This window comes from Vibrio sp. 05-20-BW147, from assembly GCF_013369385.1.
In the GTDB taxonomy this organism is placed as follows: Bacteria; Pseudomonadota; Gammaproteobacteria; order Enterobacterales; family Vibrionaceae; genus Vibrio; species Vibrio floridensis.
The window spans coordinates 1-57,671 of sequence record NZ_SZTO01000014.1; the positions used below are offsets into that span (position 1 = coordinate 1).

General features: G+C 45.4%; 55 protein-coding genes and 1 pseudogene (1 of these 56 running past the window's edge). 32 read left to right on the forward strand and 24 right to left on the reverse strand.

What is annotated here, in order from left to right:
* Positions 1 to 491, reverse strand: a pseudogene (locus tag FC652_RS13570) (transketolase); the annotation flags it as partial.
* Positions 492 to 572: 81 nt separating this feature from the next.
* A complete protein-coding gene (tal, locus tag FC652_RS13575; RefSeq protein WP_176299008.1) occupies positions 573 to 1,523 on the reverse strand; it encodes a transaldolase in 951 nt (316 codons plus the stop codon).
* Between the two features lie 462 nt (positions 1,524 to 1,985).
* Here tal and FC652_RS13580 point away from each other — a divergent pair, with 462 nt between their 5' ends.
* Together FC652_RS13580 and FC652_RS13585 are read left to right on the forward strand one after the other, a co-directional pair.
* The gene (locus tag FC652_RS13580) at positions 1,986 to 2,978 is read left to right on the forward strand and encodes a sugar-binding transcriptional regulator (protein WP_176299009.1); all 993 of its coding nucleotides are present in this window, start codon (positions 1,986 to 1,988) and stop codon (positions 2,976 to 2,978) included.
* Between the two features lie 136 nt (positions 2,979 to 3,114).
* Positions 3,115 to 4,413: a glycoside hydrolase family 18 protein gene (locus FC652_RS13585; protein ID WP_176299010.1), complete on the forward strand. Its 1,299-nt coding sequence runs from the start codon at positions 3,115 to 3,117 to the stop codon at positions 4,411 to 4,413.
* Between the two features lie 77 nt (positions 4,414 to 4,490).
* On the opposite strand, the gene FC652_RS13590 is transcribed toward FC652_RS13585, so the two are convergent.
* From FC652_RS13590 to moeA, 5 genes are all read right to left on the reverse strand, one after another.
* Complete coding sequence (locus FC652_RS13590; protein ID WP_176299011.1) at positions 4,491 to 6,767, reverse strand: bifunctional diguanylate cyclase/phosphodiesterase; 2,277 nt, start codon at positions 6,765 to 6,767, stop codon at positions 4,491 to 4,493.
* A gap of 29 nt (positions 6,768 to 6,796) precedes the next feature.
* Complete coding sequence (locus FC652_RS13595) at positions 6,797 to 7,627, reverse strand: sulfurtransferase (RefSeq protein WP_176299012.1); 831 nt, start codon at positions 7,625 to 7,627, stop codon at positions 6,797 to 6,799.
* A gap of 12 nt (positions 7,628 to 7,639) precedes the next feature.
* Positions 7,640 to 7,951, reverse strand: coding sequence for a hypothetical protein (locus FC652_RS13600; protein ID WP_157401777.1), 312 nt, complete (start codon positions 7,949 to 7,951; stop codon positions 7,640 to 7,642).
* Between the two features lie 145 nt (positions 7,952 to 8,096).
* Complete coding sequence (gene moeB / locus FC652_RS13605; RefSeq protein ID WP_176299013.1) at positions 8,097 to 8,891, reverse strand: molybdopterin-synthase adenylyltransferase MoeB; 795 nt, start codon at positions 8,889 to 8,891, stop codon at positions 8,097 to 8,099.
* A gap of 9 nt (positions 8,892 to 8,900) precedes the next feature.
* On the reverse strand, positions 8,901 to 10,136 hold the full coding sequence (gene moeA, locus FC652_RS13610; RefSeq protein ID WP_176299014.1) for a molybdopterin molybdotransferase MoeA: 1,236 nt from the start codon (positions 10,134 to 10,136) through the stop codon (positions 8,901 to 8,903).
* Positions 10,137 to 10,311: 175 nt separating this feature from the next.
* Between moeA and folE the strand changes: the two genes are divergently transcribed.
* A complete protein-coding gene (gene folE / locus FC652_RS13615) occupies positions 10,312 to 10,965 on the forward strand; it encodes a GTP cyclohydrolase I FolE (RefSeq protein ID WP_011081489.1) in 654 nt (217 codons plus the stop codon).
* A gap of 97 nt (positions 10,966 to 11,062) precedes the next feature.
* Here the strand turns inward: folE and FC652_RS13620 are convergent, their stop codons facing one another.
* The 3 genes from FC652_RS13620 to FC652_RS13630 form a co-directional block, all read right to left on the reverse strand.
* Complete coding sequence (locus FC652_RS13620) at positions 11,063 to 12,037, reverse strand: TDT family transporter (protein ID WP_176299015.1); 975 nt, start codon at positions 12,035 to 12,037, stop codon at positions 11,063 to 11,065.
* A 258-nt stretch (positions 12,038 to 12,295) separates the two neighbouring features.
* Entirely contained in the window at positions 12,296 to 13,705 is a 1,410-nt protein-coding gene (clcA, locus tag FC652_RS13625) for a H(+)/Cl(-) exchange transporter ClcA (RefSeq protein WP_176299016.1), read from the reverse strand.
* Between the two features lie 464 nt (positions 13,706 to 14,169).
* A complete protein-coding gene (locus FC652_RS13630) occupies positions 14,170 to 14,361 on the reverse strand; it encodes a DUF2986 domain-containing protein (protein ID WP_176299017.1) in 192 nt (63 codons plus the stop codon).
* A 137-nt stretch (positions 14,362 to 14,498) separates the two neighbouring features.
* On the opposite strand from FC652_RS13630, the gene FC652_RS13635 reads away from it, so the two are divergent.
* Positions 14,499 to 14,879, forward strand: a complete 381-nt coding sequence (locus tag FC652_RS13635; protein WP_176299018.1) for a nitrous oxide-stimulated promoter family protein — start codon at positions 14,499 to 14,501, stop codon at positions 14,877 to 14,879.
* Here FC652_RS13635 and FC652_RS13640 read toward each other — a convergent pair.
* On the reverse strand, positions 14,866 to 16,251 hold the full coding sequence (locus tag FC652_RS13640; protein ID WP_176299019.1) for an MATE family efflux transporter: 1,386 nt from the start codon (positions 16,249 to 16,251) through the stop codon (positions 14,866 to 14,868). The two genes, FC652_RS13635 and FC652_RS13640, sit on opposite strands and share 14 nt — an antisense overlap.
* Positions 16,252 to 16,303: 52 nt before the next feature.
* Between FC652_RS13640 and FC652_RS13645 the strand changes: the two genes are divergently transcribed.
* Positions 16,304 to 17,188 carry an AraC family transcriptional regulator gene (locus FC652_RS13645; protein ID WP_176299020.1) on the forward strand — a complete coding sequence of 295 codons (885 nt, stop codon included), beginning with the start codon at positions 16,304 to 16,306 and terminating at the stop codon, positions 17,186 to 17,188.
* Between the two features lie 2 nt (positions 17,189 to 17,190).
* Here FC652_RS13645 and FC652_RS13650 read toward each other — a convergent pair whose 3' ends face one another.
* Together FC652_RS13650 and trxC are read right to left on the reverse strand one after the other, a co-directional pair.
* Positions 17,191 to 18,345 (reverse strand): MFS transporter, encoded by a 1,155-nt coding sequence (locus FC652_RS13650; protein WP_176299021.1) that lies wholly within the window; start codon positions 18,343 to 18,345, stop codon positions 17,191 to 17,193.
* A gap of 198 nt (positions 18,346 to 18,543) precedes the next feature.
* Entirely contained in the window at positions 18,544 to 18,978 is a 435-nt protein-coding gene (gene trxC / locus FC652_RS13655; protein ID WP_176299022.1) for a thioredoxin TrxC, read from the reverse strand.
* A gap of 176 nt (positions 18,979 to 19,154) precedes the next feature.
* Between trxC and FC652_RS13660 the strand changes: the two genes are divergently transcribed.
* Positions 19,155 to 20,249, forward strand: coding sequence for a ketoacyl-ACP synthase III (locus tag FC652_RS13660; RefSeq protein ID WP_176299023.1), 1,095 nt, complete (start codon positions 19,155 to 19,157; stop codon positions 20,247 to 20,249).
* Between the two features lie 174 nt (positions 20,250 to 20,423).
* Here FC652_RS13660 and FC652_RS13665 read toward each other — a convergent pair whose 3' ends face one another.
* The 3 genes from FC652_RS13665 to FC652_RS13675 all read right to left on the reverse strand — a co-directional run bounded on the left by FC652_RS13665 (position 20,424) and on the right by FC652_RS13675 (position 22,984).
* Positions 20,424 to 20,768, reverse strand: a complete 345-nt coding sequence (locus tag FC652_RS13665; RefSeq protein ID WP_176299024.1) for a YajD family HNH nuclease — start codon at positions 20,766 to 20,768, stop codon at positions 20,424 to 20,426.
* A gap of 280 nt (positions 20,769 to 21,048) precedes the next feature.
* Entirely contained in the window at positions 21,049 to 22,716 is a 1,668-nt protein-coding gene (locus tag FC652_RS13670; RefSeq protein WP_176299025.1) for an FAD-dependent oxidoreductase, read from the reverse strand.
* Between the two features lie 82 nt (positions 22,717 to 22,798).
* Positions 22,799 to 22,984, reverse strand: a complete 186-nt coding sequence (locus FC652_RS13675; protein WP_176299026.1) for a DUF2892 domain-containing protein — start codon at positions 22,982 to 22,984, stop codon at positions 22,799 to 22,801.
* A 150-nt stretch (positions 22,985 to 23,134) separates the two neighbouring features.
* Between FC652_RS13675 and FC652_RS13680 the strand changes: the two genes are divergently transcribed.
* The 5 genes from FC652_RS13680 to FC652_RS13700 are packed head-to-tail and all read left to right on the forward strand — an operon-like array spanning position 23,135 to position 28,554.
* Entirely contained in the window at positions 23,135 to 23,446 is a 312-nt protein-coding gene (locus tag FC652_RS13680; RefSeq protein WP_176299027.1) for a helix-turn-helix transcriptional regulator, read from the forward strand.
* Between the two features lie 14 nt (positions 23,447 to 23,460).
* Positions 23,461 to 23,880 (forward strand): YeeE/YedE family protein, encoded by a 420-nt coding sequence (locus tag FC652_RS13685; RefSeq protein WP_176299028.1) that lies wholly within the window; start codon positions 23,461 to 23,463, stop codon positions 23,878 to 23,880.
* A gap of 17 nt (positions 23,881 to 23,897) precedes the next feature.
* Positions 23,898 to 24,356: a YeeE/YedE family protein gene (locus FC652_RS13690; protein ID WP_176299029.1), complete on the forward strand. Its 459-nt coding sequence runs from the start codon at positions 23,898 to 23,900 to the stop codon at positions 24,354 to 24,356.
* 39 nt (positions 24,357 to 24,395) lie between these two features.
* Positions 24,396 to 25,400 carry an efflux RND transporter periplasmic adaptor subunit gene (locus FC652_RS13695; RefSeq protein ID WP_176299030.1) on the forward strand — a complete coding sequence of 335 codons (1,005 nt, stop codon included), beginning with the start codon at positions 24,396 to 24,398 and terminating at the stop codon, positions 25,398 to 25,400.
* Position 25,401: 1 nt separating this feature from the next.
* On the forward strand, positions 25,402 to 28,554 hold the full coding sequence (locus FC652_RS13700) for an efflux RND transporter permease subunit (RefSeq protein ID WP_176299031.1): 3,153 nt from the start codon (positions 25,402 to 25,404) through the stop codon (positions 28,552 to 28,554).
* 95 nt (positions 28,555 to 28,649) lie between these two features.
* On the opposite strand, the gene FC652_RS13705 is transcribed toward FC652_RS13700, so the two are convergent.
* Positions 28,650 to 29,486: an endonuclease/exonuclease/phosphatase family protein gene (locus FC652_RS13705; protein ID WP_176299130.1), complete on the reverse strand. Its 837-nt coding sequence runs from the start codon at positions 29,484 to 29,486 to the stop codon at positions 28,650 to 28,652.
* Positions 29,487 to 29,838: 352 nt separating this feature from the next.
* On the opposite strand from FC652_RS13705, the gene nrdD reads away from it, so the two are divergent.
* From nrdD to FC652_RS13730, 5 genes are all read left to right on the forward strand, one after another.
* A complete protein-coding gene (nrdD, locus tag FC652_RS13710; RefSeq protein ID WP_176299032.1) occupies positions 29,839 to 31,959 on the forward strand; it encodes an anaerobic ribonucleoside-triphosphate reductase in 2,121 nt (706 codons plus the stop codon).
* A gap of 74 nt (positions 31,960 to 32,033) precedes the next feature.
* Positions 32,034 to 32,501 (forward strand): anaerobic ribonucleoside-triphosphate reductase-activating protein, encoded by a 468-nt coding sequence (gene nrdG, locus FC652_RS13715; protein WP_130267728.1) that lies wholly within the window; start codon positions 32,034 to 32,036, stop codon positions 32,499 to 32,501.
* Positions 32,502 to 32,715: 214 nt separating this feature from the next.
* A complete protein-coding gene (locus FC652_RS13720; protein WP_176299033.1) occupies positions 32,716 to 35,028 on the forward strand; it encodes a methyl-accepting chemotaxis protein in 2,313 nt (770 codons plus the stop codon).
* A gap of 208 nt (positions 35,029 to 35,236) precedes the next feature.
* Positions 35,237 to 36,424 (forward strand): amino acid aminotransferase, encoded by a 1,188-nt coding sequence (locus FC652_RS13725; RefSeq protein ID WP_176299034.1) that lies wholly within the window; start codon positions 35,237 to 35,239, stop codon positions 36,422 to 36,424.
* Positions 36,425 to 36,437: 13 nt separating this feature from the next.
* Positions 36,438 to 37,055 carry an ATP-dependent zinc protease gene (locus tag FC652_RS13730; protein WP_176299035.1) on the forward strand — a complete coding sequence of 206 codons (618 nt, stop codon included), beginning with the start codon at positions 36,438 to 36,440 and terminating at the stop codon, positions 37,053 to 37,055.
* A gap of 101 nt (positions 37,056 to 37,156) precedes the next feature.
* Here FC652_RS13730 and FC652_RS13735 read toward each other — a convergent pair whose 3' ends face one another.
* Both FC652_RS13735 and FC652_RS13740 read right to left on the reverse strand, forming a co-directional pair.
* Complete coding sequence (locus FC652_RS13735) at positions 37,157 to 37,693, reverse strand: hypothetical protein (RefSeq protein ID WP_176299036.1); 537 nt, start codon at positions 37,691 to 37,693, stop codon at positions 37,157 to 37,159.
* A gap of 144 nt (positions 37,694 to 37,837) precedes the next feature.
* The gene (locus FC652_RS13740) at positions 37,838 to 38,206 is read right to left on the reverse strand and encodes a YgiW/YdeI family stress tolerance OB fold protein (RefSeq protein ID WP_176299037.1); all 369 of its coding nucleotides are present in this window, start codon (positions 38,204 to 38,206) and stop codon (positions 37,838 to 37,840) included.
* Positions 38,207 to 38,360: 154 nt separating this feature from the next.
* Here FC652_RS13740 and FC652_RS13745 point away from each other — a divergent pair, with 154 nt between their 5' ends.
* From FC652_RS13745 to modC, 4 genes are read left to right on the forward strand one after another with little or no spacing between them, the layout of a single operon-like run.
* Positions 38,361 to 39,812: a cobyric acid synthase gene (locus tag FC652_RS13745; RefSeq protein WP_176299038.1), complete on the forward strand. Its 1,452-nt coding sequence runs from the start codon at positions 38,361 to 38,363 to the stop codon at positions 39,810 to 39,812.
* 10 nt (positions 39,813 to 39,822) lie between these two features.
* A complete protein-coding gene (gene modA / locus FC652_RS13750; RefSeq protein ID WP_176299039.1) occupies positions 39,823 to 40,578 on the forward strand; it encodes a molybdate ABC transporter substrate-binding protein in 756 nt (251 codons plus the stop codon).
* Positions 40,575 to 41,261, forward strand: a complete 687-nt coding sequence (gene modB / locus FC652_RS13755; RefSeq protein ID WP_080537296.1) for a molybdate ABC transporter permease subunit — start codon at positions 40,575 to 40,577, stop codon at positions 41,259 to 41,261. The genes modA and modB overlap by 4 nt, the downstream gene beginning before the upstream one ends.
* A complete protein-coding gene (modC, locus tag FC652_RS13760; RefSeq protein ID WP_088428458.1) occupies positions 41,261 to 42,367 on the forward strand; it encodes a molybdenum ABC transporter ATP-binding protein ModC in 1,107 nt (368 codons plus the stop codon). The genes modB and modC overlap by 1 nt, the downstream gene beginning before the upstream one ends.
* Positions 42,368 to 42,377: 10 nt before the next feature.
* Here the strand turns inward: modC and FC652_RS13765 are convergent, their stop codons facing one another.
* Complete coding sequence (locus FC652_RS13765; protein WP_176299040.1) at positions 42,378 to 43,292, reverse strand: DMT family transporter; 915 nt, start codon at positions 43,290 to 43,292, stop codon at positions 42,378 to 42,380.
* 110 nt (positions 43,293 to 43,402) lie between these two features.
* Between FC652_RS13765 and FC652_RS13770 the strand changes: the two genes are divergently transcribed.
* On the forward strand, positions 43,403 to 43,885 hold the full coding sequence (locus FC652_RS13770; RefSeq protein ID WP_176299131.1) for a MarR family winged helix-turn-helix transcriptional regulator: 483 nt from the start codon (positions 43,403 to 43,405) through the stop codon (positions 43,883 to 43,885).
* 36 nt (positions 43,886 to 43,921) lie between these two features.
* On the opposite strand, the gene FC652_RS13775 is transcribed toward FC652_RS13770, so the two are convergent.
* The gene (locus FC652_RS13775; RefSeq protein WP_176299041.1) at positions 43,922 to 44,359 is read right to left on the reverse strand and encodes a DUF3069 domain-containing protein; all 438 of its coding nucleotides are present in this window, start codon (positions 44,357 to 44,359) and stop codon (positions 43,922 to 43,924) included.
* Between the two features lie 138 nt (positions 44,360 to 44,497).
* Between FC652_RS13775 and FC652_RS13780 the strand changes: the two genes are divergently transcribed.
* Positions 44,498 to 45,457, forward strand: coding sequence for a diguanylate cyclase (locus FC652_RS13780; protein WP_176299042.1), 960 nt, complete (start codon positions 44,498 to 44,500; stop codon positions 45,455 to 45,457).
* An 8-nt stretch (positions 45,458 to 45,465) separates the two neighbouring features.
* Positions 45,466 to 46,461: a Solitary outer membrane autotransporter beta-barrel domain gene (locus FC652_RS13785; protein WP_176299132.1), complete on the forward strand. Its 996-nt coding sequence runs from the start codon at positions 45,466 to 45,468 to the stop codon at positions 46,459 to 46,461.
* A 51-nt stretch (positions 46,462 to 46,512) separates the two neighbouring features.
* Here the strand turns inward: FC652_RS13785 and FC652_RS13790 are convergent, their stop codons facing one another.
* Complete coding sequence (locus FC652_RS13790; protein ID WP_176299043.1) at positions 46,513 to 47,757, reverse strand: GGDEF domain-containing protein; 1,245 nt, start codon at positions 47,755 to 47,757, stop codon at positions 46,513 to 46,515.
* A gap of 213 nt (positions 47,758 to 47,970) precedes the next feature.
* Here FC652_RS13790 and FC652_RS13795 point away from each other — a divergent pair, with 213 nt between their 5' ends.
* The 9 genes from FC652_RS13795 (at position 47,971) to FC652_RS13835 (ending at position 56,397) form a co-directional block, all read left to right on the forward strand.
* On the forward strand, positions 47,971 to 48,354 hold the full coding sequence (locus FC652_RS13795) for a late competence development ComFB family protein (protein WP_176299044.1): 384 nt from the start codon (positions 47,971 to 47,973) through the stop codon (positions 48,352 to 48,354).
* A complete protein-coding gene (locus FC652_RS13800) occupies positions 48,354 to 48,635 on the forward strand; it encodes an HlyU family transcriptional regulator (protein ID WP_176299045.1) in 282 nt (93 codons plus the stop codon). The genes FC652_RS13795 and FC652_RS13800 overlap by 1 nt, the downstream gene beginning before the upstream one ends.
* Positions 48,636 to 48,940: 305 nt before the next feature.
* Positions 48,941 to 50,497 carry a Re/Si-specific NAD(P)(+) transhydrogenase subunit alpha gene (locus tag FC652_RS13805; protein ID WP_176299046.1) on the forward strand — a complete coding sequence of 519 codons (1,557 nt, stop codon included), beginning with the start codon at positions 48,941 to 48,943 and terminating at the stop codon, positions 50,495 to 50,497.
* 13 nt (positions 50,498 to 50,510) lie between these two features.
* Positions 50,511 to 51,905 carry a Re/Si-specific NAD(P)(+) transhydrogenase subunit beta gene (gene pntB, locus FC652_RS13810; protein WP_176299047.1) on the forward strand — a complete coding sequence of 465 codons (1,395 nt, stop codon included), beginning with the start codon at positions 50,511 to 50,513 and terminating at the stop codon, positions 51,903 to 51,905.
* 202 nt (positions 51,906 to 52,107) lie between these two features.
* A complete protein-coding gene (gene vxrA, locus FC652_RS13815; protein WP_176299048.1) occupies positions 52,108 to 53,502 on the forward strand; it encodes a sensor histidine kinase VxrA in 1,395 nt (464 codons plus the stop codon).
* The gene (gene vxrB, locus FC652_RS13820; protein ID WP_176299049.1) at positions 53,477 to 54,139 is read left to right on the forward strand and encodes a response regulator transcription factor VxrB; all 663 of its coding nucleotides are present in this window, start codon (positions 53,477 to 53,479) and stop codon (positions 54,137 to 54,139) included. The genes vxrA and vxrB overlap by 26 nt, the downstream gene beginning before the upstream one ends.
* Entirely contained in the window at positions 54,139 to 55,020 is an 882-nt protein-coding gene (locus FC652_RS13825) for a DUF2861 family protein (RefSeq protein ID WP_176299050.1), read from the forward strand. Before vxrB ends, FC652_RS13825 begins: the two co-directional genes overlap by 1 nt.
* Before the next feature lie 62 nt (positions 55,021 to 55,082).
* Positions 55,083 to 56,198 carry a conjugal transfer protein TraF gene (locus tag FC652_RS13830; RefSeq protein ID WP_176299051.1) on the forward strand — a complete coding sequence of 372 codons (1,116 nt, stop codon included), beginning with the start codon at positions 55,083 to 55,085 and terminating at the stop codon, positions 56,196 to 56,198.
* Positions 56,199 to 56,241: 43 nt separating this feature from the next.
* Complete coding sequence (locus FC652_RS13835; protein WP_176299052.1) at positions 56,242 to 56,397, forward strand: YoaH family protein; 156 nt, start codon at positions 56,242 to 56,244, stop codon at positions 56,395 to 56,397.
* Positions 56,398 to 57,346: 949 nt separating this feature from the next.
* Here the strand turns inward: FC652_RS13835 and yciH are convergent.
* Entirely contained in the window at positions 57,347 to 57,658 is a 312-nt protein-coding gene (yciH, locus tag FC652_RS13840) for a stress response translation initiation inhibitor YciH (RefSeq protein ID WP_176299053.1), read from the reverse strand.
* A 2-nt stretch (positions 57,659 to 57,660) separates the two neighbouring features.
* Positions 57,661 to 57,671, reverse strand: partial view of a DUF3319 domain-containing protein gene (locus FC652_RS13845; protein WP_176299054.1) — the 3' portion only. It continues 364 nt past the right edge of the window; only the last 11 of its 375 coding nucleotides appear in the window; its start codon lies off the right edge, out of view; it ends in the stop codon at positions 57,661 to 57,663.

Consider the following 57,671-nt stretch of genomic DNA (forward strand, 5'->3'; position numbering starts at 1 on the left):
TCATGCGAGATACCTTCCATTAGACAGCCATCACCCATGAACACGTAAGTGAAGTGGTCAACGATGTCGTGGCCTTCTTTGTTGAATTGCGCTGCTAGCGCTTTCTCAGCCATTGCCATACCAACCGCGTTGGTGATGCCTTGACCTAGCGGGCCCGTCGTTGTTTCGATGCCCGGTGCGTAGCCGTATTCTGGGTGGCCCGGAGTCTTAGAATGCAATTGACGGAAGTTTTTCAGATCATCGATAGAAAGCTCGTAACCGCTCAAGTGCAGTAGCGAGTAAATCAGCATCGAGCCGTGGCCGTTAGAGAGTACGAAACGGTCGCGGTCAGCCCATTCAGGGTTTGATGGGTTGTGGTTTAGGTGAGAACGCCAAAGAACTTCAGCGATGTCCGCCATACCCATAGGTGCGCCTGGGTGGCCAGAGTTTGCTTTTTGTACGCCGTCCATGCTGAGTGCGCGGATTGCATTAGCTAAATGTTTACGATCCATAATAAATACCGAATATTATTTGAGTCTAAAGAGGAAATAAGTAGGGGAACGTTTGCGTTCCCCTAGTTTGATTCTGTGTGATTACAGTTTCGCTGCAATCATCGCTTCTAGTTTGCCTTGGTCAACGGCGAAGTTACGGATACCTTCAGCTAGCTTCTCAACCGCCATTGGGTCTTGGTTGTGCTCCCATAGGAATTCCGCGTGCGTCATTGGTGCTGGACGCTCTGCTGCGCCTTTAGAGTCAACCAGTTTCTCAACCACTTCACCTTCAGCCGCTTCAAGTTCTGCAAGTAGAGCAGGCGCGATAGTCAGACGGTCACAACCAGCCAGTTCTAGGATCTCACCGATGTTACGGAAGCTTGCACCCATAACGACGGTTTTGTAGCCGTACTCTTTGTAGTAGTTGTAGATCTTAGTAACAGACAATACGCCTGGATCTTCCTGAGCTTCAAAATCACGACCTTCTTTCGCCTTGTACCAGTCCATGATACGACCAACGAATGGAGAGATCAGGAATACGCCCGCTTCTGCACAAGCACGCGCTTGAGCGAATGAGAATAGAAGAGTCAGGTTACAGTTGATGCCTTCTTTCTCTAGGATTTCCGCTGCGCGAATACCTTCCCAAGTAGACGCCAGTTTGATCAGAATGCGATCGTTAGTGATGCCCGCATCGTTGTACATTTTCACTAGTTGGCGAGCTTTCGCTACGCTGCCTTCCATATCGTAAGATAGACGAGCGTCCACTTCTGTAGAGATACGACCTGGGATTGTTTTTAGGATTTCTTTACCGATATTTACTGCAAGCATGTCGCAAGTGTCTTGGATCTGCTGTGCTTTGTCATTGCTTTGAGTTTTTGCATATTCGATAGACGCATCGATCAGAGGCGCATACTCAGCGATTTGAGCAGCTTTAAGAATCAGAGAAGGGTTTGTGGTGGCATCTTCTGGTTGGTATTTCTTGATTGCATCAATTTCACCAGTGTCTGCTACGACAGTTGTTAGCTTGCGAAGTTGCTCTAACTTGTTGCTCATAATCGATCATCCTATATAACGGGCTATCGCTCGGTGTACACACCTAAGCCAATACATTTGTAAACTGACTAGCGAATAGTTTAGTGCGATTTTTGCAATGCACGCTCTATTCATCAGAAAAAATTTAGCAGCCGAACATTTGTTTTGAACATTTGCTCGATGGCTGAGTAAATGATGTATTCATATTTATCCTAACGTGTAGGAAAGTCAATGGTTGAGTGGCCTTTAAGGTGATGCTCATCAACGTTTTTTTTGTACAAAATCGAACGAATGACAATTAAACGTTTGCCCTTACTTGGCAAGGTTTCGCGGTCAAAACGATTTAACAAATCATTTACTGAGAAAATGTCATTTCAATGAGCAAAAGTTGCGGTTAGAATCGTGTGTAACATATGCTAAGTCAATGAGCATATGCTCAATGGCAGATTAAAATAGCACTCTGAAATGAGGGTGAGAGTAAATATGAGCAGTTCAAACCAAGATATATCGATTGAAAGCACGGATCTTCTCACGGAGATTTCGGTCGCTTACTATCAGGATGGCGCTACTCAGGAAGAGATTTCAAAGAAGTTTTCGGTTTCTCGCGCCAAAGTGGGCCGGATGCTTAAGCAAGCAAGAGACGAAGGGATCGTCGAAATCACCGTGAAGTATCACCCGGTGTTCAGTGCCAAAATTGAGCAGCGCCTAATTGAACGTTTTGGTGTGAAGCGAGCATTAGTCGCGCTTGACCAACCACAGGAAGAAGCACAGCGCCAGCAGGTGGCAGGTTTGGTCTCGAACTACCTGACGAGCACATTAAAAAACGGCATGGTGGTTTCGGTTGGGCAAGGGCGAAATGTCTCTGCGGTTGCGCACCATGTTGGTGTCATAACCCCGCGTGACTGCAAATTTGTCTGTGGGATTGGTGGAATTCATCCTCGCGGCGGTATGTTTAACGCTGACCATATTTGCCGTCAGTTGGCAAAAAAATATGGTGGCACATCAGAAACACTCTATGCGCCTGCGTACGCAGAAAACCGTGAGCAGAAAATGGCATTCATGCAAAACGCGACCGTGAAGCAGACCCTCGATCTCGCACGCAAAGCCGACATTGCTCTGATTGGGATCGGCGACATGAGCGAAAACAGCTATATGGTCGATCTGGGGTGGTTTACACCCGATGAAGTGGTGCAGTCTCGCTTACAGCAAGGGGTTGTGGGGGATTTCGCAGGTTATGACTTTTTCGATATTTATGGCAACGTCGCTAATACCGTAATGAGCGACCGTGTTATTGGTTTAGGTATTGAAGAGTTTAGGCCGATCTCCCAAGTCATCGCCATCGCGGCAGAAAACAGCAAGCCCTTGGCACTGCTTGGCGCGCTAAGAACGGGAGCCATTGATGTTGTCGCCACAAGCGTGAGTAACGCACTTACCGTGCTGAACCTTGACGAGCAGATGCAAGGAAAAGCGCAATAGCTGTTCGGGTTGCATATTTTTATGCAATTTATGCAATAAGGCTGTGAGAGTTTATAAATGACTCGCAGCCTGATTTGATTTCTAAGCTGAAAATAATCCCGAGGAGTACTTTTAAAACAGTTACTTGGAGGGACTTATGAAAAAAACACTGATCACCGCCGCTCTACTCAGCACGTTTGCTGGCAGCGTTATGGCACAAGAAAAAGTGGTTGCGGGTTACTTTGCTGATTGGCAATACGCGAACGCTTCAAATCCTTACACGGTTAAAGATATTCCTGCAGAAAAGCTGACTCATGTTATCTACGCCTTTTTAAGCATGTGTGGTCCTCATACTGGTGCATCAGAGACGGTGCAAAAGCTGGTAGCCAAACAGTGTGAAGGCAAAGAGCCATTTAGTGCGATTGTCGTTGATACCGAAGCTGCACTTGAAAAAGACTTCGGCAAGGTATCGGTAAAGGTGCCTTTCAAAGGCCATTTCGCCCAGCTTGCAGAACTGAAAAAACAGCACCCAGATCTTAAAATCCTTCCTTCTTTTGGTGGCTGGACTATGTCTGAGCCTTTCCATGCAATGGCTAAAGATCCTAAAGCGATGGCGCAGTTCTCAAAAACCGCCGTTGAACTTATCAAACAATATGACTTCTTTGACGGAATTGACTTGGACTGGGAATACCCGGGCGGTGGTGGCTTAACCACGTCCCCTTGGAATCCTGCGACGAAACTGTCTGATGAACAGAAAGCGGCAGAGCGCGATGCATTCACCTACTTGGTGAAAACAATGCGAGCAGATCTGGATTTGTTAGAGAAGCAAACCAAACGTCAATATGAGCTATCTACAGCAGTCGGTGTTGGATCGAAAGCGGCACAAATCGATTGGAAAGCCGCACAGCCATACCTAACCAACATGTTTGCGATGACCTATGACTTCCTCGGTGGGTGGGGGCAGCAGACCGGACACACCACCAACTTACATGCCACAGAACGCAGTTGGTGGGGCATGGGCGCAGATGTTTTCATCAATCAGATGATTGAACTTGGCATTCCTAGTGAAAAGCTGGTGATTGGCGCGGCGTTCTATGGTCGTGGATGGCAGGGAACAAAAGACTATGACGGTCAAGCGCCGAAAGGGGATCTGCTCTCTGAACAAGGCGCGCAATTTGGCACTGGCGAGAATGGCTACTTCATGTTCTGGGATCTGGTGAAGAACTATGGAGAGAAACAAGGCTATCAGTACAACTACGACGAACAGTCTCAAGCACCTTACTTGTGGAACCCAGAGAAAAAAGTCTTCATCTCATTTGAAGATCAGCGCTCGATTAAAGCGAAAGCTCAGTGGGCTAAGCAAGCCAATCTAGGGGGAATCTTTACGTGGGAACTTTCTGGCGATCCAAGCGGTAAGTTGGTTGATACCATGCATGCTGAAATGACAGGCAAGTAAAGTTCAGTCATTGGCTTTGATATAAAAACCCGCTGTTTTAGCGGGTTTTTGTTTACACGCAACAGGACAGTGAGCGTCTATTTTTCCGAGTGTTCGTCCATATAGACTTGCAGTTGCTCGACATTGAGTGGTTTTGCGTAGTAATAGCCTTGCAGCAAGTCACAACCAGATTCTGCGAGTTTGTTCGCCTGCAACTCTGTTTCTACTCCTTCAGCTAACACTGCCATGCCAAAGTTTTTCCCAATAGCAATGATATTTTTAACCATGTTGAAAGACTTTGCGTCATTCTCAATATTATCGACAAAGCTCTTGTCGATTTTCAACTCATCAATGGGCAGATCTTTTAGCATGCTTAACGAAGAATAACCGGTACCAAAATCATCCAGAGAGATTTTGAGCCCTTGTTGGTTCATCTCGTTGCAAATGGGTTTGAACTGATCAAGATCTTCAATAAACAAGTTTTCCGTTATTTCGAGAGTAATGCGCTTTCTATCAAGCCTTGCTGAGTCGATGGTGGTGATAAGGTGTTCGGCAAAATCCTGCTGAATAAACTGTTTGACAGAAATGTTGATTGAGAGGTTTAAGTCTTGACGCTGTGGTATCACATACGTTGCGATATCACTGACACTGCGTTCAATGATGAATTTACCCAGCTTAACCATAAGTCCAGAGCTTTCAGCAACAGGAATAAACAGATCGGGCGGGACAAAACCGAGCTCAGAATCCTGCCAACGAACTAAGGCTTCGACACCATGCAGCTTGCCATCCATATCGACCTGAGGTTGGTATACCATAAACAACTTCTGCTGCTCGATGGCAAACCGTAAACGTTGTTCAACTTTCATCTTGTATAAATGCTGCTCTTGCATTTCAGTCGTGAAAATATTGAACGAGTTACGCTCTTGTTTGGCTCGATACATTGAGATATCGGCGGCGCGAAGAAGCGCATCGAGGTCGTGACCATGAGTTGGATAAATGGCGATACCCACGCTACAGCTTAATAAGAACTGAACGTCGTTAATCACATAAGGCTCGGCCATTTTGGCGATCATGTTTGTAGCCAATGACTTAAGCAAAACGGGATCGCTTTCTTTAACCAATAAAATAAACTCATCACTAGCTTCACGAACGAGCAGGCGCTTCTCGTTGCTGAATGACCCTAATCGTTGTGTGATTTGTTTTAAAACTTGGTCACCGAAATCGTGGCCATGTGTGTCATTGACACTCTTAAAGTTGTCCATGTCGATGAACAACAAAGCAAAAGGTGACGTCTTGTTTTTTAACCATAAATGAATGTTATCTCTGAGGTATCGACGGTTGGGTAACTGAGTCAAAGTATCATGTGTGGCTTGGTGGTGTAGGCGTTCAATGGTCTCTTTTTCGTTGTTCGCGATCGAGCGCACTAGACCATAGAAGGCCAGCTGTAGTATGGCAAAAATCAGTAAGTAAAAGCCAAACTGAGAGTAAAACAGCTGACGAATGTAGTGCATTTCAGTTGCGGATACTGCCCAAACACGATAGTCGGCCAAGTATTTCACTGTCATCAAGTAAGACATCTGATGGCCCTGAGTCATCACGGTGACAGCTTCTTGCGAGGCTTTTAGCTCATCTTCAGAAATGGAGTGTTGTGATGCGGCGGCTGCGATCACTTCTTTATAACGATGATCTTCTATTGGCCGATCATAGCGGTTAACGAGCGATTCATCTGCTGACACAAAAGTGCGATAGCGATCGTGACGGACGAGGCTAACGATATTAAATGGATTTGCGTGAATGTTGTTTCTAAAGACCAGAGTAGACTCAACTTTTAGTCCAGCCGTCATAACGGCCTCGACCTCGCCCTGGCTGTTGCGGATCGATTTGCGAACAGGAATGATCAAAGAGTCGATGGCGTCAAAATAATAGGTTCGGCCTAAGATCATGCGGCTGGACTCGAGTGCTTCTATGAAACCTGCTTTTGTCACAGGATTATCCATTAGATTTTCTGCGCGGGCTAAATCGATGTTGCTGGTAACAGCAATAAAATCTCCATTTGGATTTGCCAAACCAAATCCGGCAATAATGGGGTGAATCTGCATCAGATTGTCTAAAATTGGCCGAATTTGTAGTGATGCAGTACGAGTGAAATCACTTTGATCAACCAGCCGCTGTCCAACGACTTCCAGTAACGACTCTTGGCTCTTAAACAGAGAGTCGACGGAAGACGAAAAAAGTTCGAGCTGCAGCAGTTGCTTATCTTGGTATTTCTGTAGATTGGAATGATAGAAATTATGGCCAAAAAGGATAAAAAGCCCCATGGTAACCACCACGAGGACCCAATAAAGCAGCCAAATATTGTTCTTCATTCCAGCCATTCTTTGCCTTCTGTTTGACGCTGTCTTGGTTAAGGTTCAATAGGTAGTTGAGGGTTGGCTCCCCATTCCGTCCATGAACCGTCGTAGACAGACAAATTTTTGTAACCGATTAGGTATGCGCCTAATAACAAAATGCATGCAGTGACCCCCGAGCCACAACTGAAAACGATCGGTTTACTCTGGTCTAATGGTAGCGACTCGAAAGCCTCTTGCAAACCAGACAAAGGTTTAATATGGCCTTTGTCTAAGAGTTGTGAAAACGGCAAACACAGGGAACCCGGAATGTGGCCACTGCGTATACCTTCTCTGGGCTCTGGGACCTGAGCTAAAAACCGTTCCATAGATCGTGCATCGACAATTGAGGCGGAGCGCAAATTACTGTGCTTCAGAACAATATCGGCATTTAAGAAATAATCTGGATCGATTTGTCCGTTGAATGTGCCAATCTGTGATACTGCTTCAAAGTTGTCTTGGGTTTCAAAGCCTGCGTCAATCCACGCTTTCAGGCCACCATTGAGCACTTGAACGTTATGATGTCCTATCGCTTTTAGCATCCACCAAGCTCTTGGCGAAGCGTAAGTTCCCGCGTTATCGTAGACCACGATATGGCTATCATTGTTTAGACCGATCTGTTGTGCTTTAGTATTGAAGGTTGCTTGATTGGGCATCATATGAGGCAAAGTACTGGAAAGATCGCAGAACTCGTGGTCGTAATCGAATCGACGAGCACCAGGGATGACCTTGCCGAAAATCTTAGGTTCAGCATTGGGAATCGTGAACTCCATGCTGGCATCTAAAATGACCAAATTTTTTTGATGTTTAATCTCATTCAGTTCACTGGCAGAAATAAGCGGGGACATAGAGTGATTTCCTTATGGTTTCTGGCATTCGATAAAGTGATAGCTAGGTTGCTCGGTGAGCGCATTTGATCCTTTTGCTAAAAGCACTTGCGCAGGTGGCTGACAATCATTGTCGGGTTTGACCGTTAATCTCAGCACGCTGGAGTCGGGGAGTTTGACCGTTAAATAACGTCGATGCCCATCTAAAGATTGAGTTAACGTATTGCTAAGCAGTATTGCGTGAAGCCTCTCATTGTCCGGCTTATCTCTTAGCAGGTGTTGCAGCAACAGAAGCAAAACGATGCCTGACAACAGTAATCCAAATCCTTTTATGAGTGGTCTCATCGAATGCTCGTCAAAACAATTGGTTATTAGCGTTTAGGGCCAAGATAAAACAATTTCCTTCCGTTGTAACCATTTCCTTCCATCGCAACCACGGCATAAGTGGAGCGTTAAAAAAAGCCCTCGACAATAGAAGAGGGCCTTTCAATCAACTCTGGTTGGTGTGTTGTGAATCAGAGTTGCGTTGTGAATCATCGTCGCACACTGGGCAAGCGGGCAGTTTCATGAGATTCATTTCTCGCCAAGACATCGTCATGGCGTCAAGGATCAAAATTTTACCGCTTTTTGGGGTACCAAAGTGAGCCAACACTTTGATCGCTTCCATGGCTTGTACGGCGCCTATGATGCCAACGACAGGTGCCATGACCCCAGCTTCGACACAACTCAGCGCATTTGAGCCAAACAGTGCGCTAAGACATTGATAGCAAGGCTCGTTGGCGTTTTGATAGGTAAAAACACTCACCTGACCTTCCATGCGAATCGCAGCGCCGGATACCAATGGCGTTTTGGTCGCAAAGCAGAGGCGATTCAATTGATTGCGTGTCTCTACGTTGTCACTGGCATCCAACACTAAGCTGTGATTTTTAATCAAAGCTTTAAGCTCAGAATCGTTAAGACGCTGCGCCACCGTTACCACTTCAATGTGAGGATTCAGCTCTCGTAGCGACTGAGCGGCGGACTCGACTTTTTTACGCCCAATATCAACATCGTGATGCAAGACTTGGCGCTGCAAATTGGACAACTCAACAATATCGTCGTCAATCAATGTCAGCTTGCCGACACCCGCTGTCGCCAGATATTGACTCGCAGCGCAGCCAAGACCACCAGCACCCAAAATTAAGATGGAACTTTGTTTGAGAGCTTCTTGGCCTTCAAAATCAAACTGACGTAGGATGATTTGGCGGTTATAGCGCAGCATTTCCTGATCGGAAAGAATCTCCACCTTCAGCTCCTAAAACAGGGTTGAGTTAAACAATTCGATATTGACGGTTTCACCCACTTCAACACGTCCACGCTCTCGCTCTAAAACCACAAAACAATTTGCCAAGCTCATTGAACGAAACGCGCCGGAGCTTTGATTTCCTGTTGTTTCGACAAAGAACTGACCATTTTCAATGGTGTAAATACCGCGTTGGTAGTCGGTGCGGCCGGGAGCCTTTTTAAATGCCGTACGCGTTGTGGCGGGGATAGACTCCGGAACTTTCCATTGCGAATGGCCTGCCAATTTGGCCAGCATCGGCTGAACCAAAACATACATAGTCAAAACGGCTGAAACGGGGTTACCTGGCAGGCCGCAGAACCACGCGGTGCTGAGTTTGCCAAAAGCAAAGGGTTTACCCGGCTTGATCGCCAGTTTCCAAAAACCGATTTCGCCTAGCTGTTCCAAAATGTCTTTGGTGTAGTCGGCTTCGCCCACGCTTACGCCACCAGAAGTGACCACCACATCCGCTAGTGATTGGGCTTTTTCGAAGGTGGCTTTTAATGTTTCAGGACAATCAGGAATGATGCCGAGGTCGATGGCTTCGCAGCCAAAGTTCTCAATCAGCGGCTTAATACCGTAGCGGTTGCTATCGTAGATCTGACCTTCCAGTAGTGGTTCACCGAGTGATTTGAGCTCGTCACCAGTAGAAAAGAAAGCAACACGTGGTTTTCTGACCACTGTGACGTGGCTGATGCCTAAAGAAGCAATCATGGGAATATCACGAGGCGTGAGGCGAGCCCCTTGGGCCAAGACTAAGTCACCCGCTTGGATATCGTCGCCTGTTGGTCGAATGTTTTCGTTCGGCTTAATCTGGCACTGTTGGATGACAATACCTTCGTCGCTTACTTCGGTGTTTTCCTGCATGATGACGGCGTCACAGCCTGCCGGGATTTTTGCGCCTGTCATGATGCGAATGCAGCTATTTTGCGGCCATTCCCCGTCAAAAGGCTGGCCTGCAAATGACTTGCCCGCAAGCGGTAGTGGTTGGTTGTGCTCTAAATCGGCAATGCGAATCGCGTATCCATCCATTGCAGAGTTATCAAAAGGAGGCACGTTAATAGGGGAAAGAATATCTTCAGCTAAGACATAACCAAGCGCTTCAGCAAGCGGTAGTTTTAACGTTGTTTGAATCGGTTTAATGCGGGAAAGCATTTTTTCCATCGCATCTTCAATTGGCATTAAGCCAGGTGCATCACAACAGCCCATATTGAATTTCCGTTGAATTATGGTTTTAGCGCACTTTAGCACAAATCGATGAGTGGCACGAATGACCCTCAGTAAAATATGGGTGTAATTATTCAAAAATCCGAGTATCCTTGTCAGCCATCCTAAAGGGGTATTCTTCCCTTTATGAGAGTCTTGAGATGTAAGAGGAAGTGGAATGTCAGGTCTTAGCGAATCCGCCCAACTGGTTAAACAAGCGTTAGAAAAGCGCGGTTTGGAAACGCCGATGGTGCCGAACCAATTCAGTCGTGAAGAAAAGAAAGAGAAAATCGAACACCACATGCGTGAGATCCTTTCTTTGCTTGAACTGGATCTGACCGACGATAGCTTGGAAGAAACGCCAAGACGCATTGCTAAAATGTACGTCGACGAAGTTTTTTCCGGCCTAGATTATCAGAACTTCCCTAAGATCACTGTGATTGAAAACAAGATGAACGTCAGCGAGATGGTTCGAGTGAAAGAGATCACCTTAACCAGCACCTGCGAGCATCATTTGGTGACCATTGATGGCAAAGCGGCAGTGGCCTATATTCCTCGCGGAAAAATCATTGGTTTATCTAAGATCAACCGCATTGTTCGTTTCTTTGCGCAACGCCCTCAGGTGCAAGAGCGCATGACACAACAGATTCTAGTGGCGTTGCAAACCTTACTCGAATCGGATGACGTTGCGGTAACCATCGACGCAACACACTATTGCGTGAAGTCTCGCGGCGTGATGGACGCGACCAGTGAAACCACCACAACCGCATTGGGTGGTATTTTTAAGAGTAACCCAGCGACACGAGCCGAGTTTCTGCACGGTTTGCGTTAATCGAAAGTTTATTGAATACAAAAAAACGCCCAACTCATGAGTTGGGCGTTTTTATGTCTGCGCATTCTTTTCGGCTATTTCAAAGCGTCAATGGAGGCTAAATCGCTGGTTTGGCTTTGAACACTTCGGGCCAATACATCTTAACGTAGCCAGCAGATACCCACACAACAAGCACGGTGGCAATGCTCAGTTCAAGAAAGCCAAAATCATGCAGCCATGCCCATTGAGGGTGGGACTCGGCAAAAAATGCTGTTAAGCGATGCATCGCAATGGCACTGATCACCGATGGGAAGGTAACGGCCGCGATGGAAGGTTGGAACTTCAATCTCAGTAATCGAATGTAGCATAGGTAAATCAGCAGAGTCATGGTAATGGCAATGCCCGCTAACGCGCCTGTGAGGATAGGATCTGGTTCTTTGAAGTTCACCAAATATGCGGCTAGCGAAAGGTTAACCGGAGCGGCCATGATGGCTAATGTTGGCCTTGCTCGTTTAGGCAGAGAGCCAAAAAACACCAATCGGTAGAGAACCAGAGGCAGTAGGAAGAAATAGATCCCAATGCAGACCATAGCCAGTGTTTCTGAAAAGACATTGTGTCCAAATTGAGAACCAGCCAATGAGCTGCTAATCAATCCAACAGGATAGAGGAACCAGCTTGGCACAATATTGGACATCTTGAAATTCATGATTTGGAAACTGAAAAACAGCACCATCATGGTAAAGTGCAGCAAAACCGCCATAAACCAAAGAGGGTAGGCGATCAATGGAGATACGACCGCCAAATAATCGCACAACACCAACAGCGCCATACTCATCGGAGCCATCAAACTTCCACTCAAAGGATGACGAATATCGTTGAGAAAGGTTTTAGCGTTGGTGGCGTATTTGGCCAATACAGGTAAGAGCAATATCGCGCCAAAAGCCGCGAGAAAAGGACGAATCGGAACACCAACTTCAGGCAAGTAAAGCGCCCATGCTTGCCCAAGTCCAATGACCCCCAATGCCAGTGCGGCTTGTGATGGTGGCACGTTTTGAACCTGTACCAATTTTCTCCAATTCAGCGAAAATTCCATTTACGAATTTAACCTCAATTCGACGCATTATTTTTAGATATTGATGATAAAAGTGATTTCCCTTGTTCACTTTTGACTCGATTCGAGTGTCTGGAGATCATTCATAGCATGACATCTGATTTGAACAGCAGAAACATACAACGGTGACCTTCAGGCGACGCTGATGGTATCAATTTTGCTGTGTACTTGCTTGGAAAAAATCGAACAGTGAGAAAAAAATCGGGATAAAGTGGTTTATCCCGAATCCATACTAGCGTCTTACGCCTGTGGGTTTTGTTGCTCTGGTAGATCTTGCTGACGCAACTTATCGTTCTTGATGGTTCTGTGTAGAAGCTGACTGTAGATGGGCTTACCGCCACAAACTTGCGCACAAATTACCGCACCGAGACTGGTAATGATCAGTGGCAAAATGAGGTAATAGTTGTTGGTCATTTCAATCACGAGCAGAATTCCCGTAATCGGCGCGCGAACCGTGGCGGCGAACAAAGCGCCCATACCCGCGATGGCGAACATGCCCGGCTCGATGGGAAGATCGGGAAGTAGAATTTTCGCTGTGGCACCAAAGGCATAGCCAAACAGCGTGCCCAATGCCAACATAGGCGCAAAAATCCCGCCGGGTGCACCTGAGCCAAAACATATTAAAGTGGTCAACACTCGTCCAACAAAGAGCATCACAAGCAGAGAAACGCTGTAGTTGCCGTTAGTGACGTCTGGAATAAGATGAATGCCGCCGCCCGTCAACTCGGGAACATACAGCAACAGCAAACCAAAGATGCCACCAAGACAGGTTCCGGTGATCAAATAGCGTTTGCGATCATTTTTGTGCAAGGCAACGAAGGCGTCTTGTGCAACAGTCACCAGTTTATTGAACAGCACACCAAAAACGCCAAATAGTCCGCCCAATAACAAAAAGAGCCACAAAGCTTTTAGCTCGGGTGGTTGATATTGCGGCATGGTAATGACCGCATCTTGGCCGTTGATGGCGCGAAACACGATATTGGCCATAACAGCAGAAATAATCACAGCTCGAATAGAGATCAGCGAGTAACGAAATTGTGGGCGCATCTCTTCGACCACGAACATGATCCCCGCAAGAGGAGCATTAAACGCGGCGGCCAAACCACCTGCCGCCCCTGACGCGAGTAGAGAGTGGCGAGTGTCGTCATCTTTCACTCGGAAAATATCCGTGACCATGCGACCAACGGCGCCGCCCATCTGAACAGTAGGCCCTTCTCGGCCCAGCACCATTCCTGAACCCAGTGCCCCCATGCCGCCAAAAAACTTCACGGGGATGACTCGCCACCATCTGACTGGGCGGATATTGTCCATCGCCCCCTCGATTTCTGGGATACCTGAGCCAGCGGCCTCTGGCGCAAAGCGGTGAACCAGAAAATACCCCACGAATGCAAGCGCTGCACTGATCAAAATTGCCGCAAGCCAAAGCGGCAGCAAATGACCAATTTCACTCTTTAACCACTCCGTCCGAGTCTCGGAAACAAAATGTACGGCGATTTCGAAATAGGTTCCAACCAGTCCTGCCAATATGCCAACCAATGCGGCTAAGAAAAGGACAGAAATAGGTGTTGAACCGTGTGAGAGAAACTGATTGATTGCATCTTTGGGCACTTTTACTAGAACGGACTGAATGATTCTCTCACGCTTGGTCATGTGTATCTCCAACGCCAAAATTTCGAGCTCAGATTATAAGCGAAGCTAGGGTTGTGCTTTAGTTACGAAAGATGCAAATTAGTTTTTCATAATTCAGCGTGGTAAAAGCAAAAAATTGTGATAGATGGCACGTTATTTAAAGGGAATTTCTTGCAATTTAACCAATGTGTACCACACTTAAATCGTAAAGCAACATGCTGCTCGATAAGGAGGGATGTGAGGTTTTACACACAATTTGGATGGAATCAAAACTCTACTGTAGTTCCTCGTTTTTTGTTAGGGATGCATCTATAGTAATCCCAAATCGCAGACTCACGATTGAGTAACGAGGTAAAGGCGCACTGCTAGGTGCGCCTTATTGTATTTGTACCCTTATATGACACCCAAGCTGCCGATGTGCGTTCTCGTTAAAAGAACGTAATCACTGTCGCGTCTGTGGAAAGGTGAAAAAGTTACTTAGGTTCTTACTTTGTTTCGCTATCTAGGTCAGTATCAAGTGAAGGGATACTTTCGTTTTCTACCACTTCGCCTGCGGCTTCCAGTTTGGCACGTTCTGCTTTTGAAATGTAACGTGGTTTGTTACTTTTATGCAGTTTCGCGTTTTGCTTTTTCAGCTTCGATTTGAAAATTTGATTGATTTTCTTTTTGCGGTTCATTGTTGTTGCCCCCGTGAAAGGTGGCTGAGAATAATCATTTGTCGCACAAAGTACAAGTGAGTTTGATTTAGATAAATGAAAATAGTTCTCGACAAAGCGTAAAATTGACAAAGTGATTAATAAATATTGGTTCTACGATGGCGTCAAAAATACTGATGGGGGCATTGGCCACTGAGTTCAAAACGGTTGCAGCGATGATTCGCATCTATTGCAAGGATCACCACCACGGCGATACCTTGTGTGAGGAGTGTCGGGCACTAATGGACTACGCCGAAGTGAGGTTGGACAGATGTCCTTATGGCGAAGATAAGCCAACTTGCAATCAATGCCCCATCCATTGTTACAAAAAAGCACAGAAAGAACAGATGCGTTTGGTGATGCGTTATTCAGGACCACGAATGTTATTGGTTCATCCTATTTTGGCGATTCGTCATTTGCTACATGAACGAAAACCGGTGCCAGACAAGCCAACACCGGAAAGCTCTAACCGCCATAAAAGGCTCGCTAAGAAACCGTAACAACGGTTAAGTTTTTAATCCAAAATTTTTGTGTGTAGCGTCGGTAGCACAGCGCTAATTTCACAATTTCTTCAGCCAACATTAGCGCATAGACGACTTTAAACTCCATGCCAGCAATAAAGGCTGCTAAAGCACACAAAGGAATACCTGTCATCCACATGGCGATAAAGTCCATTCTTAAACAGAATACGTTGTCGCCACCTGCGCGAATGATGCCATTAATGATGGTCATGTTTAGCATGCGAATCCAGATCCCGCAGCAAAGGATGATCACCGCAGGCGCTGCTAGTGGTTTCAGTTCTTCACTGTTGAGATTGAGCCCAGATAAAATCCACTCTCTGTTCAACAACATAAATGCGCCGACTGACACGCCAACGACGAAAACGACCTTGATAAAATAGGCGGCCATCGCTTGCGCACGGTCAAACTCGTTGCGCCCGAGTGACTGACCAATAAGCACAGAACAAGCGACCGAAATACCAAAAAAGATTGCGTAACATAATGATTCAAAAGGGCCAAGCATACTGAAAACAGCAAGCTCTGTGGTACCCATATGGCCAAATATAATTTGGTAGGCCATGGTGCCAATTCCCCACAAAACCGCGCCCAATGTCACCGGCAACGCCAAGCGACGGTAGGAAAGCCAAAGGGAAGGGCGATCTGCGGATGCTTCTGTTTCGAGCAACCAATGGCGCTTGTATTTCATAAACCCAAGCATGAGTACGACTTGCAGAGCGCGAGAAATTGACGTTGCCAAAGCGGCTCCTGCAACGCCCATCGCAGGCACGCCGAGCCCACCTTTAATCAGCCAATAGTTGAGAGCAATATTGACGAAAATGGTCACGGAGCCAATGAATAAGGGTGTTACGGTATCGCCAGAAGAACGCATGCTCGATTCAATCACAATCACGATATGGGTCAGCAATAAAACCGGTAGCGCGTACCAGAGATACACGGAGCCAAGTTCAATGACGGTTTTATCGTTGGTTTGCAGCATCATGATGAACTGCGAACCCAAGGTGATCAGTAAACTGACAGGTATCAGCACTTTCAACCCAAAGTTGAGGGCAATGAGAGAAACGGCTTTTGCACTGCGGCGATCGTCTTTGCCCCAGTATTGCGCAACTAACGTACCATTTGCGGAAGCAAGACCTGCCATGATCATAATTGCAATGAAATGCCATTTTGAGGCGATTCCCACAGCGGCAGTCGCTTCTTTCCCAAAATCACTGACCATTAAAACATCTGCCAATGCCAAAATAGCCACCAGTGCACTTTGAATTGCGACTGGAAAACCAAGTTTGGCGATTGTCTTTAATAGCCCTTCTGGTAAGGTGTTCTGAGCACTATTGTTCGTTAGATGCGTATTCATTTCGTCTCCTCTGTTTCTGAGGGGACTATATAAGGATTGCTTGCGAGTTAACATGTTTGAAAAATCACAAAAGCTGTGCAAATCCGTCATTGATGGTTATTTGCCAAAACAGCAATGGATAGATGAAGTCCATCTTGCCGATCGATGTAAAGAGCGATTCTTAACGTTGACGGAGATCCCGGAGTGGCGTAACGCAGATGTGTTTATGGCAGGCATTGCTGAGCTAAAAGATGGCTACTACGTTGAGCGGTATGGTGTGGGTGTACATACGTTGCTGTTTACTCTCAAAGGTGGAGGGGTTCTGATAACGAAAGAGGCAGTAAAGGAAATTCCGCCTTACTCCTTAACTATATTGCCAGCGAAAACGCCTTTTCGTTTTGAGATGAATCCTGACCTTGCGCATTGGGATATGATTTGGTTGTTGCCGCAACCAACAGACAAATGGGCACACATTGCTCAAATGGGTCAAACCGTCGTGAGCTTTCGTGAGTCAGAACAGATTTGGTCGTTGATGTGTCTGCTTTACGGCGAAATTGGTGGGCGAACAAGTTACCGAAGAATGTTGGTTAGCGAAGTGGTGAGAATGCTATCGCGCATTGAGCCCGGTATTCCAGGTTCACTTTCACGCGTGCAAGCCCTATTTAATGAGGTGGAAAGCCAACTGCATTTGCCGTGGAGCGTTGCCGAAATGGCGGAGCACTGTTTTATTAGTGAGGAACAGTTCAACCGCCTAACAAAGCAGTTGTTTGGCCTTTCACCTCGCGCGCGTTTAATTCAACTTAGAATGGAGAAAGCGGCGGATCTCCTTCGCTATAGAGAGTGGACGATCACCATGATTTCCAATCGACTCGGTTATAAAGACCCTTATAACTTCACTCATCGTTTTAAGAAATATTTTGGTCTATCGCCGACTCAATATCGCAAAACTCAGCATTAGTGTTACTCGCCCAAAGAGACCACTTTTCGAGTCTTCATTGCGGCAAACAGCATGTAAATAGTGGTCGGAACCAGTATCGCGAACAAGTAACCCAGCAAACCGTGTGGGCGTAGCATAAAATGACCAGCCAGTGCCGGGCCGACAACGGAACCTACACTATAACTAAACAGCATGACCTGCGTAGCGGAAACAATAAAACGGTTATCAAGTTGCTGGCAGCCTAGTGTAATCGCAACAGGGTAAAGGGCAAATACCGCCATACCTAAAACAAACAGGGCAATTGCTAGAACAAGAGTTGATGTGGTTAATAAGGTCAAGCCAATCGCAAATACTCCCGCCAAACCGTAGAACGCCATCAACAGCGTTTTGCCTGTCCACTTGCTGAGTAATGTCACAGTTGGTTGAACGACCATACCACCCAAAATAATCAAAGCCATCAGTGTACCGATTTCGCCGTGGGCAATATGACGGTTAGCCAACTCCAATGGCATCAAACCGTAAATCGCTCCCAACGTTAATCCAGAGACGATACAACCAATGATGGCCGCATGATCTAAGTTGATGATCTGTTTAAATGACAAACTCTCAGATTCGGTGCTGTTGGGTTGCGCTGTCTTGAAGCACAGGAGAGTTAAAATAGCCAGTGACAGCGTCACGCAAATTATCGCGAAAGGTAATAGCCCCTCTGTGCCCAATAGCGTTATGCCCATTTGACCAAACGCAGTACCGCCATACAAAGAAATCATATAAAAGCTGAGTCGTTTTGCTCGAGAACGTTCATCGCCATCGAGCAGCCATGACTCAACCACAACAAAGACTCCTGCAACCGCAATGCCGGCGATGAATCGAGCGATAAGCCATACGGTACTTGAAGGCAGCATTGGCAAAATGACGATGCTAGCAATGAAAGTGACTAAACAGGTGATAAACGCCAGTTTGTGACCGATACGTTGAACGATGGGCTCGAAAAACAAAGAACCGACCAAGAGTCCAGCATAAAACACGCTGGCAAGCCAACTCACAAGAGAAACGGGAAGTTGATACTGGTTGGTGACTAGCGGAATCAGACTCATCAGATACCCAGACGCTACGGAATAAAGTGTTAACGCCACAATAGGAACGGCAATGCCGAGTGATTTGTCTGCTGCTTTGTTCACGCCTTTTTGTCTCCAGTTTGCATATCAGTTAAAGTGATTTGGCGCGACTATGCGACCAAAAAACAGACATGTAAAATCAGAGATATTTGTCGTCAAGGACTCGAATTTTTATTGATGTGTTGATGTAATGAGCGAAAGGAACCTATTGGGTAGGCTAATGAGTTGCCAGACAAACACGACATTTGTCTGGCAAATGGGTTATTTTAACAGTGCTTGATTAAGCCATTGATCAAATTGGCCTTTTGGCAGTGCTCCGTTGACCACATCAACACGTTTTCCCTGTTTAAACACCATCACGGTTGGAATGCTCCTGATCTGATACTGTGCGGCCAGTTGTTGTTCGACTTCAGTATTAATTTTCACAAAGCGAACTTTCCCCTTGCGTTCTGCAGCGACATCTTGAAACACCGGAGCGAACCCAACGCAGGGATTGCACCACGGCGCCCAAAAATCAACCACGACAGGCACGTTACTTTGCAGCAAGTGAGTAAAATTATCATTGGTACCTTCAATAGGTGCACCATCTAAAAGTTCTGTTTTACATTTGCCACAGGTAGGATGTTCAGAAACGCGCTCTGACGGCAAACGGTTCAAACCACCACAAGATGGGCAACGAGAATGAAAGGTCGACATGGCTTAACTTCCTCTTATTTTTTGTCTTTCGTCTTATATGAGGGTGAAAGACCTGCAGTTCAATACCGAATGGAAAACTGGACTTACCAGATCCGCCGATTAGGCGTATACTTTCGTCATTCATTGACCAGATAACATGGTCACAATACTCAAAAACAACAATAAATAGGTCTAAGATGACAACTTATTACGCGGAAATTACCGGGTGGGGAAAATGTCTACCACCAGCAATCCTGTCAAATGACGATCTCAGCACATTTCTAGAAACTTCGGATGAATGGATCCGCACTCGCACGGGTATCGAGAATCGTCGAATCAGCCATGTGAACACGTCTGAACTTGCTACCGTTGCAGCAAAACAAGCCTTAGCGAGAGCGGGTGTTGAAGCGAAAGATATTGATTTAATTATTGTTGCGACTTGTTCTCCAGATTCTTTGATTCCGAATATCGCGTCTTTAGTACAAAAGAATTTGGAGATCGAGTCAGCGGCAGCTTTCGACTTAAATGCTGCGTGTACAGGGTTTGTTTACGGCTTAGAAACGGGTACGCGTCTTATTCAGTCCGGTGCCTATCGTCATGCTTTGGTGATTGGTGCAGAGCGTCTTTCTTTCTACATCGACTGGGCAATGCGCGATACCGCGGTGTTGTTTGGTGATGGTGCTGGTGCCGTCGTTCTTTCGCGTTCAGAAGAACCCGTTGGACTACAATCGGCGAAAATTAGCTGTGACGCTCAGGGACGCGATATCCTTTCTGTACCGAAGTTCGGTACTTCGATGGATCGTTTCGCTGCTGATAATGGCCACTGGGATTTTAACTTTGTTGGTAAAGAGATTTTTAAGCGTGCGGTAAAAGGCATGGGTAGTGCGGCTGCACACGTGCTTGGCCACGCTGGGCTAAGCAAAGATGACATTGATGTAGTCATCCCTCATCAGGCTAACATTCGTATCATCCAAACCTTGTGTGATCTTTCTGGCATCGACCAGAGCAAAGCATTCGTCAACATTCAAAAATACGGCAACACCTCTGCAGCGACCGTGCCTATTGCCATCTGTGAGGCGGTAGAACAAGGCCATATTAAGCCGGGTGACAATATTCTGTTGGCGGCGTTTGGCGCTGGCTTAACTTGGGGGGCAGGCCTTGTGAAGTGGGGCAAGCGAGTTGAACCAATCGGTGAGAGCGATGCTGCACTACCGGAATGTCCTCACAGTGCTTTAGAGATGTTGCAAAAAGCGATTGAACACTGCCACTCTCGTCAACGTACACGAGATTAAGCGCTAGGTACTTAACAGCGACAGCCGTTGTTCGATTTAAGATGAGATAAAGGTCTAGCCATCGGGTTAGGCCTTTTACTTAATGGAGGTCGAAATATAGATATACCTATATGTATCAAGAACCCACCTATCTCACTGAATGAGCTTAAAACGGCTGAGAACAGTGCTTTCCGTTCACTTTTTTATCATCTTCGCTAAATCAGCAAACGGGTTGTATGTGGCGACTTTGTGTTCATCTTCACTAGGCGTTACTTCACTGCCATAGCGTTCATGTTCTAGGTATTTGCTATGCTCATGATCGTGGCAATAGAGACATAACAACTCCCAGTTGCTGCCATCTTCGGGGTTATTTGTATGGTCGTGGTCTTTGTGGTGAACGGTAAGTTCGCGTAAATTTGAGTAAACAAATTCTCTTGCGCACCGGCCGCATACCCAAGGATAGAGTTTTAGTGCTTTTTCTCTATAACCCGCTTCTTTGCGTGCATAGTTTGAACTGGATCCGTTGCGATCAGAAGACATATGTTTACCCCAAATAATCGTTTAGTAGAGATGCTAGCACAAGCATCGTTTAGAAAGAGTGACCAATATTAAGCGCCGTGTTATTGCTTGAACTCAGCAACTAAGTTAACGAGCCAAAAGCCACACGGTGAGTGCCTGTCGCGTGTTTCAAGAGCAGGGTTTATGGGACAGCGACTGCGTAAAGTTTGCTAAAGTCCATTAGGCTCAGGTCGATTCGATGATATTGTCTAGATAGAAAAAAGGAGCACGTTAAGTGCTCCAAAACAAAAATGCAGTGTTGTTATGCTTTCGCGAACTGATAGGTGCGGTAACCACCAATGAGATTTCGCGCTTTAAAACCATTATTCACCAGCTGACGATATGCTACGTTACCGCGTAACCCGACTTGGCAGTAAATGATGATCTCTTTGTCTTTTGGTAGTTCGTTCATACGATGGCGTAATTGGTCTACAGGAATGTTGATCGCATCCTTAATAAAACCGACGTTTTCAAGCTCACCAGGATTACGCACGTCCAGCAGTACTTGGTTATCAGTGAGTGAGTCCATCTCCTCAAAGTGAATCGGAGTGGCATCACCCTTAATGATGTTATTTGCAACGAAGGCAGCTTGGTTGATCACATCTTTGGCGCTGCCAAATGGCGGAGCGTAAGTAAGTTCAAGATGCTGCAACTGCTCGACAGTCATGCCAGCACGTTGGGCAACCGCCATCACATCAATGCGTTTATCCACACCATCTTTACCCACCGCTTGCGCCCCAAAGATCTTTCCTGTTTTAGGATCGAATAACATTTTGAACGAGACAATCTCAGCACCTGGATAGTAGCTCGCGTGGCTGGCAGTGTGGACATACACTTTTTCGTAATCAATACCATCGCGCTTCAGTTGTTTCTCATTTTTACCCGTTGAGGCAACGGCGAGGTCGAAGATCTTACAGATGGCCGTTCCCTGCGTACCTTGATAGGTTGCATTGCGACCAAGCATATTGTCTGCCGCCATGCGGCCTTGACGGTTAGCAGGCCCAGCAAGCGGAACCAAAGTTTGTGTACCTGTGACAAAATCTTTTTCTTCGACCGCATCACCGACGGCATAGATACTAGGATCGCTGGTTTGCATCATTTCGTTGGTGTAAATACCACCTAATTCACCAATTTGAAGTCCTGCTTCTTTTGCTAATTTAGTCTCAGGACGCACACCAATCGCCATGATCAGAATATCGGTGTTGAGTTTATCGCCGGTACTTAGGCTTAGTTCCAGATGTCCAGATGTATCTTGCTCATCAGTAGAGATGTATTCGACACTTGAGAGAGCGGTACCTAGGCGTAAGTCAATGCCTTTAGCCCGAATCTCGGCATGGGCGAACCCCGCCATTTCGCGGTCTACCGGCGTCATCACTTGGTCTGCAAGCTCAAGCAGAGTGGTTTTAATGCCAAGCTGATGGAAGGCTTCCATCATCTCTAAGCCGATAAAGCCTCCGCCAACAACTGTTGCATGTTCAACATTGTTATGTTGGATTGTTTGGATGATCTTATCCATATCTGGAATATTGCGCAGGGAGTGTGTGAGTGGGTTGTTCACACCAGGAATCGGTGGCACTACTGGGCCTGCGCCTGGGCTAAGCAGTAAAAAATCATAACTCTCTTGGTATTCGCTACCATCGATCAAGTTTTTCACTGTGACACTTTTATCCAGACGATTGATAGCAGTAATTTCGTTCATAACGCGCACATCAACGTTAAATCGAGCAAGAAAGCTCTCGGGGGTTTGCAACAACAGTTTACTGCGCTCTTTGATATCGCCACCGATATGGTAAGGCAAACCACAGTTGGCAAATGAAACGAAAGGACCACGTTCAAACATGATAATTTGTGCATCTTCACTTAAACGACGAGCACGAGCAGCAGCAGAAGCACCTCCCGCGACACCACCAACAATTACAATCTTAGTCATATCTACAAAACCTTAACTTTATGAACTTTCGAGCCAACCGATTTAGTGATGTAAATGTATCAGCTCTGAAAGTGAAAATTTGTTACTTGAGGCCAAGTTTTTTTAGGAAGAATGTCGCAGGGCAAAAACCGGTAAATGCGCTTTGAATGAGGTTTAGCCCAACGAAGACCGTTAACCAGATAAAGTTTTCATGCACATAGTGTGTTAAAGCCAATGACAAAAGCACCATACTTCCCGCAAGAATGCGAACTCCATTTTCTACAGTCATAACGAACTCTCCACGTTGTTGTTGGTAATACCTTAACACTTAAATTAGAAATGTCTAATAGAAATTAATCTAATTTCAAAAAATCTAAATTAGAATTGACTAATTAAATTGTGACGGTAAGATTTGTCATACAGAAACGGAGGGTGAACGATGAGTCACGACAAAACGATAGATCTTGAACAGATGCGAAACAGTGCGGAAAGTGTGGCAGAACTATTGAAGATAGTCGCGCACCCAGAGCGTTTGATGGTTCTTTGCCAGTTAACCAAAGGAGAGATTGGTGTAGGGCAGTTACAGCAAAGCTCAACCTTAAGTCAATCCGCATTTTCACAACACCTAACAGTGCTGCGTAAACATGGCTTAGTAAAGGCGAGAAAAGAATCACAACAAGTTTTCTACTCTTTGGCTGACCCGAGAATTGAACATTTAATTGGCAGCCTTCAGTTTATTTTTTGCCCCTAATTAGTGAGGAATTTATGGAATTTGCAGTACCTTGGACGTCGTTGGCAGGAGGCATTTTACTTGGCATCTCTGCGTTAACCTTGATGTTACTCAATGGCAAAGTCGCAGGGATTAGTGGCATTCTAACGGGTTTATTGACCCCCAAGACAAAGGATTTTGCATGGCGATTAATGTTCGTCATTGGCATGATTTCTGGTGGTGTTCTGGCCGCCACGCTCTCCAATACTCAGGTAAGTCCAGTCATCGAGGTTTCTAGTGCGTTGATTATCGTGGCGGGCTTATTGGTGGGGATTGGTACTCGCCTTGGTAATGGTTGTACGAGTGGTCACGGCATATGTGGCATTGGTCGTTTATCTAAGCGATCCATCGTGGCTACATGCATTTTCATGGCGGTGGCGGCGATCACCGTATTCATCAGACTTCATCTCATTTAATTGGCTAGGGTACAACAATGAACAATTTTGTTTTTCGAGTGACATCGCTACTGGCAGGTCTGCTTTTTGGCCTAGGTATGGCCATATCTGGCATGACAGATCCAAACAAAGTCATTGGTTTTCTTGATGTGGCAGGAGATTGGGATCCTAGTTTGATGTTTGTGATGGGTGGTGCGCTTTCCGTCTTCATGCCGGGTTATTTTCTGTTGGTGAAAAAGCAGCAAAAACCACTCAATGCTGAAGTATTTTGCCTAGCAACGAAAAAAACGATTGATGGCCGACTTGTCTCTGGTGCCGCAGTTTTTGGTATCGGTTGGGGATTAGCCGGTATCTGCCCAGGGCCAGCGGTTGCGAGCTTAGGCTTGGGCAATGTGCAAATCGTGCTGTTTTTTGCCGCAATGATGTTTGGGTTAGGTGTAACCAACTTACTGATTTGTTTTAAAAATGAGCGAGAAGTCAAAACGGAGCTTGCTTAATCCCATTATGCTGGCGTAAGGAATATAAGGAGATTTTCTATGCAACGACTTAAGTACACTGCACTGGTCATCGCGGTTTCCGCAACGCTGCCTAGTGTGGCTCATTCAGAAATTTATACAGCGGTTCTTCAAACCGTTCCGCAGACGATTGTTCTCGATGGTACGGTTCAGCCTGTCAATCAAGGTACGGTGGCTGCTCAAACATCGGGTACGGTCGTTGCTTTGAATGTCGATGTGAATGACTTTGTGACTCAAGGTACGGTTTTATTAGAGATCAGTGCGGTTCAGCAATCTGCAGCGCTCGATTCTGCGACGGCTCAATTGGCCAGCGCTAAAGCGCAAAACGCGGAAGCTCAGGCGCAAGTAAAGCGTTTTAGGCAACTGATGCCGAAGGGGGCTATTTCGCAAGATCAGATGGATGCTGCGGAGTCTCGCGCACGTAGCAGTGCCGCTATGGTTAAATCGGCCGAAGCAGCGGTCGCTCAAGCGAAGGAATCCCTAGGATACACCAGCGTTACCGCGCCATATGATGGCGTGGTAACAAAACGTTTTGTTGAACTAGGTGAAACCGTCGCACCGGGCACACCGCTTTTGAGTGGCTTTTCATTACAGCAACTGCGTGTAGAGACACAAATTCCACAACGGTATCGTGGCTATGTTACGTCAGCGGATCAATTTACGATTGAAAACGCCAATCAACTCTCTGTTGTCCCTGTTTCTTACAACCTATTCCAGTACGCTGAAGCCGATTCACACAGTTACCCCATTCGGCTCGATTTGCCCGAGAATCAAGCTGACTTTATACCCGGTGCATGGGTGAAGACTTCTTTCCGTTATGGCGAGCGTCAGTTGTTGCTGATCCCTAAACAAGCCGTGATTCGCCGCGCTGAGTTGAGCGTAGTTTATCGCTTGGATGACAACGGCAATCCAGTGCTCAATCCTATTCGTCTTGGGCAAGAGTTTGAACAGGGCTTCGAAGTATTATCGGGGCTAGAGATTGGCGATCGCATCACCACTGATCTTATCAATGTGAAAGGTAAATAGTATGGATACACGACTCGGAATATCGGGTCGCATTGCCGCGGCCTTTCAAAATTCAGCAATGACACCATTACTCGCGCTTGTGGGCTTATTGATGGGGTTATTTGCTGTGATCATCACACCCAAAGAAGAAGAACCTCAAATCGACGTGACATTTGCCGATGTCTACATCCCATTTCCGGGTGCATCGCCACAAGAAGTCGCAAGCTTAGTGACAACGCCAGCGGAACAAATCATTTCTGAAATTCAGGGCATCGATAAAATCTACTCATTTTCCCAGCCTGATGGGGCAATGATTGTGGCGATCTTTGATGTTGGTGTCACTCGCAACGATGCGGTTGTCCGAATCTATAACAAGCTGTATTCCAATAAAGATTGGATGCCGAAAGGCGTTGGGGTGGGAGAGCCCATCATTAAGCCCCGCGGTATTGAAGATGTGCCCATAGTGACGGTTACTTTATCGGATAAATCTGGCCAATATAGCGGTCAGCAACTCACACAAATTGCTCATGGATTAGAAACCGAACTCAAACGCATTGATGGCACACGCGACATTTATACCGTAGGGGGGCACGCGTCTATCGTCGATGTTCGTCTTGACCCGGTGAAAATGAATGCGTATGGAATAACGATAAACCATCTTAACCAAGCGATCCCTTCTGCGAATCAACGTTCAATGACATTAAGTCTGACTCATGATAATCAGCAAGTTCCGTTGCAGATCGGCGAGTTTTTGACCCAAGTGGATCAAATTAAACAGTTAGTAGTTGGCGTTGCTGATGGAGCCCCAGTCTATTTTTCAGATATCGCCGAAATTGAATTGGGCGTGAATACGCCAACGCACAATGTTTGGACCAGTGACAAGCAGGGTATTTACCCAGCAGTGACGATGGCGATTGCGAAAAAGGGCGGCGAAAACGCGGTCAATGTGGCAAAAAATATTGAAGAGCGTCTCGAGGTACTGAAAAACCAGCTCATCCCTCATGATGTTGACGTCACGATTACACGGGACTACGGTAAAACGGCGGCAGACAAAAGTAATACTTTGATAGGCAAGCTGGCCTTTGCAACCACCGCTGTTGTGCTATTGGTATTGCTGACGATGGGTTGGCGAGAGTCATTAGTGGTGGGAATTGCCATTATCGTCACCTTGATGATCACCCTGTTTGCTTCTTGGGCATGGGGTTTTACGCTCAACCGAGTTTCGCTGTTTGCACTGATTTTCTCGATTGGTATTTTGGTCGACGACGCGATTGTCGTGGTAGAGAATATTCACCGTCATATGTCGATGGGTAAGAAAAAACTGGCCGAGTTGATCCCTGTCGCGGTGGATGAGGTTGGGGGGCCAACGATCTTGGCGACGTTAACCGTGATCGCCGCACTGCTGCCAATGGCCTTCGTTTCCGGATTAATGGGGCCTTACATGAGCCCAATTCCGATCAACGCGTCAATGGGCATGCTGATTTCACTAGCGGTGGCGTTTGTTGTCTCTCCTTGGTTATCCGGAAAATTACTTAAGTCGGCCCATCATGAGGAGTCTCATAAAGCAGACTCGATTTTCCATCGTCTAATGTCTCCGTTTATCACGGCGAAAGCACAAAGCCGTAACCGACTCTTGTTGTTGTTTGGCATTGTTGGACTCATTGCTGCATCAGTAGCGTTGCCCGTGATGCAGGCGGTGGTATTAAAAATGCTGCCTTTTGACAATAAGTCGGAGTTCCAAGTGGTGCTCGATATGCCGGAAGGGAGCTCACTCGAAAAGACTCAGAGAGTGCTTTTTGAAATGGCTCGTTCGCTCAATGAAGTGCCAGAAGTAAGTGACTATCAGATTTACGTAGGCAGTGCTGCGCCAATGAACTTTAACGGTTTGGTGCGTCACTATTTCTTGCGCAATCAAGCTCATCAAGGAGACATCCAAGTGAATTTGTTGGATCGTCGTGAGCGAGATCGTGATAGTCATGAAATCGCTAGCGCGGTACGTCCAATATTAAATGAGATTGCGAAGGCATTTGGCGGAAAAGTCAAAGTCGTAGAGGTGCCGCCCGGCCCACCAGTTTGGTCGCCAATTTTGGCAGAAGTGTATGCACCGACACCTGAGCTGAGAGCAGAAGCGGCCCGTCAGGTGCGTGAGATTTTCCGCGAAACCGATGACATTGTTGATGTCGATATGTATCTGCCAGAAATTCATCAAAAATGGCAAGTCACTATCGATCGTAGCAAAGCAGCTCGCCTGATGATTCCGTACAGTGAGATTGTCGATGCTCTTGCGACGTCGGTGGGTGGAAAACCGCTCTCCTACCTGCATGTCGAGCACGGAAAATATCCGATTCCAGTGATGATCCAAGCCGCTGAGTCGGCAAAAGTGCGCTTAGAACAAGTGCTTAATCTCCGTGTGCAAAGCCAAACGGGTAACCAGTATCCGCTGTCGGAGTTGGTCAACGTTCGTCAAAGCCAGATGGAAGATTACATCGTGCACAAGAATCTCGTTCCTATGGTGATGGTTGTCGCCGACATGACTGGAGAAACCGACAGCCCGTTGTATGGAATGGCCTCGTTGTCTAGCACTCTTGGTCAACAAATGCCGGTTGAACAGTACTTTATTCATCAACCTGATGGTTTGCAGGGCATTTCAATTATGTGGGATGGGGAGTGGACCATCACTTATGAAACGTTCCGTGATATGGGGATCGCCTATGCCGTTGGTATGGTGCTTATCTACTTGCTGGTGGTGGCGCAGTTTAAGTCTTATCTAGTTCCGCTGATTATCATGGCACCGATTCCACTGACCATTATCGGTGTAATGCCTGGCCATGCTCTGTTGGGGGCGCAGTTTACGGCCACGTCCATGATTGGCATGATTGCACTTGCTGGCATCATTGTGCGCAACTCCATTCTGCTGGTGGATTTTATTAATCAACAGGTCGGTGAAGGTGTCGAATTTGCGGAAGCCGTGATGCAATCGGCAGCGGTTCGAGCAAAACCCATTATGCTAACAGCACTCGCGGCGATGATTGGTGCGGTATTTATACTAGACGACCCCATCTTCAATGGACTCGCGATCAGTTTGATCTTTGGTATCTTCGTCTCGACGATTCTCACGCTGATAGTGATACCGGTGCTCTATTTTGCAGTGATGAAGAAGCGATTTGTCGAGTAGCAAAGTAAAGTGTTGAGTTAAGATATTGAGCCCCAAACAGGGGCTCATTCTTTTTAGTTCGCAACGCTATTATACGTTTCTAAACATCACGAAGGTTACGGTAGAGTAAGAGTGGTGGAGACTGGACAGTGATCACTTAACTGATACTGAAGAACATCTTGGCTTGAAAACACGGTTTGATTGGCTTGGGTTGCACTTAATCCGTCGCTAACCGCAATGTGATCAATCAAAGAGCGAAATGAGTGAATGCGGTCAGGATTTTTCTTTGAACGTACTTTACACTTTGCAGCCGTTTTGGCCGTCAATAGCAGCAGATCTCCCTTGTTCGCTAACTCTGCCATCAACCAGTCATTGGGGTGGGCGAGGTTGTGATTAAAATCGCCGAGCACCATATACCTTTGTTCGAGTTTTTGCCTTTCAACAATCCACTTGGACAGTTCTTGTCCCTCGTTTTTGAGTGTTTTGCAGGCGTCGCTGCTTTTATATGTGCCGCTGCATCCCGCTTTCAAGTGGACATTGAGCACATGTATTTCGTGTGGCCCATCGCCGATTACGACATAAGAAGCGAAACGTAACTTGCTGTTGCCCTTGTTCAACTGGACATCACCCACGTCACGATAAGGAAGGCCTTTTCTAATGGCAAAGCCTGTGTACTGATTGATGTCGTCAAACTGAAAGCGTTGATAACGTGGGTTAGCACGATCAGACAGAAGAATCTGATATTCCTTGCCCACCACTTTCCGCAGTGCGTTGATGTCGTTGACTTCTTGGAAGGCGAGGAGATCGGTGGCTGTCGTTTGAAAATAGTATGCAAGTTTTTTGAAATCTTCATCATCACGTTGACTTTCTTTTACACGAGCGGAAGGTGAAGATGAAAGCCACTCCATATTCCAACTTGTGACGGTGATCGGTTGAGCTGAAACTGGTGACATTGGAAATAGCAAAGAGGTGACGAAGAATAAAAAGAGAGCATGAACGCGTAGTAACATTGGTTAAAATCCTTTTCGTATTTGGCAGCCTTTATCACACAAGCACTGCAAAAATTTCAAGTAGAAACCGCCACATTTTTGCAATTTTCATCGTTTTATTTTTATCTGAGATCTGCGCCAATAAGATCGATTTGATCTTAATCCATCGTTGAATTTTGTTGATCGAAATCAATACTTTTACCGAGTGCTTTTCGTTTAATACGCCACAACATATAGTGTCAGTCGGATAAAAAGTAACCCTATATAGTGTGTTTGTGGATAACTCTGTGAGTATGCTTAGGGTAAGGAGAAAAAAGTGAAACCAATCGTAATCAAGCGTGATGGCTCAAGGGCTCCGTTTAGCCGCGATCGCATTCAAGCAGCAGTAGAATCGGCCGCAGAGCATGTCGACAAAGAGATTGCTATTTATGCGCTCAATGTGGCGCTAGCCGTTGAGCTGCAGCTAAAAGATCACGATGAAGTTCACATTCACGAAATCCAAACTCGAGTAGAAAACGAGTTGATGCAAGGCCCATACAAGTCATTGGCTCGTGCGTACATCGAATATCGTCATGATCGTGATATTGCGCGTGAAAAGCAAAGCGCACTCACACGAGAAATCGAAGGTTTGATTGAAGAGAGCAACGTTGACCTCATCAACGAAAATGCCAATAAAGATGGTAAGGTAATCCCAACGCAACGTGATTTACTCGCCGGTATTGTGGCGAAGCACTATGCCAAAACGCACATTTTGCCACGCGATGTGGTTCAGGCGCATGATGAAGGTGATATTCACTATCACGATCTCGATTACGCGCCGTTTTTCCCAATGTTTAACTGCATGCTGATTGACCTAAAAGGCATGCTGACTCACGGCTTTAAAATGGGTAATGCGGAAATTGACACGCCTAAGTCAATTTCAACCGCAACTGCGGTTACTGCGCAAATTATCGCGCAAGTGGCGAGCCACATTTATGGTGGTACCACCATCAATCGCATTGATGAGATCCTTGAGCCGTATGTTAACGCGAGTTACGAAAAGCACTTAAAAATTGCCCAAGAGTGGGATATCCATAATCCAGACGGCTTTGCAAAATCGCGTACCGAGAAGGAATGTTATGATGCGTTTCAATCTCTAGAGTATGAAGTGAACACATTGCACACCGCGAACGGTCAAACACCATTTGTGACGTTTGGTTTTGGTTTGGGTACAAGTTGGGCATCGAAATTGATTCAACAATCCATTTTGAAAAACCGTATTGCGGGCCTTGGTAAGAACCGCAAGACAGCGGTATTCCCGAAACTGGTATTCGCTATTAAAGATGGTCTGAATCATAAACCAACCGATCCAAACTACGACATTAAACAATTGGCGTTAGAGTGTGCTTCTAAGCGTATGTATCCAGATATCTTGAACTACGACAAAGTGGTTGAGATCACCGGATCATTCAAAACGCCAATGGGCTGCCGTAGCTTCCTAGGCACCTACGAAGAGAATGGTGAGCTGATTCACGAAGGTCGCAATAACCTAGGTGTTGTCAGCTTGAACTTGCCACGTATCGCTTTGAAAGCGGGTGGTGATGAAGAAAAATTCTATGCGTTGTTGGATTCAAAACTGAAGCTTGCACGCCGTGCGTTAGAGACACGCATCAGTCGTTTAGAAAACGTTAAAGCTCGAGTGGCCCCAATCCTCTATATGGAAGGTGCTTGCGGTATCCGTTTGAAAGCGGACCAGCCGATTGCTGACATTTTCAAACATGGCCGCTCATCCATTTCGTTAGGTTACATTGGCATCCACGAAACCATTAACGCGCTGTTTGGTCACCAAACACACGTTTACGATGACAACGAACTGCGTGAGAAAGCGTTAAATATTGTTAAACGCATGAAGAAAGCGGTAGAGGCGTGGACGGAAGAAACGGGCTATGGCTTTAGTTTATACGGTACGCCAAGTGAAAACCTTTGTAGCCGCTTCTGCCGAATCGATACCAAAGAATTTGGTGTGATTGAAGGCGTCACAGACAGAGGTTATTACACCAACAGCTTCCATTTGGATGTTGAAAAGAAAGTAAACCCATACGACAAGATCGATTTCGAGATGCCGTATCCAGAAATTTCTAGCGGCGGTTTTATCTGCTATGGCGAATTTCCTAACATGCAAAAGAATATTGAAGCGCTAGAAAACGTATGGGATTACAGTTACAGCAAAGTCCCTTATTACGGCACCAATACACCGATTGATGAGTGCTACGAGTGCGGTTATACCGGAGAGTTTGATTGCGCCAGCAAAGGCTTTACCTGTCCGAAATGTGGCAACCATGACTCATCCAAAGTATCGGTTACTCGTCGTGTTTGCGGTTACTTAGGCAGTCCAGATGCGCGCCCATTTAACTTCGGTAAGCAAGAAGAAGTTAAACGTCGCGTGAAACACTTGTAAGTAACGAATTAGGTTTCACTCGTTGTTCAATGAGCCAACCCCATCCGGTTGGTTCATTTTTTCCAGAGGTCAATATGAATTATCACCAGTATTATCCTGTCGACGTGGTTAATGGACCGGGTACACGATGCACACTGTTTGTTTCAGGCTGTGTTCATCAGTGTCGTGGTTGCTACAATCAGTCGACGCAGCGTTTAGATTCTGGTGTGCCGTTTACCCAAGAAGCGGAAGATCAAATCATCGCGGATCTTAATGACACTCGTATCAAACGCCGTGGTTTATCGCTCTCTGGCGGGGATCCATTGCATCCAGCAAATGTTGCCGATATTTTGCGTTTGGTAAAGCGCGTCAAACAGGAATGCTCGGAGAAAGACATCTGGGTTTGGACTGGATACACTCTTGATGAGCTTGACGAAGCTCAACGACAAATACTGCCATACATCGACACATTGATAGATGGTAAGTTTGAGCAAGACAAAGCGGACCCAAGCTTGGAGTGGCGGGGAAGCGCGAATCAAATCATTCACTGCTTTAAGCTGTAAGTCAGGTCTAACCAGTCAACTAAGTGTTAAGATTCAACCACCTTGGTGGTTTAGGCTGACTCTTGAAGGCGCGAATTCGTTATGACTTTAATTTCTATTCGCGCTCACTTATATCGCTGACTACACTCTACGTATATTAATTCAAACATTTTCGCTCAGTTGGTTCTTTGGGGATGCATTTACTCAGGAGCCGCTGTCGCGGTCAGGTTTGAATATGAAAATTGCTAATAAGATTATCTTGGTCTCAACAGCGTTATGCGCACTGGGCGTTGTATTTACTGGTGCTATAGTTGGTTTAAAATCTGCAGCGCTTTCTGAACAAGCTCTTGTCACACGAGCGTCGCAACAACTGGTTTCTGTACGCGAAATTAAGAAAAATGAGATTGAGAGCTACTTTGAGCAAATTCATTATCAAGTCGAAACTTTAGCGGATGACATTGCAACTAAAGACGCAATGAAAGCCTTTAGTCAAGCGTTTCAAACGTATCCTTCACAACAGCTCTCATCGCAAGACGTCAATGCTTTGCGTAATTACTACAGCAATCAATTTGGACAAAAGTACCGAGAGCTTAATGAGGGGCTAGCTGCCAACGAAATCAGTATGCTTGATCAAATTGGTGAGGTTGGCAAAGCACTTCAAGCACGATACATTGCGGTCAATCCGAATCCACTGGGCGAAAAACACCAATATCTCAGTGATACGCTCGGCACTACTTACGATCAAGTTCACGCAAAATATCACCCTTCCATCAAACACTTTTTAGAAGCCTTTGGCTATTACGATATCTTTTTCGTCGATAATGATGGCAATGTGGTTTATTCCGTCTTTAAAGAGTTGGATTTTGCCACCAATCTTAAGCAAGGGCCTTATTCGAATACTGGTATTGCAGAAGCCTACAGAAAAGCGGCGGCTTTGGGTAAAGATCAATACTACCTTGATGACTTCAAACCGTATTATCCCTCGTATGAAGCGGCCGCCTCATTTATAGCCACACCAATAATGGAAGGTAACTCGCGCTTGGGCGTACTGATTTTCCAAATGCCGGTGGATGTGATCAACAGCATCATGACCTTTGGTGGGAATTGGGCGGCATCGGGTTTGGGTAAAAGCGGCGAAAGTTATCTCGTCGGCCCAGACAAGAAAATGCGTAGCCAGTCTCGCTTTCTGTTGGAAGCACCTGATGACTATTTGGCTGTGATGAAATCGACGGGTGTCTCGTCGAAACTGCTGACACAGATTATCAGCAAAGGTTCGACCATCGGCCGACAAGAAATCGACAGTGATGCTTCACGTAGCGCGTTAATGGGCAAAATGGGATTTGAGATCATCAACGACTACCGCGGGGTGCAAGTCATGTCTGCGTACAGTCCGGTTACGGTTGCCGGTTTGAAGTGGGCAATATTGACGGAAATTGACTACGACGAAGCACTCCAGGATGTAGCGCTATTGGAAGGCTCGGTGAGAAACACCGTTTTAATGAGTATCGTCGGGATCATTGTCGTTTCCGTGTTGCTTTCTTATGTGTTAGGTAACAGTATCTCTCGGCCCATTCGCCTTGCTTGTGAAAAAATTGAGCGAATTTGTAGTAATAACGACTTAACTGAGCAACTTGATGTCCAAGGTAAAGACGAGGTCACTGAGCTGTCTACCTCACTCAATCATTTGTTCTCACACCTACGCCAAATGATCGGCCAGTTTTCCAATGCAACGGATACGTTGAGCAACAATTCCCTCAACATAACCAACAATATGCGAGCAACACGTCAAGCGGTCGCCGAGCAAAACGCGAAATCCGATTCGGTGGCAACCGCAGTCAACGAAATGAGTGCATCGATTGCGGAAGTGGCGCAGTTTGCCAATCGCGCCGCCGATTATGTTAAAGGGGCGAACGAGCAAGGCGTGAAAGGCGTACAGGTTGGCAACAACTTGGGTGCAGAGATCGGTAAATTGCATGATGAGATGCAGATAGCCGTTGAAGCGATTGGTCGACTAAGAAATGAAAGTGCTTCGATTGCTGAAGTGCTCGACGTGATTCAAGGTATTGCCGAGCAAACCAACTTGCTCGCTCTGAATGCGGCCATTGAGGCGGCGAGAGCGGGTGAACAAGGGCGAGGTTTTGCAGTCGTCGCTGATGAAGTACGTTCGTTGGCTGGTCGGACTCAATCTTCAACAGAAGAAATTCGTCAAAAAATCGATGCGTTACAACGTGAAACAAACAGCGTGTCGCAGTGTATCGATAATGCCAACAAAACCGTCTCGCGTGGAGTTTCAACCTGTAAAACAAACACAGAGATGATTGAACAGCTTGTTTCAATGTTAGAAGAAATGAACGCGATGAATATCCAAATTGCGGCGGCAACTGAGGAGCAACGAGCGGTCACAGAAGACATCAGCAGCAGTATTACATCCATCGCAGACGCTTCTGTTGCAGTGAGTGACAAAGTGTCTCAGGTTGATGACGTATCGAAGGCACTTTCTATGCAAGCCAAAGAGCTGAGCCAAGAGATGGCTCAATTCAAATTCTAGTGACAGGCGAACATTTGGCTAACATTTGACCGTCAAAGTGTCTAATTGGTCTCTCTTTAAGTGAGGAGAAAGAGAGACTATTGAGACTTTTCACTTTTATTTCCTACAAAATAAAAATATGTTTCGAACTTTTAGGCTTTAATGTTAACGTTTATCCCACTATCTGGAGCAATCTCCATTACTTGAATTTCAAAGGGTTGTGACTTTCATGTTTTCTCAATTACCGACACCAGCATTAGATCCTATTCTTTCTCTTACCGTTGCATTTCGTAACGACCCGCGCGACCAAAAAGTCGACCTAGGCATTGGCGTTTACAAAAATAACAAAGGCGAAACGCCAATCATGCGAGCGGTTGCAGAAGCACAAAAAATGGTAGCGAATACTCAAACCACCAAATCGTATGTGGGCCTAGCAGGATGTGAAGAGTTTAACCAATCGATGGTGAACTTACTGCTTACGGGCACTTCCGTGCTCGACCGAGTGAGTGCTATTCAAACTCCTGGAGCCAGTGGCGCGCTGCGCATGCTTGGTGATTTGATGAAAGTGGCTCAGCCAGAGACCACCGTTTGGATCTCTAACCCTAGTTATGTAAACCATAAACCAGTGATGGAAGCGGCAGGGTTGAAAGTGCGTTATTACCGTTACTTCAGCCCAGCAACAAAGCAAGTCGACATCGGCCAGATGCTAGATGATCTTGCTACTGCTGGTCCAAAGGACGTCGTACTGCTTCATGGCTGTTGTCACAACCCAACGGGAGCGGACATCGATTTTGCTGCTTGGCAAGCCATCACCGATTTGGCAGTAAAGAACGGTTTCACACCCTTTGTTGATATTGCCTACCAAGGCTTTGGTGATGGCCTTGAAGAAGACGCCAAAGGTCTGCAGTTCATGGCTGACCGTGTTGAAGAAATGCTGATTACCACTTCATGTTCGAAGAATTTTGGTCTTTACCGTGAACGTACTGGTGCGGCCATTGTGATTGGCAAAAATGCGAAAGAATCCGCGAATGCGAAAGGCAAGTTATTAACATTGGCTCGCTCAACTTACACCATGCCGCCTGATCATGGTGCTGCATTGGTCAAAACAATCCTACAAAATGTTGAACTTACAACCACTTGGAAGCAAGAATTGTGTGAAATGCAGCAACGTTTGTTAAACCTGCGTCAAACTTTATGTAATGAATTGAGAAATCAACACAATACGTCACAATTCGACTTCATTGAAAGCCACAAGGGTATGTTTACTGTGCTAGGCTTTACACCTGAGCAAATGGGAACGCTACGAGATGAATATGGAATTTATGGTGTCGGTGACGGGCGAATTAACATCGCTGGTCTTACAGAAGCGCACATTCCATACGTGGCAGACGCGATAGTCAAAGTCTCACAACGTTAATGCAGGTGATTGGATGAAGAATTTGAAACTTATTTTGCCTTTACTACTTAGCGGTGGTTTAACTGCTTGTGCAGTGACACCAGCAAGCGTAGATGCCCCAGCAGAAAATAAGTCGGAAATTAAAGAAGAACCAGTAAAGCAGACAAAGCCTCAGCCCAAACCAGAGCGCCCAGTGCTTGAACTTAAAGCCCATAAAACATCTGACGGGAAGTTGATTCTTGGTGAAGAAGAGTGGGTGTACGTTCCGGGGTTAAATGAGGTGTTTAAGTCTCGAATTGATACTGGAGCAACAACTTCATCCATCAGTGCGGTTGATTTGGTTGAGTTTGAACGTGATGGCAAAGATTGGGTTAAGTTCAAAATCGAGCATGATGGCATCAATAGTAACGAAATAGCGTTACCGGTTGAGCGCTGGGTTCACATTCGCCAATCCAGTGCGGAAGGAACGCAAAAGCGCGCTGTCGTGCTAGCTTGGATTCAAATTGGTGATCTCAAAGAAAAAACCGAGTTCACGCTAACCGACAGAACGCATTTAACTTTCCCAGTCTTGCTAGGGCGCAGCTTCTTCAAAGACGTCGCAATTGTCGATGTTTCACAGAAATACGTTCAAGATAAGCCGACAACGAAGTAGCGAAAAACCAAAGCGATAAGTATTACGAACAAAGGGCCAATTTGGCCCTTTGTTTTTGCTCTGCGCTTGTTATGTGTAGCTTCTAAAAAGAAACTAGAAACTTAGAACATAAAATCAACGGACATTATCATCTGATGCCCATATGTGCCGTTATTACGGATATCAGCCCCGATAGAGAGTTGTTGTGTAGAATGAAAGCGAGCACCGATACCGATGATTGAATTATTGTTGTCGTTAGATATCAGTTGACCCAATCGTCCATGAACCTCAATGTTTTGCATCAACCAAACACGAGCACCAATATTGACTTCGGTTTTCCACTCATCGCCAATTTTATCGCTCGATTTGTTTTTAATGTTGTGAATCAGCATTTGACCATAAATATCGGCAAACTGACCCATAGGACCATTAAAACCAATACCACCAGCAAGATCCCAGTCCCCACTAAATTCACTGTCAAAGCGTCCGACAAAGTGTGTATTTTCCGTGAAGTAAGTGTTGAACTCCGCACCAAAAGTGCCAGGGCTTGACCCCATTCGCACCTCAAACATGTTGTAGTTGAAGTTGTTTGCACTTGCTGTTATTGGGAGCAAAGTACATACACCCAACAAGGTTGTTTTGAGAGCTTTACCTAGCATGAGATCTCCAAAGCCAAAAAATTAACGCCCGTATTTTACAAAAAAAGCCTGCAAATAGCAGGCCAAACTTAAAAATAATATGACGTAAATGAGTGTATTAAGCGAAAAAGCAGCGCACTCGTACCACTCTGGCTATTTGGTGTGTTAAAGCAGCGTCAAACTATCGACTTCAATCTCTGGGGTATTGCCACCCTCAAACTCACCAAACAAGCGCAGGCGTGTATTGCTGTTAATGGTTTGCGTAAATCGAATATCGTCATCGAGCTCGATTTGAATCTCGGCGCTGCCATCGGTGAAAATATAGGTATCTTTATTAAGTTGGCGGACCAAAGTTCCTTCAACGACGACATCTTTCTCCGTAAACATAGTTGAATCTTTCAGCAGTTCGGAAACGACCGATACATTCACCGGACCGTCAAAACTGATACCTTGTACTGTTGAAGAATTGTTGGCGAGCGCGATGGCTGGTGTGGTTGTCAAAGCAGCGATTGCGATAATAAGTGTTTTGTTCATGTTCTTTTCCTATGTTTAACCGAGGTTGTTTCGATAAGGGTATTAGAACAAAACAGATTTGAATGGTTGCTTAGCGCTTGATTCATATTGGATTCATTTTCTAAAGTGTCAAAAAAGGCTAAAATAGGCCTCCCTTGAATAGCGGCGATAAAAAATGGAAGCAAAAGTAACCACGCTCATGGTGCAAGGCACTACCTCTGATGCGGGAAAAAGCGTATTGGTGGCAGGTCTCTGCCGTGTATTGGCTCGTAAAGGCGTAAACGTTGCCCCTTTCAAACCACAAAATATGGCCCTCAATAGTGCGGTGACGAAAGAAGGTGGCGAAATAGGCCGAGCTCAAGCTGTTCAAGCGCAAGCGTGTCGCATTGAGCCGAGCGTTCACATGAATCCGGTTTTGATCAAACCCAATAGCGATACTGGCGCGCAGATCATTTTGCAAGGTAAGGCATTGACCAATATGGATGCCTATGGCTTCCACAATTACAAAAAAGTAGCGATGGATACGGTGATGGACTCCTTCGCTCGTTTAAAAAATGAATATCAAGCCATCATGATCGAAGGGGCCGGCAGTCCTGCTGAAATCAATTTGCGTCAGAATGACATAGCCAACATGGGCTTTGCCGAAGAAGCCGATGTTCCAGTGATTATCGTCGCTGATATCGATCGCGGTGGCGTTTTCGCACACCTTTATGGCACCTTGGCATTGCTCTCTCCATCGGAACAAGCGCGAGTGAAGGGATTCGTTATCAACCGTTTTCGCGGTGACATTAAGTTGCTTGAATCGGGTCTCGATTGGCTCGAAGAGAAAACAGGTAAGCCTGTCATTGGCGTTCTGCCATTTCTTCATGGATTGAATCTCGAGGCAGAAGATGCGATTACCTCACAACAAGCGCTCTCTGATGAGGTTAAGCTAAAAGTCGTGGTTCCTGTGCTGACGAGGATTAGTAATCATACGGATTTCGATGTGCTCAGACTGCATCCCCAAATTGACTTGCGTTACGTGGGCAAAGGAGAGCGATTAGAGCACGCGGATTTGATCATCTTGCCCGGTTCCAAATCAGTGCGTGACGATCTTCGATACCTTCGAGAACAAGGATGGGACAAGGATATTCTAAGACATTTGCGCTTTGGTGGTAAGGTGTTAGGGATCTGTGGTGGCTACCAAATGTTAGGGGAGTCGATTAGCGATCCGTTTGGTGTCGAAGGTGAACCCGGTGAAAGCGTAGGGCTCGGACTCTTAAAAACGCGCACGGAACTTACCCAAGATAAGTGTTTGATTAACACTAAAGGGCAGTTATCACTAAACGGAAAACACGTTAACGTGACTGGCTATGAGATCCACGTTGGGCGATCGCAAGTGAATGAATATCAACCGATCACCAAAGATGATGGCCAGCTTGAAGGCGCACTAAGCGAATGCGGGCAGATCATGGGCAGTTATCTACATGGTTTCTTAGACTCTGAAGCCGTATTAGAGCTGATTTGTGAGTGGGTCAATGGAGTGCGAATCAAGGCTCAGAATCACCAACAACTTAAGGAGCAGGCGATAGACCGAATTGCCGATGCCATTGAAGAACATTTGGACCTGAGTCAATTGGGCATATAGAGAGCGAAGTATGATGAACAAATGGCTGAGTTTACTGTTACTAATGCTGGCGCCTGCGGTGAGTGCACAACAAACAACGCGCATTTATGCCGCATCGTCACTGACGAATGCCATCAACGATGTGATAGAGAGTTACGAACGTCAGAACCATCAAAAAGTACAGGCAATTTACGGTGGCTCATCATCCCTCTCAAGGCAGTTGCTCAGCGGTGCACCGGGTGACATTTTTATCTCTGCCAATAACCAATGGATGGACTACCTGCTCCAACATGAGGTCATTAAAAGCGACAGCGTCACAAATTTACTTTCCAATAAGTTGGTTGTTATTACCAATAAAAACAACAATGTAACTCTTGATGTTTCATCCAAAGCCCAGTGGCAGAGGCTTCTAACAGGCAATTGGCTCGCCCTAGGCGATACCAACTCTGTACCTGCTGGTATGTACGCCAAACAAATGTTGCAAAATGCCGATGTGTGGAATGCGGTGTCGAGCCATGTTGCGCCGAGCAAAAACGTTCGCTTGGCCCTAGCGTTAGTAGAGCGAGATGAAGCAAAGCTTGGCATCGTTTACCAAACTGATGCGCGAATGTCGCAGAAAGTGAAGATACTCGTGACACCTGAGCAAGCGCTCTACGATCCCATTACTTACCCTGCTGGGTTGATCACTCAATCCGAATCCGCCAAGGCGTTCTTCAATTATCTTATGGGTCCAGAAGCCACTGCCATATTTCAAAAGCATGGTTTTACAACGTTGGAGAAATCGTGAGCGAACTCGAATACCAAGCGTTAATACTTAGCCTAAAAGTGGGTTTTTATACGGTGATCTGGTTACTGCCATTTGGCGTGTTTTTCGCTTGGCTATTGGCACGAAAATGCTTTCCGGGCAAAACCCTACTTGATAGCGCAATACATCTTCCTTTGGTTCTTCCTCCGGTTGTGATTGGTTATTTGTTGCTTATTGCGATGGGGCGCCAAGGCGTGCTAGGGAGTTGGTTGTATGAAATGTTTGGCTTGTCATTTGCGTTTAACTGGAAAGGGGCGGTATTGGCTTGTTGGGTTGTCGCGCTGCCTTTGATGGTGCGTTCTATTCGAATCAGTTTAGAAAGTGTCGACAGCAAACTAGAGCAAGCAGCGGCGACACTCGGTGCATCACCAACAAAAGTCTTTCTCACCATCACATTACCTCTGATGCTGCCTGGGATCATTTCGGGATCGATGTTGGCATTTGCACGTAGTCTCGGAGAGTTTGGGGCAACCATCAGTTTTGTTTCCAACATTCCTGGCGCAACACAAACTTTGCCTCTTGCCATGTTTAATTTTATCGAGACACCGGGTGCAGAAGCGCAAGCGGCAAGACTATGTGTGATTTCAATTGCTATCGCACTGTCTACTTTATTGGTATCAGAGTGGTTGAACAGAAAAGCCAAACAACGATTGGGAGCGAAGTGATGAAGGGTCTCCAAGTTGCGTTCAAACAAACGTTGGGTCATGTTGTTTTCGATATCGAATTACAACTTCCGAGTAAAGGTGTTAGCGCGATTTTTGGTCGTTCTGGTGCAGGTAAAACGTCAATTATCAATGTGATCAGCGGACTAACTCAGCCCGAACAAGGGCGTATAGCGCTGAACTCGGACGTGCTGTTTGATTCGGTTTTAGGTATTAATGTCCCCGTACACCAACGGAATATTGGTTACGTATTCCAAGATTCTCGTTTATTTCCTCACTACCATGTTGAAGGCAATTTGAAGTATGGCATCAAACAGTTTGATGCAGATATGTTTGATAAAGTGGTGACGTTGCTCGCGCTACAACCATTACTAAAACGCTATCCTGCTTCTCTGTCTGGCGGTGAAAAACAACGCGTTGCGATTGGCCGTGCACTGTTATCATCACCCAAGATTCTATTGATGGATGAGCCGCTGGCCTCGCTCGATATGCCGCGGAAAAAAGAAGTGCTTCCCTTTCTTGAGAAGCTTTCGGAAAGCTTCGAAATACCCATTGTGTATGTCACCCATAGTCTGCAAGAGATCTTGCGACTAGCGGATCACCTCACGGTGTTGGATAGAGGTCAGATTGTCGCTTCCGGTTTGTTGTCTGAAGTGTGGTCTTCGCAAGCAATGCGCCCGTGGCAATCATTCTCCGAACAAAGCACTTTGTTTAATGCCAACATTGCAGAACAGCACCCTCAATACGCCTTGACTCGTGTCATGTTGTCGTCAACAGCGTCGCTGTGGGTGCAAAAGATTGACGCGCCCCTCGGTAGCGATATTCGTCTCCAGGTGCGGGCGAATGATGTTTCCATTACGCTCGTTCAACCGCAGAAAACCTCAATTCGCAATATTATTGAGGCGAAGGTCGAGCGTGTTGAGAAAAGACACCCTGCAGAAGATAAAGAGAGCATCGCGGTTAAACTGGCGTTGACCCAAGATTGCTTTCTATGGGCGACCATTACCCCGTGGGCGTTGGCCGATCTTAATCTTAAACAGGGGGACCGTGTGTTTGCACAGATCAAAGGGGTGAGTGTGACCCAAAGGGATATCGCACTCACACATTAGTCTATTGATGTTATGAATTATTTGGTGACAATGTCACCTTTCGTCGATTCTGACGTTTTTTAGAAGAGAGCAACCCAACAATTTGCGGCAGAAGTGACATTAAAATCATCCCAGCCATCAGGGAAAACTGATGAAAAGTATAAGATTCGCCAACCAACAGAACCCCACACACGATACCGGCAACGGGATTTGCAATCCCACCGAACGTAAAATCGACCACAGACATTCGTTGTAATAGCCAAACGTACAAGCCATATCCCAGCGCTGTATTCATTAAAACTATCCAACCGAGGCCAATGAAATTTTGGCCATCTAACTGTTGCCATGCTTGATAGTAGGGAGTGGGCTCAACAACGAACTGCGCGAACGATGCAAGCGACAATACAATGCCACCAAAGATCAACTGCCAGGTAAGGATAAGCCACCAGTGCATCTCTGTTCCGAGTGATTTGGTGATACGACTGCCAATAATAATGCAGAAAATCGCAGACAACATGGCCAACAATCCGATGGGACTAAGAGCCAAGTGGCTAGGATCAAACAAGAACCAAGCAAAACTAATCAATCCGAAACCGCATAAAGCTTGAACTTTACTTGGCGCTTGTTTGGCGACAACCCAATGAAAAAGCATCGCGAAAACAGGCACTGATATCATGCCTACACCTGAGATTGCAGATGGTAGCGTCAACGCCATCACGAAAATGAGTGCAAAAAAGGCCGCAATGTTGACGGTTCCAAGTTTAAGCAAGGTGATTATTTGGTGACGATTCGGCAACGTGGGTTTAACCAATAGTAAAAGCAACCCTGCGGGGAGCGCTCTTAACGCACCCAGTAACAGCGGTGGCCAGTCAGCCAACGTTGCTTGTGTAACAGCGTAGGTCGTTCCCCAAAAAAAGGCAGGTATCATAGCGATAAGTATGTTCATGTTAAATATCTTTACATTGAGATAATTAAACTCAATGTATGCCTATTTTTGATGAAAGTAAAGTATCTTTATATTAAGATATCTCGCAAGCTAATGATTGAGATAAGATGATGGATGCAATTGATCGTGTAGTAGAGCAATGGGATAGAGAGCGACCAGAGTTAGATACCGAGCCTATGGCTATCATGGGGCGCGTATTCCGCATCACCAAATACTTGGAAAGTGCAGTGGGTGAGGTGCACAAACGTTACGATCTCAAGATGGGAGAGTTTGACGTGGTTGCGACTCTGCGTAGAAGTGGCGCGCCATATCGTCTGACGCCATCGGAGTTATTGGCGTCTTTGATGCTGACTTCTGGGGCAATGACCAACCGTTTAGATAAGCTTGAGCAAAAAGGTCTGATTTCGCGCCAACACAGCAAGGAAGATCGACGCAGCGTTACTGTCGAGCTCACAGAACATGGATTGGTGACAGTGAATAAGCTGATAGAAGAACATGTCGCGATTCAACATGCGCTATTGAAAAATCTTTCACAGCCACAGAAACAAGCTTTGAATGCGGTGCTTAAAGAGTGGTTGGGGCAGTTCGAATAAGATAAAAAAAGCTGCTCGTGTGAGCAGCTTTTTACATTACTTAGCGAATACGTCGCGGAAATCGCGTTTCAGAATAGGGTCGCGGCGTGCTTTCTTAAGTTGTTTTACCATGTCTTTAACACAGTTAAAGAGTACGTGGTCTAGCAGTTGTGCACGGTAAGCGTCTTTCTCTTCTTCCGTCATACCCTCAGGAAGCTTCATGGTTGGGAATTCTTCCATCACATTCACACCTGCGAACGCCTGGCTTACAGAGATCAGTGCGTGGAACTGTTCAAAATTGTCTAGTACGTTTTGCGCGCTTGCAGGTAGTGAATCCCATGCTTCACGCACGGCTTCTTCAGAGACTTCATGGATAGAGGTTACCATCTCGAACATCTCTTCTGGAACTTGGTCAAACTCAATCACTTGACGAAGTTCTGGCGAAATAGTGGCTAGGTCGATTGGTTGTTTTTCTGTAGTGTTTGCTTCTGACATGACACGTCTCTCAATTAAAAGGCGGAATAGTAAGGTGATCTTCAAAAAAGTCAACGTATTACGTAACTCGCTGGATGAAACCAGTAAGTTGATATGATATACCTTTACTCTCAGAAGTGAAGCCCAGTAGAGGAAAGGATGATATCAACAGGATCATCAATGCGCATTATGCTGGTCGATGACGTCCAACTCGACCGAATGCAGTTGGCTATTCGCCTAAAACAGTTGGGCCATGTTGTTGAATCGGTGTCTAGCGGTAAAGATGCGCTCGATCTGTATCAAGAGTTTGATCCCGAGCTGGTGTTACTGGATATTAGTATGCCGGAAATGGATGGTTTCGCAGTATCAAAAGCGATTCGTGAACAGTTTCCAGAATGGGTTCCAATTGTTTTTTTAAGTAGTCATGAAGAGCCTGAAATGATCGCAAAAGCGATCGATGCGGGTGGGGATGATTATCTGATCAAACCTGTTGATAGATTAGTACTAAGTTCAAAGTTAAGTGCAATGCAGCGTATCGCTGAGATGCGACGAGAGCTAAAAAAGAAAACCGCTGAGTTGGCTGAGTTAAATGCGTTATTGCAACAGCAGGCAAACGAAGATGGTTTAACCAAGATTTATAACCGCCGTTACATCGATGAGCAGTTGGGGCAGATGTTAGGCTGGTATGGAAGGCATCGTTTGCCAATCAGCGTGATCTTACTGGATATCGATAACTTCAAATTGTTTAATGACAACTATGGCCATATCGAAGGGGATAAATGTCTCCAAGCCACGGCGAATATAATTAAAAATTTATTTCAACGTAATGTTGACTGTGTCGGTCGTTATGGTGGTGAAGAGTTTGTCGTCTTACTTGGCGGTAGTGATGCTGAGCAGGCCGTTAAAGCCGTGGAAAGAATTCACAAAGCGGTTGAGGAGCTCAGCTATCCACACGCCTTTTCTACGGTGTCCAATATTGTTACCTTGTCACAAGGCGTCTACACTTTTATCCCTAATGGTAGGGAAGAACTGCTGACAATTTATCAGTTTGCTGATAAGGCGCTTTATCAAGCTAAGTTAGAAGGCAAGAACCGTTACGTGACTTACAGAGCATCTTAATCATGATTATGCAATGTTTCCCTTTAGCCGTTAGCACATCAGTTTTAGTGACGACCACGTTGTTTTCTTCGGCAGTGTCAGCTCAGGAGCTCAAAGATCTGATCCAAAAAGAGCTGGAGCGAAACTTTGCAACAGCCATTGTTCTCACCGATAGTGATGTTTTTACTGTTGGTTTTCACGACTTTGACCCGAATGAATGGCTAAATCTCGATAATGAACAGCTGGGAAGTGCAGATTCTGTCAGTTTGCGCAAAAAAATTGGTGTATCAACGCTCCCGTTTGATTTCGCACTCTATGAGGATCCTGACAACCAAGTAAAGCACAGCCTGCAAGGTCGTTTATCCGCTCTAGGTATAGAGCAAGATGTTTCCATAGTGGAAAACAGTGTGTCAGACAGCCATCGAGAGTATGTATTGGGCGCGTTTCTCGAATACACAAACTCACGGCAACTGAGTGAAAACTGGACGTTTGATGCCTCTATTGGGGCTCATTTAATGTATTACCGCAGCGACTATACCTATCGCAGCGATGCATTGGTGAAATACAAAAGCGTGTTCGATGGTTACTTGGTTAATACTGATGCTTGGGCTCTGGTCGCTGAACCTAATGTACATGCCAAATATTTACAAATGAAGCCTTGGGGAAAGTGGTATTACTGGAGCTCGGCACATTATTTTTACGGCCAAGGCTGGGGAGAAGCAAACAGAGGCCAGGTTGGTAACCCAGAAGGTTGGTATTGGGTTAACGGCATCAAAATGTTTTATGACTTTGAAAAGTGGGGACGTGCAGTCCAATCTGTTTACACAAGTTTTAATCGGGTTGATGTCGGAGGTGACCCAAAAGAATCGTTGAATACTCAATACTATTATGAGGCCAGCTTAGGTTGGTTAATGACACCGCCTTTCAAAACACAGTGGGTTGACAATGTTGGTATCGGCCTAAGCCTAAATTATGGCAGTGCCCTGAAAGGCGGGAGTTTAGTGCTCTTCTTTAACCAAGATTGACGCCATAAATTTTAAATATTTGGCAATGGAAATGGCCTTATAAATAGGTTTTTATTCGATCTTCGTCATGACTTGGTTTCTGCCTGCTTTCTTCGCTTTATACAAGGCTTCGTCTGCTAAGCTACGAATGGTATCTGGATCTTTCGAAGAACGGCTGTCTGACACACCAATACTGACCGTTACATTGACCGTATTCATTTTATTTTCTTGAGTGCCACGACGTTTTTTTCCTTCACTTGCTTTGCTTGGGCGCGTCGTGTCATTTCTCAAAACGAGATCGTAATTGGCAATATCTTCTCGAATGTCGTCTAGGTAACCTTCTACTTCTTTCGAGGTTTTGCCTTTAAATACCACGGTAAATTCTTCTCCACCATAACGATAAACCTTTGCTCCGCCCTTAATTAAGAGCAAGCGAGAGCCAACAAGTTTCAAAACGTCATCGCCAGTGTCGTGCCCATAGGTGTCGTTAAATTTCTTAAAGTGATCCACATCGATCATTGCGATAGAAAAACGCCTGCCTAGGTGTTTTACATCCATTTCTAACGCTCTACGACTGGGAAGCTGTGTCAGCACATCGATAAATGCTAGCTCATGACTGGCTTGGACAACATGCATAATCAGCAAGATTCCAGCCAATGAAAACATGGTGCTTGATATAAATTGAACGTCGAAAAAAGCAAACGTCGTTGATGACATAAGGAGGCACGTATAAATGGAAACTTCGATTGGTCGGTTGTGCTTCAACACCAACATCGCGGTTGTCAAGACGATACCCATACCATAAGCAATCAATAGTAAGGGTAGTCTAGAAATTACCTCGACGGAAAAAAGCAAGCCATTGTTCCAATGCTCGTAACCAGCTTCTTGGAAGTAGCTAATAAAAACATAGGACCAAGCGGTTAGCACAGCAATCACAAGGGCGTACATTGCGATTGAACGACTATGCATGCCTGATGCGCTAAACAAATAGACGACAAAACAAGCAACGGGTAATAGAAATGCCAATAAGGAGAGTTCTAAAAGTACAGAGCCTTTTACAAGAGGGATTTGTAGCCTTTGTTGTATCACATAATAAGCAACGCTCATCGCCATTGCGATCATGGCAATGCGACCCTGCTTGAAAACACTACATAGTAAGAATGCCGTTAGTAGAAGAAAGTAAGGTAAGTTTGCGGCCAAGCCCCAATTGGCTTGTGTCACGACAATAATGTTGTCCATCCCTATGGCCAAAATACCGAGCAAAAACAGTGGAAAGAAGATCTTAAACTGAGGGCTACTAACAACCGGAGATGTCATTAACTGCTGACTTCCTATAATGCAGACACATGGGCCATGGGTAAGATAAGCCTAGTAGAATACGATTATTTCTGGATTTTCCAAGCATTTTGCTAAACTTAAATAGTGATTTGTTGATAACGTTAGTAAAAGTCGCTTTAGAAGCTTGGTTTACAAGTATGGCTGCGTATACTGTGGCAATGCCGAGCATAATAAAAACAGGGAGATGCTTAAATGCAAATCAGTGTCGATGTTCATAACTACATGGAAACTTTAGTTGGTCAGGTATTAGCGCAAGATGAATATGTAACTCGTTACACTTCAGAGCAACTTGCGGATTTGGCCTGTTTAGCCCTCGTGCAACTTAAACCCGTTTATATTCGACATGATATCGATTTCTTGTCTGCGTTGCCGGAAGAGCGATTAGTGCAGTTCAAACACAATAGTGAAGTCGCTGTCAAAAATGCTGAAAGCATGATCATTGAGGATCGACGAACTAATCGTATTAACGATGATGTGCCCGTGGTTTTTTCCCACGTCAACTATGATGACAATGCGCCGCTAGAATGGTTTGAAAAACCTATTTTGAAATTCAACAAACCACATGAGAGAAATTAATGGGATTGTTTAAGCGCCTATTTGGTTTGGGCAATGAAAGAGAAAAAGTACCAGAACTTGAACCTATCGAACACAAAGGTTTTCTCATTTATGCGGAAAGTCTAGCGGAAGGTGGACAATATCGAATAGCCGGACGCATCACAAAAGAGATTGATGGGGAACTCAAAACACATCGATTTATACGTTCAGATGTTCTGAGTTCACTAGGTGATGCGAATGAACTAATGCAAAAAAAAGCGCAAATGTACATCGACCAGATGAAAGGGGAGATATTTAACTAAAACTCTCTCTGGTTTTGATTCCTGTCATCATAAAAAGAGTCATTAGTGTTTATGCTGATGGCTCTTTTTTGTTAAATGCAAAAATTGTTGGTTATGTGGTTGTTTATCAACCAATAATTCTAGGTCTGGTTAGACCTCTGTCTTGTTGATATGTCGTTGTTTTATTTCACGGGGTGCGTACAGTTCCTTCATTACATAGGGTTATATGTAATGAAATTTTGTATTTTAACTACAAATTACTTGAAGTCACATCCTGCGTTAGATACAAAAAGATAACTAACAAGGCCAATAGTCAAGGAATAGCTATGCAAATTGGTGTACCAAGAGAACAGCTCGCTGGAGAAACGCGAGTCGCTGCTTCGCCAAGTTCGGTAGAGCAGCTAATTAAATTGGGGTTTGATGTTGTTGTCGAAACCCAAGCGGGGGCGTTAGCCAGCTTCGATGATTCAGCATATGAATCAGCTGGTGCGAAAATGGTTTCTAAAGAAGATGCTTGGAACTCTGAGCTGATCCTTAAAGTCAATGCGCCAATTATCGATGAAGACAGGAGCATTGACGAGATTGCGTTGATCAAAGATGGCGTGACCTTGGTTAGCTTCATTTGGCCAGCTCAAAACCCTCAGTTGATGGAACAACTCTCTAGTAAGAACATCAATGTGCTGGCTATGGATGCCGTGCCACGTATCTCTCGTGCTCAGGCACTGGATGCATTGTCCTCAATGGCCAACATCGCCGGTTATCGAGCGGTTGTTGAAGCGGCGCATGAGTTTGGGCGTTTCTTTACAGGGCAGATTACTGCTGCTGGTAAGGTACCACCAGCGAAAGTGTTTGTCGCCGGTGCGGGTGTTGCTGGTTTGGCTGCTATCGGTGCTGCTGGTAGCCTAGGTGCGATTGTTCGTGCTTTTGACGTACGTCCAGAAGTTAAAGAACAAGTGGAATCCATGGGTGCAGAGTTCCTTTCTGTTGATTACCAGGAAGCTGCTGGTTCTGGTGATGGTTATGCGAAAGAGATGTCTGATGACTTCAACAAGAAAGCTGCGGAGCTGTATGCTGCACAGGCGAAAGATGTTGACATCATTATCACGACCGCACTGATTCCTGGTAAGCCAGCGCCTAAGCTGATTACCAAGGAAATGGTCGATAGCATGAAAGCAGGTAGTGTGATTGTTGACCTTGCTGCCGCTAACGGTGGTAACTGCGAATACACAGTCGCAAACCAAGTTATCACGACGGCAAACGGCGTAAAAGTGATCGGATACACCGACATGGTTGGTCGTTTGCCCACTCAATCTTCACAACTTTATGCAACAAACTTAGTCAACCTTTTCAAACTGTTGTGTAAAGAAAAAGATGGCAACATCAATATCGATTTCGACGATGTTGTACTACGTGGTGTCACTGTGGTTAAAGATGGTGAAATCACCTGGCCTGCGCCACCAATTCAAGTTTCTGCACAGCCTCAAGCCAAACCAAAAGCGGTTGAAAAGCCAGCGCCAAAAGTACAAGAACCCGTTTCTCCCGTGAAAAAACTGGCCGGACTTGCAGTGGCTGTCGGTGCATTTGCATGGATTGCATCCGTTGCGCCAGCCGCGTTCCTCACACATTTTACGGTGTTCGTTTTGGCATGTGTTGTGGGCTACTACGTGGTATGGAATGTCACACACGCACTTCACACTCCACTCATGTCGGTAACCAACGCAATTTCGGGGATCATCGTTGTCGGTGCCTTGTTACAGATTGGCAAAGGAAATGGGGCAGTAACGTTTTTGGCGTTCATTGCTGTGTTGATCGCGAGCATTAATATTTTTGGTGGCTTTACGGTAACCAAACGCATGCTCGAAATGTTCCGCAAAGATAAATAATAGGGAGTAACCAATGTCTGCAGGATTAGTACAGGCGGCCTATATCGTTGCTGCACTATTTTTTATTCTGAGCCTTGCTGGTCTATCTAAGCAAGAATCAGCAAGATCAGGGAACTACTACGGCATTGCTGGTATGGCAATTGCTTTACTTGCGACCATCTTTAGTCCAAGTGCTGAAGGTTTTGCTTGGGTCATTGTCGCCATGGTGATTGGTGGTGGTATTGGTATCCACTACGCTAAAAAAGTGGAAATGACAGAAATGCCAGAGTTAGTGGCCATTCTACACAGTTTTGTGGGTATGGCGGCGGTTTTGGTTGGTTACAACAGCTATCTTGAACCACCTGCGCCAGTCTCTCTTGACCCAGCAGGAATTCACGCAGAACACGTCATTCACTTAGTGGAAGTATTTTTGGGCGTGTTCATTGGTGCGGTAACCTTTACGGGATCGATTGTCGCGTTCGGAAAGTTACGCGGTATCATTTCCTCATCGCCACTTAACTTGCCTCATAAACACAAGATGAATCTCGCTGCTATCGTCGTTTCGACTCTGCTTATGATTCACTTTGTTAACGCAGACGGCAGTATGTTTGCCTTAATCGTGATGACACTGATTGCTTTCGCATTTGGTTACCACTTGGTGGCATCGATCGGTGGTGCGGATATGCCAGTTGTAGTCTCTATGCTGAACTCTTACTCAGGTTGGGCAGCGGCGGCAGCTGGTTTCATGCTAGCAAACGATCTGTTGATCGTGACTGGTGCTCTTGTTGGTTCTTCAGGTGCCATTCTTTCGTACATCATGTGTAAAGCGATGAACCGTTCGTTTATCAGCGTTATCGCTGGTGGCTTTGGCCAGGAAGTCGTGATTTCTGGTGATGAAGAGTACGGTGAGCATCGCGAAATCAACGCAGAAGATGTAGCGGATATGCTGAAAAACTCCAAGTCAGTCATCATCACTCCAGGATATGGCATGGCAGTAGCACAAGCTCAATACCCAGTTCACGAGATCACAGAAAAACTGCGTGCGCAAGGTGTTAATGTTCGTTTTGGTATTCACCCAGTAGCGGGTCGTTTACCTGGTCATATGAACGTGCTGCTTGCTGAAGCAAAAGTACCTTATGACATCGTTTTGGAAATGGATGAGATCAACGACGACTTCTCAGACACGGATACTGTGTTGGTTATTGGTGCGAATGACACCGTTAACCCAGCTGCGCTAGAAGATCCAAACAGTCCAATCGCTGGCATGCCAGTGTTGGAAGTTTGGCATGCGAAAAACGTCATTGTTTTCAAACGTTCAATGAATACTGGTTATGCTGGCGTTCAGAACCCATTATTCTTTAAAGAGAACACATCAATGCTCTTTGGCGATGCCAAAGATAGCGTGGATGCGATTTCAAAAGCGTTATAATTTACATAAAAGACGAAGACCAGCTGAAAAGCTGGTCTTTTTGTTTGATTTAACATCAGTCCGACTAAATACCAGATGGCATAAATGTAAATTTTAATGAATATGTTGTATATTGAGCCTAATTTTCACGACGCAGTACAACGCTTTGATTAAAAAACTATTCTTATCACTAGTCATAGCTTTGAATCTATTGCCACCTGCAATGGCAGATTCACTGCCCGAGCGAATCGACTTTTTTACGGAGTTGTTCGATTACGATTCCGCGAGCGAAACCTATGACATTCGTGATCTGCAGTCATCGTTTCCTACTAAGCTTTTATCGCCTGATTCTATGTTGCCGCAAACGTCCAACTATCCATTGAAAGACGTGCAGCTACTTTATCAATTATCCAAAACATGTAATGGCAAATTACCATTGAGCCCTTTGATCACCGAGCCATTGGTGTTCACTCGCTCCATTTGTAAAGGTATAAAACTAAACACGCGTTGGTTTTCTCGCTCTGCTCTTATTCATCCAGGTGGTGGTACTTATGCCGCAAGATACATTAAAAAGTTTCCTGAAGAGCACGAAACATTGAAGAAGTTCATGCATATTAAAGAGCGGAAAAATGAAGTGGGAGATGAGTTGTTAACTACTCTTCAGCAAATGGATGATGAAACCATTAACTCGCTAATTTCGGGCGCAATCATGTTTCTTGATAAAGACCAGCTTTGGTTGAGAAGAGGTGATTATTATCATGTGTTCGATAAAAGCACTTGGTCAAACAACGTCGAAAAAGCTGGGTTGGCATTAAGCGTTAACTCAGACAGTTCGAGCTGTTTTGTTCAACGAGGTAATATATGTTGGGACGTTGAAGATCATTCTCAGATCTTGCGTTTCTCAATGATTGTTCTGGCTATCGCCAATATTATGCTGGTTACTGGTTGGGCGGTTTATCGGTGGAACAGTAAGCGTCAAGAGCTTCGTAGCAGAATGCTTGTTTTGCAAATACTAACACATGAACTACGCACTCCCATCGCGAGCTTATCGCTCACCGTCGAAGGTTTTCGCAGAGAATTTGAGCACTTACCAGAAACAGTTTATGATGAGTTTCGTCGGTTGTGCGAAGACACCAGACGCTTGCGGCAATTAGCTGAAGCGAGTAAAGACTATCTACAGTCTGATAATCAACAACTTGCCACAGACTGGATTCCCTCAGTTGAAGAGTGGCTCATGTTTAAAATAGAAGATGAATTTCCTCAAGACGTGTTGTTCAAGATCAACAAAGACGTTGCCGCGAAAATTAACGTTTATTGGTTAGGGACTTGTGTAGATAACTTGATCCGTAACGCAGTCAAATACGGCGTCGCCCCCGTGACACTGGATGTACAAACGGGTGACAGTAAACTAACAATCCGAGTCACAGATAATGGCAAACTGACCAGCAGAGACTGGTCACATTTACGCAAGCCATTTGTCAGCAAAAGCGGTTTGGGGCTTGGCTTAACGATTGTTGAATCTATGGTCGGACGAATGGGCGGAAAAATGAAGCTTATTGGTCCACCTACTACGTTTATTTTGGAGATACCTTGTGAAACAGACGTTGCTTCTCGTTGAAGATGATAAAAACTTGGCTGATGGCCTTCTAGTTAGCCTAGAGCAGGCAGGGTACGAGTGTTTGCACGCAGAGCGTATTTCTGATGTTGAAGCGCTGTGGCAAGAAGCCGATTTGGTTATTCTGGATCGCCAATTACCAGATGGCGATTCAGTCACACATCTGCCTAGTTGGAAAAAAGCGAAGAATATTCCCGTTATTCTCTTAACGGCCTTGGTTACGGTTAAAGATAAAGTGGCTGGATTGGATTCTGGTGCAAATGACTATCTTACGAAACCTTTTGCTGAAGCGGAGCTGTTTGCACGTATTCGTGCTCAGTTACGTTCGCCAGAAGCTGCAGAGCAAGGGAATAGTGACAAAGTTGAAACTGAAAATCTTGTCATCGATAAATCGACCCGTGAAGTATTTTTCAAGGGTGAACAGATTACACTGACAAGAACAGAATTTGATCTCCTATTGTTTTTAGCAAGCAACTTAGGGCGCGTGTTTACACGCGATGAGTTACTTGATCATGTTTGGGGTTACAACCATTTCCCAACCACTCGTACGGTTGATACCCATGTGTTGCAACTAAGACAAAAACTTGTCGGTTTGGAGATTGAAACCCTTCGCGGTGTCGGCTATAAGATGAAAGGTTAATGCGCAAGTCACTTTTACTTCCAATCTTAACATTGACGATCACTCAACCAGTCTACGGAGTAGACTGGTTTGATGCTAGTACTCCGCTAACTCAAGCCCATCAACATTTACTTGAAGATAATCTGCCTGGTATGTTCGAGTCTCTCGTCGAGGTTTGGCAGTCAGAGCCCAAAGACACGATTAGAGAACATCTCAACAGTCTCTTAATACAGTCCTTAAATCGAGACTGTGGTAAGTCGTTGACGAAAAGAACGTTACCAAACTGGCTGACAGGCGTAAAAGTGATACGACAAACCATTCAAAGTCCAGGTAGGGATACCTATCGTTTGGTGATCGATATTCGTGCCACATTAGAGATAAAAAGCCTAGCAATGCGCAAGTGGGTCGATCGAAGTGTTTCTTCTGACAGTCATTTTACGCAAATAAATGGTGACGGCGTCACGAATGACCCCGGGGAAATGCAATATCAGAAGCGATACAACCTCACCGGCAAGCTTGATTCAGGACTTTACCAACTCGTTATACAGCCCGCGGATCAAGAGGTTTGGAGTGGTTGGGTCATTTTAGGTGAACCAATTGCTCCACAATACGTGCGATGGTCTTCAAAAGAGAATTGGAGCGTGGAAAAAGTAGCGTTGAACAACCCATATTGCCCATTGCCTGAAATGAATGTTGGGCTCTATGATTACGTCAATGGCCAATACCAGCGAGTTTGGAACCAAACCTACGAATCTGATTATCCTAATAGTTTAGATCTCGAAGGCATACCAAACGAACGATATGTCCTTGCAGTAAGCATGAATACTAAGCGTTGGCAGGGGCAGATTTTGGTTGAACAATCTCAAACGATAAGCCGCACTTACGATATTACACAAGAATAAAACTTGAAAAATCTAAAATCCTGCCGATATTACAAGAAAAGGAATCTAAGGGTTGTCTTAGGATGAAAATACAGAATCGTATTGTTACCGTAGCCGTGTTGTGCTGTGGTACTGCAAATGCAGCAAATTACACCGTTGAAGCTCGAAGTGATGCGATGGGGGGAGTGGGTACCGTTGCGGGCAACTACCTGACAGCGCCATTCTTCAATCCAGCGCTATCCGCTGTCTATAGACGGAATGATGATGCTGGTATGCTTATTCCCAGTTTTGGCATAACCTACAACGACCCTGATCAGCTCATTGATCAAATCGAAGCTTTGGGAGCGCTAACTGATCCCGTAGAGATCGCCAATGCACTAAACAATATCAATAACGATCAGTTGGATCTTGAGTTGGGCGGCGCTGTCGCATTTGGTATACCCAATCGATTTCTTTCAGCGACAATCTATGGAAAGCTTTATACCGAATCATTTGTCACACCAAAGGTTGCGCCTGGACCAGATCCAGATAAAAGTTATGTTCAAGCTGTATCTGTTTCGGTTACTGAAGTCGGTATATCACTCGCTAAGTACCAGACCTTCCTATATCAGCACATGGCTTTTGGCGTCACACCCAAGTTACAAAGGGTCTACACGCACTCTTTTGCATCGTCATTTTCCAATTTCGACTTAACTGGGGTGCGCGAAAACGAGACTGGAGAAACTATCTTTAATATAGATGCTGGTGCGCTATGGTTCTATGGGCCATTTCGAGTTGGTTTTGCTGCTAAAAACTTGATTGGTCGTGACATTGAGACTAAGTCGTATCAGTTTGATGGAACCGTGCCGTCTACAGCGATCCCTTCTTATGATTATAGTATGAGGCCACTTTACACTGTTGGTGCAGGGATTGTTGCGGATTACTTTACGATCAGTGTTGATTACGATTTAAATGAAGAAAAAAAATTCTCTTCATTTGATGACAATAGTCAAATGTTAAGGGCAGGCTTTGAGATAGATGTTTTAAGACAGTTACAACTGCGCGGTGGCTATATGAAGAACTTAGCCCGAGATGTCGAAGACACCATTACAGCGGGTATTGGCTTATCTCCACTAAACTTATTTGAAATCGACATATCAGCACGCTACACCAATGAAAACGCAATGGGTGCTTCAATCAATTTTCTTGCTACCTACTAAGCATCTCGTTATAGTCGGCTCCTTACAAAGGAGCCGATTTTTTATGTTTGACGATCTTCCACCTCTATCACATCAAGAGCAGCAAAAAGCCGTTGAAGAAATACAAAACTTAATGGCGCAAGGGATGAGTACCGCCCAAGCAATTAAAATCGTTGCGGACAAGATTAGGGCAGAGCATAAGGCTCAGAACCAACAGTAAGCGTTAGCTTTACCCCAGCAAAACGTCCATTAAGCAGAGCAAATAAGCTCTGCTTTTTTGTGCCTCAACAATCTTGGTAAAACTTTACCATATTAGTTTTACCAAGATTTGTTGGTGAGCTGAAATTCGATTGATAAATTATGCCTTATCTACATAATTCCAACAAATACAACTAGTTGTGTTGGTTTTTAATGCTGCATTGCAACGCTGTCACTTCTTGCTTGTAATTTAATTACACTTTGCTTTGTTGGCAAAAACTTCTTGTAGTGGAGTGTGCTGAAAAATTTACGTTGTGACACTGTAAGTGCTCACTTATACCGCAGGCTTTTAGAAACAAGTTGTGTGTATACTTACAAACCCAATTGGTGGTGTTGATAGCTAAGTTTTAATGAATTTGGTATGTCAGCTTTATGAGTAAGATTTGATCGCTTTTGATCGAGTGGGCGTGTTTGCAGGGAGCAACTTAGCAAATCAATCGTTGCTAAAAAGCGTAACGGCATACCGTTTAGGCAGGTGCTACCCAAGCGTTCAGTCGATCAGGTAAACGACGCAGTCAGGATGACGCGTAGTTGAAGCAACAGTCACTGAACTTGTCGTGGATCGCGATTAGAATCTAGCTGGGCAAGTAGAGATTAGTTGCTAGGAGCTAAAGATGCATTTTAAAGTGGCTAAAACAAGACACTACTAAGTTTCTTAATCGCAGTGCGCATTATGTACGTTATGTTAAATAAAGAGCAACGCTAAGCTCATGAAATTTCGATACTCGCCCCTTTGCTTTTATTTTCGGTGTTAAGTATGCAATTAAACATAAGTGCTATTTACCATAAAATACCTAATATAGAACCTTATAATCAAAGATTTAAGGTTCTATATTGTATTGATAAAATGATCGTCGTACTTGACCACTCTAAACGAGATCAAAAAAGGAGCTTTAAAAGCTCCTTTGACGTTAACCACCGGCTAGTTTCACTCTCATGCCTTTCTTTTCAAGATAGGCTTTGATTTTCTCTCGGACATCGCCTTGTATCTCGATGTTGCCATCTTTAACGCTACCACCACAACCACAGATCTTCTTTAACTCAGCTGCGAGAAGTTTTAGAGGGGCATCGTCTAGGTCTAGGCCTGTTACGACAGAAACTCCCTTACCTTTTCTACCTTTGGTTTCACGTTGTATCCGAACGATACCATCACCTTTCGGTCGCTCTGATTGTTGCTCTTCTGGCTTAATGCGACCAGATTCTGTTGAATATACCAATGTCATTGTTATTTCTTCT

What these genes read in the sequence shown, in the direction of transcription:
- tal (WP_176299008.1), bottom strand. Translation starts at nt 1,523, where the DNA reads ATGAGCAACAAGTTAGAGCAACTTCGCAAGCTAACAACTGTCGTAGCA.
- FC652_RS13580 (WP_176299009.1), top strand. Translation starts at nt 1,986, where the DNA reads ATGAGCAGTTCAAACCAAGATATATCGATTGAAAGCACGGATCTTCTC.
- FC652_RS13585 (WP_176299010.1), top strand. Translation starts at nt 3,115, where the DNA reads ATGAAAAAAACACTGATCACCGCCGCTCTACTCAGCACGTTTGCTGGC.
- FC652_RS13590 (WP_176299011.1), bottom strand. Translation starts at nt 6,767, where the DNA reads ATGGCTGGAATGAAGAACAATATTTGGCTGCTTTATTGGGTCCTCGTG.
- FC652_RS13595 (WP_176299012.1), bottom strand. Translation starts at nt 7,627, where the DNA reads ATGTCCCCGCTTATTTCTGCCAGTGAACTGAATGAGATTAAACATCAA.
- FC652_RS13600 (WP_157401777.1), bottom strand. Translation starts at nt 7,951, where the DNA reads ATGAGACCACTCATAAAAGGATTTGGATTACTGTTGTCAGGCATCGTT.
- moeA (WP_176299014.1), bottom strand. Translation starts at nt 10,136, where the DNA reads ATGGGCTGTTGTGATGCACCTGGCTTAATGCCAATTGAAGATGCGATG.
- folE (WP_011081489.1), top strand. Translation starts at nt 10,312, where the DNA reads ATGTCAGGTCTTAGCGAATCCGCCCAACTGGTTAAACAAGCGTTAGAA.
- FC652_RS13620 (WP_176299015.1), bottom strand. Translation starts at nt 12,037, where the DNA reads ATGGAATTTTCGCTGAATTGGAGAAAATTGGTACAGGTTCAAAACGTG.
- clcA (WP_176299016.1), bottom strand. Translation starts at nt 13,705, where the DNA reads ATGACCAAGCGTGAGAGAATCATTCAGTCCGTTCTAGTAAAAGTGCCC.
- FC652_RS13630 (WP_176299017.1), bottom strand. Translation starts at nt 14,361, where the DNA reads ATGAACCGCAAAAAGAAAATCAATCAAATTTTCAAATCGAAGCTGAAA.
- FC652_RS13635 (WP_176299018.1), top strand. Translation starts at nt 14,499, where the DNA reads ATGGCGTCAAAAATACTGATGGGGGCATTGGCCACTGAGTTCAAAACG.
- FC652_RS13640 (WP_176299019.1), bottom strand. Translation starts at nt 16,251, where the DNA reads ATGAATACGCATCTAACGAACAATAGTGCTCAGAACACCTTACCAGAA.
- FC652_RS13645 (WP_176299020.1), top strand. Translation starts at nt 16,304, where the DNA reads ATGTTTGAAAAATCACAAAAGCTGTGCAAATCCGTCATTGATGGTTAT.
- trxC (WP_176299022.1), bottom strand. Translation starts at nt 18,978, where the DNA reads ATGTCGACCTTTCATTCTCGTTGCCCATCTTGTGGTGGTTTGAACCGT.
- FC652_RS13660 (WP_176299023.1), top strand. Translation starts at nt 19,155, where the DNA reads ATGACAACTTATTACGCGGAAATTACCGGGTGGGGAAAATGTCTACCA.
- FC652_RS13665 (WP_176299024.1), bottom strand. Translation starts at nt 20,768, where the DNA reads ATGTCTTCTGATCGCAACGGATCCAGTTCAAACTATGCACGCAAAGAA.
- FC652_RS13670 (WP_176299025.1), bottom strand. Translation starts at nt 22,716, where the DNA reads ATGACTAAGATTGTAATTGTTGGTGGTGTCGCGGGAGGTGCTTCTGCT.
- FC652_RS13675 (WP_176299026.1), bottom strand. Translation starts at nt 22,984, where the DNA reads ATGACTGTAGAAAATGGAGTTCGCATTCTTGCGGGAAGTATGGTGCTT.
- FC652_RS13680 (WP_176299027.1), top strand. Translation starts at nt 23,135, where the DNA reads ATGAGTCACGACAAAACGATAGATCTTGAACAGATGCGAAACAGTGCG.
- FC652_RS13685 (WP_176299028.1), top strand. Translation starts at nt 23,461, where the DNA reads ATGGAATTTGCAGTACCTTGGACGTCGTTGGCAGGAGGCATTTTACTT.
- FC652_RS13690 (WP_176299029.1), top strand. Translation starts at nt 23,898, where the DNA reads ATGAACAATTTTGTTTTTCGAGTGACATCGCTACTGGCAGGTCTGCTT.
- FC652_RS13695 (WP_176299030.1), top strand. Translation starts at nt 24,396, where the DNA reads ATGCAACGACTTAAGTACACTGCACTGGTCATCGCGGTTTCCGCAACG.
- FC652_RS13700 (WP_176299031.1), top strand. Translation starts at nt 25,402, where the DNA reads ATGGATACACGACTCGGAATATCGGGTCGCATTGCCGCGGCCTTTCAA.
- FC652_RS13705 (WP_176299130.1), bottom strand. Translation starts at nt 29,486, where the DNA reads ATGTCACCAGTTTCAGCTCAACCGATCACCGTCACAAGTTGGAATATG.
- nrdG (WP_130267728.1), top strand. Translation starts at nt 32,034, where the DNA reads ATGAATTATCACCAGTATTATCCTGTCGACGTGGTTAATGGACCGGGT.
- FC652_RS13720 (WP_176299033.1), top strand. Translation starts at nt 32,716, where the DNA reads ATGAAAATTGCTAATAAGATTATCTTGGTCTCAACAGCGTTATGCGCA.
- FC652_RS13725 (WP_176299034.1), top strand. Translation starts at nt 35,237, where the DNA reads ATGTTTTCTCAATTACCGACACCAGCATTAGATCCTATTCTTTCTCTT.
- FC652_RS13730 (WP_176299035.1), top strand. Translation starts at nt 36,438, where the DNA reads ATGAAGAATTTGAAACTTATTTTGCCTTTACTACTTAGCGGTGGTTTA.
- FC652_RS13735 (WP_176299036.1), bottom strand. Translation starts at nt 37,693, where the DNA reads ATGCTAGGTAAAGCTCTCAAAACAACCTTGTTGGGTGTATGTACTTTG.
- FC652_RS13740 (WP_176299037.1), bottom strand. Translation starts at nt 38,206, where the DNA reads ATGAACAAAACACTTATTATCGCAATCGCTGCTTTGACAACCACACCA.
- FC652_RS13745 (WP_176299038.1), top strand. Translation starts at nt 38,361, where the DNA reads ATGGAAGCAAAAGTAACCACGCTCATGGTGCAAGGCACTACCTCTGAT.
- modA (WP_176299039.1), top strand. Translation starts at nt 39,823, where the DNA reads ATGATGAACAAATGGCTGAGTTTACTGTTACTAATGCTGGCGCCTGCG.
- modC (WP_088428458.1), top strand. Translation starts at nt 41,261, where the DNA reads ATGAAGGGTCTCCAAGTTGCGTTCAAACAAACGTTGGGTCATGTTGTT.
- FC652_RS13765 (WP_176299040.1), bottom strand. Translation starts at nt 43,292, where the DNA reads ATGAACATACTTATCGCTATGATACCTGCCTTTTTTTGGGGAACGACC.
- FC652_RS13770 (WP_176299131.1), top strand. Translation starts at nt 43,403, where the DNA reads ATGGATGCAATTGATCGTGTAGTAGAGCAATGGGATAGAGAGCGACCA.
- FC652_RS13775 (WP_176299041.1), bottom strand. Translation starts at nt 44,359, where the DNA reads ATGTCAGAAGCAAACACTACAGAAAAACAACCAATCGACCTAGCCACT.
- FC652_RS13780 (WP_176299042.1), top strand. Translation starts at nt 44,498, where the DNA reads ATGATATCAACAGGATCATCAATGCGCATTATGCTGGTCGATGACGTC.
- FC652_RS13785 (WP_176299132.1), top strand. Translation starts at nt 45,466, where the DNA reads ATGCAATGTTTCCCTTTAGCCGTTAGCACATCAGTTTTAGTGACGACC.
- FC652_RS13790 (WP_176299043.1), bottom strand. Translation starts at nt 47,757, where the DNA reads ATGACATCTCCGGTTGTTAGTAGCCCTCAGTTTAAGATCTTCTTTCCA.
- FC652_RS13795 (WP_176299044.1), top strand. Translation starts at nt 47,971, where the DNA reads ATGCAAATCAGTGTCGATGTTCATAACTACATGGAAACTTTAGTTGGT.
- FC652_RS13800 (WP_176299045.1), top strand. Translation starts at nt 48,354, where the DNA reads ATGGGATTGTTTAAGCGCCTATTTGGTTTGGGCAATGAAAGAGAAAAA.
- FC652_RS13805 (WP_176299046.1), top strand. Translation starts at nt 48,941, where the DNA reads ATGCAAATTGGTGTACCAAGAGAACAGCTCGCTGGAGAAACGCGAGTC.
- pntB (WP_176299047.1), top strand. Translation starts at nt 50,511, where the DNA reads ATGTCTGCAGGATTAGTACAGGCGGCCTATATCGTTGCTGCACTATTT.
- vxrA (WP_176299048.1), top strand. Translation starts at nt 52,108, where the DNA reads ATGGCAGATTCACTGCCCGAGCGAATCGACTTTTTTACGGAGTTGTTC.
- FC652_RS13825 (WP_176299050.1), top strand. Translation starts at nt 54,139, where the DNA reads ATGCGCAAGTCACTTTTACTTCCAATCTTAACATTGACGATCACTCAA.
- FC652_RS13830 (WP_176299051.1), top strand. Translation starts at nt 55,083, where the DNA reads ATGAAAATACAGAATCGTATTGTTACCGTAGCCGTGTTGTGCTGTGGT.
- FC652_RS13835 (WP_176299052.1), top strand. Translation starts at nt 56,242, where the DNA reads ATGTTTGACGATCTTCCACCTCTATCACATCAAGAGCAGCAAAAAGCC.
- yciH (WP_176299053.1), bottom strand. Translation starts at nt 57,658, where the DNA reads ATGACATTGGTATATTCAACAGAATCTGGTCGCATTAAGCCAGAAGAG.